The sequence below is a fragment of the Methanobrevibacter thaueri genome (genome assembly GCF_003111625.1).
GTDB lineage: Archaea > Methanobacteriota > Methanobacteria > Methanobacteriales > Methanobacteriaceae > Methanocatella > Methanocatella thaueri.
Window position 1 is genome coordinate 1 of the sequence record NZ_MZGS01000023.1, and the last position, 57,042, is coordinate 57,042.

The 57,042-nt window shown below is 37.7% G+C and carries 63 protein-coding genes and 2 tRNA genes (1 of these 65 only partly in view); 17 read left to right on the forward strand and 48 right to left on the reverse strand.

Translation table 11 applies throughout. The features are described 5' to 3' along the window. On the forward strand, positions 1–735 hold a 735-nt coding region (locus MBBTH_RS05850), incomplete at its 5' end, for a transposase (RefSeq protein ID WP_165814039.1). Between the two features lie 88 nt (positions 736–823). On the opposite strand, the gene MBBTH_RS10910 is transcribed toward MBBTH_RS05850, so the two are convergent. From MBBTH_RS10910 to dph5, 4 genes are all read right to left on the reverse strand, one after another. Next, the gene (locus MBBTH_RS10910; protein ID WP_165814040.1) at positions 824–979 is read right to left on the reverse strand and encodes a hypothetical protein; all 156 of its coding nucleotides are present in this window, start codon (positions 977–979) and stop codon (positions 824–826) included. 126 nt (positions 980–1,105) lie between these two features. Beyond that, positions 1,106–1,549: a GNAT family N-acetyltransferase gene (locus MBBTH_RS05855; protein ID WP_116592130.1), complete on the reverse strand. Its 444-nt coding sequence runs from the start codon at positions 1,547–1,549 to the stop codon at positions 1,106–1,108. Positions 1,550–1,560: 11 nt separating this feature from the next. Next, positions 1,561–2,058 (reverse strand): hypothetical protein, encoded by a 498-nt coding sequence (locus tag MBBTH_RS05860; RefSeq protein WP_133241944.1) that lies wholly within the window; start codon positions 2,056–2,058, stop codon positions 1,561–1,563. A 253-nt stretch (positions 2,059–2,311) separates the two neighbouring features. Beyond that, positions 2,312–3,103 carry a diphthine synthase gene (dph5, locus tag MBBTH_RS05865; RefSeq protein WP_116592132.1) on the reverse strand — a complete coding sequence of 264 codons (792 nt, stop codon included), beginning with the start codon at positions 3,101–3,103 and terminating at the stop codon, positions 2,312–2,314. A 36-nt stretch (positions 3,104–3,139) separates the two neighbouring features. Between dph5 and MBBTH_RS05870 the strand changes: the two genes are divergently transcribed. After that, positions 3,140–4,144, forward strand: coding sequence for a class I SAM-dependent methyltransferase (locus MBBTH_RS05870; protein WP_116592133.1), 1,005 nt, complete (start codon positions 3,140–3,142; stop codon positions 4,142–4,144). Positions 4,145–4,165: 21 nt separating this feature from the next. Here the strand turns inward: MBBTH_RS05870 and MBBTH_RS05875 are convergent, their stop codons facing one another. The 3 genes from MBBTH_RS05875 to MBBTH_RS05885 all read right to left on the reverse strand — a co-directional run bounded on the left by MBBTH_RS05875 (position 4,166) and on the right by MBBTH_RS05885 (position 6,698). Further along, on the reverse strand, positions 4,166–4,492 hold the full coding sequence (locus MBBTH_RS05875; RefSeq protein ID WP_116592134.1) for a hypothetical protein: 327 nt from the start codon (positions 4,490–4,492) through the stop codon (positions 4,166–4,168). 109 nt (positions 4,493–4,601) lie between these two features. Beyond that, the gene (mtnA, locus tag MBBTH_RS05880) at positions 4,602–5,531 is read right to left on the reverse strand and encodes an S-methyl-5-thioribose-1-phosphate isomerase (protein ID WP_116592135.1); all 930 of its coding nucleotides are present in this window, start codon (positions 5,529–5,531) and stop codon (positions 4,602–4,604) included. A 246-nt stretch (positions 5,532–5,777) separates the two neighbouring features. Further along, the gene (locus MBBTH_RS05885; RefSeq protein WP_116592136.1) at positions 5,778–6,698 is read right to left on the reverse strand and encodes a manganese-dependent inorganic pyrophosphatase; all 921 of its coding nucleotides are present in this window, start codon (positions 6,696–6,698) and stop codon (positions 5,778–5,780) included. Positions 6,699–6,814: 116 nt separating this feature from the next. On the opposite strand from MBBTH_RS05885, the gene MBBTH_RS05890 reads away from it, so the two are divergent. The 4 genes from MBBTH_RS05890 to MBBTH_RS05905 are packed head-to-tail and all read left to right on the forward strand — an operon-like array spanning position 6,815 to position 10,009. Next, positions 6,815–7,114, forward strand: a complete 300-nt coding sequence (locus MBBTH_RS05890; protein WP_116592137.1) for an STAS domain-containing protein — start codon at positions 6,815–6,817, stop codon at positions 7,112–7,114. Further along, positions 7,111–7,488 carry an ATP-binding protein gene (locus MBBTH_RS05895; protein ID WP_116592138.1) on the forward strand — a complete coding sequence of 126 codons (378 nt, stop codon included), beginning with the start codon at positions 7,111–7,113 and terminating at the stop codon, positions 7,486–7,488. Before MBBTH_RS05890 ends, MBBTH_RS05895 begins: the two co-directional genes overlap by 4 nt. After that, positions 7,488–9,383 carry a SpoIIE family protein phosphatase gene (locus tag MBBTH_RS05900; protein ID WP_116592139.1) on the forward strand — a complete coding sequence of 632 codons (1,896 nt, stop codon included), beginning with the start codon at positions 7,488–7,490 and terminating at the stop codon, positions 9,381–9,383. Before MBBTH_RS05895 ends, MBBTH_RS05900 begins: the two co-directional genes overlap by 1 nt. Then, the gene (locus MBBTH_RS05905) at positions 9,380–10,009 is read left to right on the forward strand and encodes a 4'-phosphopantetheinyl transferase family protein (protein WP_116592140.1); all 630 of its coding nucleotides are present in this window, start codon (positions 9,380–9,382) and stop codon (positions 10,007–10,009) included. The genes MBBTH_RS05900 and MBBTH_RS05905 overlap by 4 nt, the downstream gene beginning before the upstream one ends. 17 nt (positions 10,010–10,026) lie before the next feature. Here the strand turns inward: MBBTH_RS05905 and MBBTH_RS05910 are convergent, their stop codons facing one another. The 7 genes from MBBTH_RS05910 to mmp3 form a co-directional block, all read right to left on the reverse strand. Continuing rightward, positions 10,027–11,430: a carbon starvation CstA family protein gene (locus MBBTH_RS05910; protein ID WP_116592141.1), complete on the reverse strand. Its 1,404-nt coding sequence runs from the start codon at positions 11,428–11,430 to the stop codon at positions 10,027–10,029. A gap of 36 nt (positions 11,431–11,466) precedes the next feature. Beyond that, positions 11,467–12,333 (reverse strand): radical SAM protein, encoded by an 867-nt coding sequence (locus tag MBBTH_RS05915; RefSeq protein ID WP_116592142.1) that lies wholly within the window; start codon positions 12,331–12,333, stop codon positions 11,467–11,469. 69 nt (positions 12,334–12,402) lie between these two features. Then, positions 12,403–12,963, reverse strand: coding sequence for a methanogenesis marker 17 protein (locus MBBTH_RS05920; protein WP_116592143.1), 561 nt, complete (start codon positions 12,961–12,963; stop codon positions 12,403–12,405). Between the two features lie 18 nt (positions 12,964–12,981). Continuing rightward, a complete protein-coding gene (locus MBBTH_RS05925) occupies positions 12,982–14,223 on the reverse strand; it encodes a methanogenesis marker 15 protein (RefSeq protein WP_116592144.1) in 1,242 nt (413 codons plus the stop codon). Continuing rightward, the gene (locus tag MBBTH_RS05930) at positions 14,223–14,678 is read right to left on the reverse strand and encodes a methanogenesis marker 5 protein (RefSeq protein WP_116592145.1); all 456 of its coding nucleotides are present in this window, start codon (positions 14,676–14,678) and stop codon (positions 14,223–14,225) included. The genes MBBTH_RS05925 and MBBTH_RS05930 overlap by 1 nt, the downstream gene beginning before the upstream one ends. A gap of 8 nt (positions 14,679–14,686) precedes the next feature. Beyond that, positions 14,687–15,157 carry a methanogenesis marker 6 protein gene (locus MBBTH_RS05935; protein WP_116592146.1) on the reverse strand — a complete coding sequence of 157 codons (471 nt, stop codon included), beginning with the start codon at positions 15,155–15,157 and terminating at the stop codon, positions 14,687–14,689. Then, entirely contained in the window at positions 15,129–16,676 is a 1,548-nt protein-coding gene (gene mmp3, locus MBBTH_RS05940; RefSeq protein ID WP_116592147.1) for a methyl-coenzyme M reductase-associated protein Mmp3, read from the reverse strand. Before mmp3 ends, MBBTH_RS05935 begins: the two co-directional genes overlap by 29 nt. A gap of 128 nt (positions 16,677–16,804) precedes the next feature. On the opposite strand from mmp3, the gene MBBTH_RS05945 reads away from it, so the two are divergent. Next, positions 16,805–17,539, forward strand: a complete 735-nt coding sequence (locus MBBTH_RS05945) for a thermonuclease family protein (protein ID WP_165814041.1) — start codon at positions 16,805–16,807, stop codon at positions 17,537–17,539. 69 nt (positions 17,540–17,608) lie between these two features. On the opposite strand, the gene MBBTH_RS05950 is transcribed toward MBBTH_RS05945, so the two are convergent. The 5 genes from MBBTH_RS05950 to MBBTH_RS05970 form a co-directional block, all read right to left on the reverse strand. Continuing rightward, positions 17,609–19,120: an Ig-like domain-containing protein gene (locus MBBTH_RS05950; RefSeq protein ID WP_116592148.1), complete on the reverse strand. Its 1,512-nt coding sequence runs from the start codon at positions 19,118–19,120 to the stop codon at positions 17,609–17,611. A gap of 173 nt (positions 19,121–19,293) precedes the next feature. Next, entirely contained in the window at positions 19,294–20,049 is a 756-nt protein-coding gene (locus MBBTH_RS05955; protein ID WP_165814042.1) for a DUF4013 domain-containing protein, read from the reverse strand. 8 nt (positions 20,050–20,057) lie between these two features. Then, positions 20,058–21,032, reverse strand: coding sequence for a methanogenesis marker 2 protein (locus MBBTH_RS05960; RefSeq protein ID WP_116592150.1), 975 nt, complete (start codon positions 21,030–21,032; stop codon positions 20,058–20,060). 15 nt (positions 21,033–21,047) lie between these two features. After that, a complete protein-coding gene (locus tag MBBTH_RS05965) occupies positions 21,048–22,163 on the reverse strand; it encodes a DUF2117 domain-containing protein (protein ID WP_116592151.1) in 1,116 nt (371 codons plus the stop codon). Further along, complete coding sequence (locus MBBTH_RS05970; protein WP_116592152.1) at positions 22,160–22,666, reverse strand: PIN domain-containing protein; 507 nt, start codon at positions 22,664–22,666, stop codon at positions 22,160–22,162. The genes MBBTH_RS05965 and MBBTH_RS05970 overlap by 4 nt, the downstream gene beginning before the upstream one ends. 251 nt (positions 22,667–22,917) lie before the next feature. Here MBBTH_RS05970 and MBBTH_RS05975 point away from each other — a divergent pair, with 251 nt between their 5' ends. From MBBTH_RS05975 to MBBTH_RS05990, 4 genes are read left to right on the forward strand one after another with little or no spacing between them, the layout of a single operon-like run. Further along, entirely contained in the window at positions 22,918–23,709 is a 792-nt protein-coding gene (locus MBBTH_RS05975) for a helix-turn-helix transcriptional regulator (protein ID WP_116592153.1), read from the forward strand. Beyond that, positions 23,706–24,497: a helix-turn-helix transcriptional regulator gene (locus tag MBBTH_RS05980; RefSeq protein ID WP_116592154.1), complete on the forward strand. Its 792-nt coding sequence runs from the start codon at positions 23,706–23,708 to the stop codon at positions 24,495–24,497. Before MBBTH_RS05975 ends, MBBTH_RS05980 begins: the two co-directional genes overlap by 4 nt. Positions 24,498–24,518: 21 nt before the next feature. Further along, a complete protein-coding gene (locus MBBTH_RS05985) occupies positions 24,519–24,839 on the forward strand; it encodes a winged helix-turn-helix domain-containing protein (RefSeq protein ID WP_116592155.1) in 321 nt (106 codons plus the stop codon). 2 nt (positions 24,840–24,841) lie between these two features. Then, the gene (locus MBBTH_RS05990) at positions 24,842–25,348 is read left to right on the forward strand and encodes a MogA/MoaB family molybdenum cofactor biosynthesis protein (RefSeq protein WP_116592156.1); all 507 of its coding nucleotides are present in this window, start codon (positions 24,842–24,844) and stop codon (positions 25,346–25,348) included. A 34-nt stretch (positions 25,349–25,382) separates the two neighbouring features. On the opposite strand, the gene pyrE is transcribed toward MBBTH_RS05990, so the two are convergent. Continuing rightward, on the reverse strand, positions 25,383–25,910 hold the full coding sequence (gene pyrE, locus MBBTH_RS05995) for an orotate phosphoribosyltransferase (RefSeq protein ID WP_116592157.1): 528 nt from the start codon (positions 25,908–25,910) through the stop codon (positions 25,383–25,385). Then, positions 25,907–26,140 carry a PRC-barrel domain-containing protein gene (locus tag MBBTH_RS06000; protein WP_116592158.1) on the reverse strand — a complete coding sequence of 78 codons (234 nt, stop codon included), beginning with the start codon at positions 26,138–26,140 and terminating at the stop codon, positions 25,907–25,909. Before MBBTH_RS06000 ends, pyrE begins: the two co-directional genes overlap by 4 nt. 114 nt (positions 26,141–26,254) lie before the next feature. Here MBBTH_RS06000 and xseA point away from each other — a divergent pair, with 114 nt between their 5' ends. Together xseA and MBBTH_RS06010 are read left to right on the forward strand one after the other, a co-directional pair. Beyond that, the gene (gene xseA / locus MBBTH_RS06005; protein ID WP_116592159.1) at positions 26,255–27,781 is read left to right on the forward strand and encodes an exodeoxyribonuclease VII large subunit; all 1,527 of its coding nucleotides are present in this window, start codon (positions 26,255–26,257) and stop codon (positions 27,779–27,781) included. Further along, positions 27,778–28,002: an exodeoxyribonuclease VII small subunit gene (locus MBBTH_RS06010; protein WP_243409729.1), complete on the forward strand. Its 225-nt coding sequence runs from the start codon at positions 27,778–27,780 to the stop codon at positions 28,000–28,002. The genes xseA and MBBTH_RS06010 overlap by 4 nt, the downstream gene beginning before the upstream one ends. On the opposite strand, the gene MBBTH_RS06015 is transcribed toward MBBTH_RS06010, so the two are convergent. The 15 genes from MBBTH_RS06015 to MBBTH_RS06085 form a co-directional block, all read right to left on the reverse strand. After that, a complete protein-coding gene (locus MBBTH_RS06015) occupies positions 27,986–29,005 on the reverse strand; it encodes an adenosylcobinamide amidohydrolase (RefSeq protein ID WP_116592161.1) in 1,020 nt (339 codons plus the stop codon). The genes MBBTH_RS06010 and MBBTH_RS06015 overlap by 17 nt on opposite strands. A 32-nt stretch (positions 29,006–29,037) precedes the next feature. Continuing rightward, on the reverse strand, positions 29,038–30,651 hold the full coding sequence (gene thsA, locus MBBTH_RS06020; RefSeq protein ID WP_116592162.1) for a thermosome subunit alpha: 1,614 nt from the start codon (positions 30,649–30,651) through the stop codon (positions 29,038–29,040). Between the two features lie 367 nt (positions 30,652–31,018). After that, positions 31,019–32,176: a coiled-coil domain-containing protein gene (locus MBBTH_RS06025; protein ID WP_116592163.1), complete on the reverse strand. Its 1,158-nt coding sequence runs from the start codon at positions 32,174–32,176 to the stop codon at positions 31,019–31,021. 230 nt (positions 32,177–32,406) lie between these two features. Continuing rightward, on the reverse strand, positions 32,407–33,456 hold the full coding sequence (asd, locus tag MBBTH_RS06030; RefSeq protein ID WP_116592164.1) for an aspartate-semialdehyde dehydrogenase: 1,050 nt from the start codon (positions 33,454–33,456) through the stop codon (positions 32,407–32,409). A 9-nt stretch (positions 33,457–33,465) separates the two neighbouring features. Next, on the reverse strand, positions 33,466–34,287 hold the full coding sequence (gene dapB, locus MBBTH_RS06035; protein WP_116592165.1) for a 4-hydroxy-tetrahydrodipicolinate reductase: 822 nt from the start codon (positions 34,285–34,287) through the stop codon (positions 33,466–33,468). A 12-nt stretch (positions 34,288–34,299) separates the two neighbouring features. Then, entirely contained in the window at positions 34,300–35,193 is an 894-nt protein-coding gene (gene dapA, locus MBBTH_RS06040; RefSeq protein ID WP_116592166.1) for a 4-hydroxy-tetrahydrodipicolinate synthase, read from the reverse strand. Beyond that, positions 35,190–36,410: an aspartate kinase gene (locus MBBTH_RS06045; protein ID WP_116592167.1), complete on the reverse strand. Its 1,221-nt coding sequence runs from the start codon at positions 36,408–36,410 to the stop codon at positions 35,190–35,192. The genes dapA and MBBTH_RS06045 overlap by 4 nt, the downstream gene beginning before the upstream one ends. 189 nt (positions 36,411–36,599) lie before the next feature. Then, positions 36,600–36,797 carry a 30S ribosomal protein S17e gene (locus MBBTH_RS06050; RefSeq protein WP_067043908.1) on the reverse strand — a complete coding sequence of 66 codons (198 nt, stop codon included), beginning with the start codon at positions 36,795–36,797 and terminating at the stop codon, positions 36,600–36,602. Next, positions 36,784–37,125, reverse strand: coding sequence for a chorismate mutase (locus tag MBBTH_RS06055; RefSeq protein ID WP_116592168.1), 342 nt, complete (start codon positions 37,123–37,125; stop codon positions 36,784–36,786). The genes MBBTH_RS06050 and MBBTH_RS06055 overlap by 14 nt, the downstream gene beginning before the upstream one ends. Before the next feature lie 66 nt (positions 37,126–37,191). Next, a complete protein-coding gene (locus tag MBBTH_RS06060; protein ID WP_116592169.1) occupies positions 37,192–38,268 on the reverse strand; it encodes a succinylglutamate desuccinylase/aspartoacylase domain-containing protein in 1,077 nt (358 codons plus the stop codon). 119 nt (positions 38,269–38,387) lie between these two features. After that, the gene (locus MBBTH_RS06065) at positions 38,388–39,593 is read right to left on the reverse strand and encodes a succinylglutamate desuccinylase/aspartoacylase domain-containing protein (protein ID WP_165814043.1); all 1,206 of its coding nucleotides are present in this window, start codon (positions 39,591–39,593) and stop codon (positions 38,388–38,390) included. Further along, complete coding sequence (locus MBBTH_RS06070) at positions 39,590–40,456, reverse strand: shikimate kinase (protein ID WP_116592171.1); 867 nt, start codon at positions 40,454–40,456, stop codon at positions 39,590–39,592. The genes MBBTH_RS06065 and MBBTH_RS06070 overlap by 4 nt, the downstream gene beginning before the upstream one ends. Beyond that, positions 40,456–41,538: a glycosyltransferase family 4 protein gene (locus MBBTH_RS06075; protein ID WP_116592172.1), complete on the reverse strand. Its 1,083-nt coding sequence runs from the start codon at positions 41,536–41,538 to the stop codon at positions 40,456–40,458. Before MBBTH_RS06075 ends, MBBTH_RS06070 begins: the two co-directional genes overlap by 1 nt. A 260-nt stretch (positions 41,539–41,798) precedes the next feature. Next, positions 41,799–42,887, reverse strand: coding sequence for a cobalt-precorrin-5B (C(1))-methyltransferase CbiD (gene cbiD, locus MBBTH_RS06080; RefSeq protein ID WP_116592173.1), 1,089 nt, complete (start codon positions 42,885–42,887; stop codon positions 41,799–41,801). A gap of 27 nt (positions 42,888–42,914) precedes the next feature. Beyond that, on the reverse strand, positions 42,915–43,184 hold the full coding sequence (locus MBBTH_RS06085; RefSeq protein ID WP_116592174.1) for a thioredoxin family protein: 270 nt from the start codon (positions 43,182–43,184) through the stop codon (positions 42,915–42,917). Between the two features lie 130 nt (positions 43,185–43,314). Between MBBTH_RS06085 and MBBTH_RS06090 the strand changes: the two genes are divergently transcribed. Further along, positions 43,315–45,393 (forward strand): DEAD/DEAH box helicase, encoded by a 2,079-nt coding sequence (locus MBBTH_RS06090; RefSeq protein WP_116592175.1) that lies wholly within the window; start codon positions 43,315–43,317, stop codon positions 45,391–45,393. A gap of 16 nt (positions 45,394–45,409) precedes the next feature. Here the strand turns inward: MBBTH_RS06090 and MBBTH_RS06095 are convergent, their stop codons facing one another. Next, on the reverse strand, positions 45,410–45,706 hold the full coding sequence (locus MBBTH_RS06095; protein ID WP_116592176.1) for a DUF2098 domain-containing protein: 297 nt from the start codon (positions 45,704–45,706) through the stop codon (positions 45,410–45,412). A 15-nt stretch (positions 45,707–45,721) separates the two neighbouring features. Beyond that, on the reverse strand, positions 45,722–46,009 hold the full coding sequence (locus tag MBBTH_RS06100; RefSeq protein ID WP_116592177.1) for a PRC-barrel domain-containing protein: 288 nt from the start codon (positions 46,007–46,009) through the stop codon (positions 45,722–45,724). 108 nt (positions 46,010–46,117) lie between these two features. Here MBBTH_RS06100 and MBBTH_RS06105 point away from each other — a divergent pair, with 108 nt between their 5' ends. Together MBBTH_RS06105 and deoC are read left to right on the forward strand one after the other, a co-directional pair. Then, positions 46,118–47,782 (forward strand): tRNA uridine(34) 5-carboxymethylaminomethyl modification radical SAM/GNAT enzyme Elp3, encoded by a 1,665-nt coding sequence (locus MBBTH_RS06105; RefSeq protein ID WP_116592178.1) that lies wholly within the window; start codon positions 46,118–46,120, stop codon positions 47,780–47,782. 56 nt (positions 47,783–47,838) lie between these two features. After that, positions 47,839–48,570, forward strand: a complete 732-nt coding sequence (gene deoC / locus MBBTH_RS06110; RefSeq protein WP_116592179.1) for a deoxyribose-phosphate aldolase — start codon at positions 47,839–47,841, stop codon at positions 48,568–48,570. 141 nt (positions 48,571–48,711) lie between these two features. On the opposite strand, the gene MBBTH_RS06115 is transcribed toward deoC, so the two are convergent. The 7 genes from MBBTH_RS06115 to tes form a co-directional block, all read right to left on the reverse strand. Continuing rightward, positions 48,712–48,784: transfer RNA gene (locus MBBTH_RS06115), tRNA-Phe, on the reverse strand. Positions 48,785–48,787: 3 nt separating this feature from the next. Beyond that, positions 48,788–48,859, reverse strand: a tRNA-Val gene (locus MBBTH_RS06120). A gap of 169 nt (positions 48,860–49,028) precedes the next feature. After that, the gene (locus MBBTH_RS06125; protein ID WP_042691314.1) at positions 49,029–49,229 is read right to left on the reverse strand and encodes a histone family protein; all 201 of its coding nucleotides are present in this window, start codon (positions 49,227–49,229) and stop codon (positions 49,029–49,031) included. A gap of 205 nt (positions 49,230–49,434) precedes the next feature. Further along, the gene (locus tag MBBTH_RS06130; RefSeq protein ID WP_116592180.1) at positions 49,435–50,709 is read right to left on the reverse strand and encodes a tRNA (N(6)-L-threonylcarbamoyladenosine(37)-C(2))-methylthiotransferase; all 1,275 of its coding nucleotides are present in this window, start codon (positions 50,707–50,709) and stop codon (positions 49,435–49,437) included. A 10-nt stretch (positions 50,710–50,719) separates the two neighbouring features. Next, positions 50,720–51,340, reverse strand: a complete 621-nt coding sequence (locus tag MBBTH_RS06135; protein WP_116592181.1) for an HVO_0476 family zinc finger protein — start codon at positions 51,338–51,340, stop codon at positions 50,720–50,722. A 2-nt stretch (positions 51,341–51,342) separates the two neighbouring features. Then, positions 51,343–51,837, reverse strand: a complete 495-nt coding sequence (gene hacB, locus MBBTH_RS06140; RefSeq protein ID WP_116592182.1) for a homoaconitase small subunit — start codon at positions 51,835–51,837, stop codon at positions 51,343–51,345. Positions 51,838–51,933: 96 nt separating this feature from the next. Continuing rightward, a complete protein-coding gene (gene tes, locus MBBTH_RS06145) occupies positions 51,934–53,427 on the reverse strand; it encodes a tetraether lipid synthase Tes (protein ID WP_116592183.1) in 1,494 nt (497 codons plus the stop codon). Positions 53,428–53,567: 140 nt separating this feature from the next. Between tes and MBBTH_RS06150 the strand changes: the two genes are divergently transcribed. Next, complete coding sequence (locus MBBTH_RS06150) at positions 53,568–54,128, forward strand: CDP-2,3-bis-(O-geranylgeranyl)-sn-glycerol synthase (RefSeq protein ID WP_116592184.1); 561 nt, start codon at positions 53,568–53,570, stop codon at positions 54,126–54,128. A gap of 35 nt (positions 54,129–54,163) precedes the next feature. On the opposite strand, the gene MBBTH_RS06155 is transcribed toward MBBTH_RS06150, so the two are convergent. The 3 genes in view from MBBTH_RS06155 to wecB are tightly spaced (at most 3 nt apart) and all read right to left on the reverse strand, a layout consistent with a single transcriptional unit that may run on beyond the window. Continuing rightward, on the reverse strand, positions 54,164–55,186 hold the full coding sequence (locus MBBTH_RS06155; RefSeq protein ID WP_116592185.1) for a hydantoinase/oxoprolinase family protein: 1,023 nt from the start codon (positions 55,184–55,186) through the stop codon (positions 54,164–54,166). 3 nt (positions 55,187–55,189) lie between these two features. Continuing rightward, positions 55,190–56,278 carry an ATP-grasp domain-containing protein gene (locus MBBTH_RS06160; RefSeq protein ID WP_116592186.1) on the reverse strand — a complete coding sequence of 363 codons (1,089 nt, stop codon included), beginning with the start codon at positions 56,276–56,278 and terminating at the stop codon, positions 55,190–55,192. Next, positions 56,262–57,042, reverse strand: the 3' portion of a protein-coding gene (gene wecB / locus MBBTH_RS06165) for a non-hydrolyzing UDP-N-acetylglucosamine 2-epimerase (protein ID WP_116592187.1). The gene runs 542 nt beyond the window's last position; only the last 781 of its 1,323 coding nucleotides appear in the window; its start codon lies beyond the right edge, outside the window; the stop codon is at positions 56,262–56,264. Before wecB ends, MBBTH_RS06160 begins: the two co-directional genes overlap by 17 nt.

A 57,042-nucleotide genomic window follows, 5' to 3' on the forward strand; every position in this document is an offset into this window, starting at 1 on the left:
TGGGAATTTGATTACAATTTACAAATAGGAGTAGACGAATATAAAGGAATAATCGTATCATCATCACTCACACAAAATCCAACAGACGTATTCGAACTAATACCTCAAATAGAACAAATAAAAGAAATATTTGGTGCTTTAGCACCAAATACACAAATTTCAGCCGACAATGGCTACTCAACAAACGAAAACATAGACTATCTAGTAGAAAACCACCTAGATGGCTACATATCCACACGAAAACTCTCAAGAAAACTCAAAAAAATCAATAAAAAAGATAAACCATTTGGAAAAGACAAATTCATCTTCGATCATGAAAAAAACACATATATCTGCCCAATGGGTCAGATACTTGAAAACCAAAAAAGTTACAAAAACAACTCACGAATAGCATACTGGACAAACAACTGCAAAACATGCCCAAAACACCAAGAATGCTGTGGAAAAAGATACAATAGAATCATAACCGATTATGGAAATCCAAATAAAATAAAAATGCTCAGAAAAATGGAAACAGATTGGGCTCAAGAAATCTACAAAAAACGATCAAAAACAGCAGAATGGCCATTTGGAAATATAAAACAAAATCTAAAAGTAACAGAATTCAACACAACTGGACTAAAAAGAACACAAACAGAAGCAAAATTACTCGCAATATCACACAATTTAAAACGAATATACAACGAAACAATACAAAACGAACTCATACACCAAAACAACAAACAAAATACCTGAAAATAATAAAAATTAATGCAAAAAAATTTTTAAAAAATAATTAATTTTGAGTCGCCCTCAAAAAAGAAAAAAAGAGGAAAAAATTTTATTATTTGCCTTCTTTTTCTATCCATAATAACATTGCTTCCTCGATTGCTTTTGAGTACCATCCAGTCTTGAATAACATCTTACTGGAGGCCAATCTGCGAAAATTCAAGTCAATGTCATTATTGATGCTAATTGTAACACGTCTGTTTCTAGTCATACAAATAAATTGCATATACTACTTTATAAATCTAATGGCTTTCTCTAAAGTCATTTTGACGTGAAAACATTAAGATTGTCCTGTTAAGGAAAAAATAATAATTACTGGGAAACATTATGAAAAAAGTTATGCCCCATATAAAAACTCGAAATGCTTTATGCCGTCTTCCAGGTATTCGTCGGAAACCTTCCTAAAGCCCAGGCCAATGTAAAAATCAGTCAGATAGGCCTGGCCGGAAAGCCTGATTCTATCCTTGCCCAAATCACTCGTGATGAATTCGATAGCCTTTTCCATCATCATTTTCGACAATCCCCTGCCACGATATGGCTTTTTGACAATCAATCTGCCTATTGCCATTTCATCAAATGAGACATTTTCCGGAATAATCCTTAAAACGGCAATGATTTCATCATTATCCTTTAAAAAAAGATGGTAAGAGACCTGGTCCTTGTCATCCAAGTCCTGATATACACAATCCTGCTCAACAACAAAGACTTCCAGTCTTAATTTGATTATCCCATACAGCTCATCAAGAGACAATTCATTGAATTTCTTCAAAAAGCAATCCATTTTTACACCATTCAGTCCAACGGAAGATGCTTGAACCTTACCTTATCCTTCAATTTCTTTAAGTCATCGGATATCAGGAATATCTTTTCACCGTCAATGAATGTCTTATAACTCCAGCCGTCACCGTATTGGGATATCACATATTCTCCCCCAATGGAATTGTCCTCAGGGATTTCATCCTCTTCGATTTCAATATTCTCTTCGATTTCAATATCTTCTGAAACCTGGTTTTTGTTGATTCTCTTAATTGATTGGTAAAACCCTTTAAATACTGGATTTCCCAATTGTCCCTGAAAATACCATGTTAGAACATCACTGTAATTCATTCCAATGCGTGAAGCTGACTTATACAATGAGTTTTCATTCCTATATTCATTTAGAAATAGCTGGGAATGTTTCTTCAAGCACCCATAAGAATAGTTTCCATACTTCAATTGCTCATGCATCAATCTTGATTTCAGGGAAATGTTGCGTTTCAGTAGGCTGTCCAGCATATCATTGTGATTCATCAACATTATTTTTGAAACTAAAAGCATATAAATCTTTAAGAATTAATTCAACAAAAAAACCCTCCAAAATTATCCGATTATTTTGGAAACATTTAAATATAAAAAAAACATATATAATAATCGATGTGAAATTAAGTTCATATCTAAAATTTGGACATCAGTCAACCATTTTATAATCTCCAAAATGATTCAAAATGTTCAAAGCGGAAGTAGAATACAGGCTGCTTCCACTACTCCCCCTTTTTTTAAAAAATCAAACATCATCAAGAATGCTTTCATCCGCTCCGGCAATTTCAACCAAGTATTCGGCCTCGACAATGTGGAGCTTGGACGGTATTATGATACAGTGAAGAGGGCCTCCGAAATCAAAATCAATCAGCTCGGATATCCTGCCCGCACGGACAACGACATCATTGGATCCGACACGGGCTATTCCCATTGCCAATGTGTCCTCAGTGATTAAACCCTCACGGTCCAAGTCATTTTTAATGTTCATCAGATATTCCAAACCCTGATTGACAGTCATGTAACGGTCCTTGTGGGCCTGAATATCAAGCAAAACCAAAGTGTGCAAATCCATCTTAAGATTTTCCTCAATGGCTTCATAAGGTGATTTAGGATAGAAATTATAGTCTGGGAAAGGAATGGTTGTGACTTTACCGAACTTGTAGCCCTGCAATCCTGAAATGGCAGGTGCTGAAGACAAGATTGATGACCCGTGAATAACCTCATAATCAATTCCCTTTTTAGAGCATTGAACTAAAAAATCGCTATGGGTGGTTGCAATCAACGGATCTCCACCTGTGACCAATGCCACATCGCTTGTCTTGGCCTCCTCAATGAATTTATGCTCCTCTTCAACTTCTCCTCTGACCAAGACCTCAATTTCCTGACCGACCAGCTCCTCAATAGCTTCAAAGCTTGAACCGAACAGGCGTGATGTGAAAAACTCAGCATAAATCTTATCAACATTTTTTAAACATTCCAAACCCTTAAGGGATATGTCCTTCTCATCAAATAATCCTAAACCAACTAAATAAAACATAATACTATTTATAATAATTTAAGCATAAATAACTTTATGAAATGTGTGAAAGTTCCATTAAGACAATTAAATGATACCCGTATAAAATTAATGGAAAATGGGCTAATGAATATGGAATATAGGATTAAAGCAAGCGACGAATGGGGATATATTCCAATCAATGAAGACATCGACGATTATGAGATTGTGGACATTGAATTAGAGCCTATGAAAAAAGTTCCACACAATTTTTCTGAACTTCTCAAGGACGAATTGAGCGAGAAGGAGATTGACGGCCTGAGAACATCCTTTGACACCATTGGGGATGTTGTTATTTTAGAGATACCTGAAGATTTGCAGGACAAAAAACTTAAAATTGGCGAAGCTGCGCTTAAATTTACAAAAAGAAAAGCCATCTACATGAAAAAAAGCGCAGTCAAGGGCACAACACGTGTGAGGGAACTTGAATTCCTCGCAGGAGTTGACGATTCCGTGACAATCCATAAGGAACACGGAGCACGCTTGAAGCTTGACGTGCGCAAGGTCTATTTTTCACCTAGATTGGCGACCGAGCGAAAGCGAGTGATGGAAAGCGTTGCAGACGGTGAAAGAATCCTGGACATGTTCTGTGGAATCGGACCGTTTCCTATTGTCATTGCAAAAAACAGGAATGTTGACATCACTGCAGTAGACATCAACGATGAGGCAATCAAATACCTTGATGAGAACATTGAGTTGAACAAGCTAAAGGGCAGCATAAAAACATATTGCGGAGATGTCCGTGAGGTGAGCGAATCATTTAACTCAAAGTTCGACAGGATAATCATGAATCTTCCTGGACTTGCATACACTTTCCTTGATGTTGCATTTGATTTGATTGAAGAAAATGGAATAATCAACTATTATGAGTTCTCAGATTCATATGAACAGGGAATAGAACGATTAAATGATGCAGCAGCAAAATCTGGAAAAGAAGTAAAAATAATCAACTGCAGAAAGGTAAAATCAACATCACCTGGCGAATGGCACGTTGCCATCGACGGAAAAATAGTAAAAAAATAGAAAAGAATTGAACTTTCCTATCTAGAATTGGATCCTGTTACCGGTCCAATCGTCATCATCATTAAATGCATTGAATTTCTTTTCGTCTTCAATATACTGTTCCATATCACGGTATAGTTTTACTCTGAAAATGTCCGGATAAGCAATATATAACATGTCTCCGTTGTCACGGGTTTCTTTTACGTAAGTTTCTTCAAATTCAATGATTGTATCTTCTTCTTTGTTGAAATGATGGACCTCATTTGCACATAATATCTTGAAGTGTACAAAGTCATCTTTTAACAATTCCTTAACCAAGTCTTTTATTAAAGGTGGGTAGTCCTTACCCTTACCGCTTTTAATTTCCATATAATCCCTCATATTGTCATTTAACTATTATCAAATCTTTAATTTAAAGAGTTGTAATGTTATATTTACATTTGGAATTCATTGCATAAATATTTATATATCCCACAATCTAGATTGGGTCGATGATTCCCTTTTCCGTAATGATTCCGGTTATCAGTTCCTTTGGAGTTATGTCAAATGCAGGGTTGATGACCTCAGTCCCTTCAGGACATATTCTGGCTCCGCCATAATATCTTACCTCATCACCGTCCCTCTCTTCAATGATTGTGTCATAGATTGATATCTCATTGTCAAAGGTTGAGTATGGCGCTGCCACATAGAACGGTATGTCATGATGCTTTGCGGCCAATGCCACCATGAATGATCCTACCTTGTTTACAACTCCTCCACGGGCAATTCTGTCCGCTCCGATTACGACCTTGTCAATCTTGCCCTGTGACATTAAAAATCCTGATGCCACATCCGGTATCAGCTTAACCGGAATGTTTTCCTGCTGCATTTCCCATACGCTTAGGCTTGCCCCCTGGCCACGGGGACGGGTTTCATCGCAAATCACATTGATGTTCTTGCCGGCATCGCGTGCTGCCCTGATGACTCCTAGTGCAGTCCCATAATCCACACAGGCAAGAGCTCCTGCATTACAATGGGTCAAAATAGTGTCTCCATCGTCAATCACTTCAGCACCGTATTTTCCAATGGCTCTGTTTGTGGCCATATCCTCCTCATACATCTTAAGCGCTTCAGCCAATGCATCATCACTATCCAACACCCTGTCAACCGCCCAGAACAGATTCACGGCAGTTGGTCTTGCGGATTTGATTTCATCGGCAGCCTTGTCCAAATCGACACCTTCAATATCAGCCAAAGCCATTCCGAAAGCGGCAGAAACACCAATAGCCGGAGCACCTCTTACAGTCATGTTTTTAATTGCAACAATAACATCCTGATAGTTATCGCAATAAACATAGGACAACTCATCAGGAAGTTTTCTTTGATCAATAAGCTTTAATTTATTATCTTCCCATTCTAGTGTTTTCATTTTAACACCTGATTACAAAAAAAGTATAGAAAAGCGAAAGCATAATTACATGTTAGTTTCTAATTTTTGTTATGCAAAAATGCATAGAGTATTTATAATTATGCTTCCCGTCTAATTTAATATCCAAAATTGGATTGATTAGAGATGTATTAAAAAATACATCTAATTAATAGTTTTTTCAATTATCATTTATAAAGATTTACTTAAAACCTTAAAAATGCAATATTTTTTGACCCGCCAAAAAATTTATGCATTTTCTGTCATGATTGGGACCACTTGTTTTTTACGGGAAACCACGCCTTCAAGCAAAACAGTATTGTCTTCCAGTTTGACGCCGTATGCCTTTTCAACGAGACATGCACTTTTACCCAAAGCGATGACCTGTGAATTGCTGTTGACAATATCAGTGATTAAAAGCATGAACAGATCCAAATCCTCTTCCTCAATTATTTTGCTCATTCCCTCTTCAAGGTCATCCTTCATTGCCATCACATCTGAGATGTCGGCGGTGTTGACCTGGTTTACAATTGACTTTACATCCTTGAAATCGATTTGCTTTGCATCCAATGCCAAAATCTCATCGATTGAAAAGCTGCTCAAGTCAGTTCCAGCCTTAAGCATTTCCAAACCGTATTCCTCATAGTCGATTCCGGCAATTTCTGCGAGTTTCGCAACAGCCAACTTATCGTCTTCGGTGGTGGTTGGGGATTTTAAAAGCAGGGTGTCTGAAATGATTGCGGATAACATCAATGTGGCAATTTCCTTAGTGATTTCCACACCGTTTTCCTCATACAATTTACATAAGATTGTTTCAGTACAACCTACAGGCTCAAATCTTAAGAATAATGGATATGATGTTTCCAATGCTAATTTATGATGGTCAACGACTTTTAGAATGTTTGCGTTTTCAAGGTTGTCCACTGATTCGGCAGGGGAGTTGTGGTCAACCAGAATCACATCAGCGCCATCTTCGACACCTTCCAAAAGTTCAGGGGCTTCCATGCCCAAATAATTCAAGATGAATTCTGTTTCCTTATTAATATTACCTAATCTATAAGCTTTAGCATCAGCATTTCCCAATTCATGTTCCAAGTTAGTCATTACTAAACTGGAAGTAATTGAATCACTATCTGGACTTTTATGTCCAAAAACATAAGTTTCAACCATATTATCTGTCCTCTTAAAAAATTTATTATTTTAGATTATATAATCATCTAAGTAATATTTAATTTTGTAGAACAAAATATTTAAAATTAATATAACAATATTAATATAGTGATATTATGAATATAGACAAAAACTATAACGACAAAGAATTAACATTAACTGTTGAAGGCCGCATTGATACGCTCACTTCTAAAGAGTTGGAAGAGGAAATTACTGCAGAAATGGGCAATTTTGACTCTTTAATACTCGATTTTGCAGATTTGGAATATATTTCAAGTGCAGGCCTTAGAGTTTTAATATCAACACAAAAAAAATTAAAAGCAGACAATATTCCAATGATTATTAAAAACGTTACCGATTCCGTTAATGAAATATTCAGAATGTCCGGTTTTGATAAGATTCTGAAGATAGAATGAACTCAATAACATTAAACCCCGATTTGCAGGAATTATACCCTCTGAATGAGTTTATTTTAGAGGAACTTCCTGAAGAAAACCTTCAAGTTAATCTAATTGTTGAAGAAATATTCGTAAATATCGTTGATTACTCAAAAACAGAGTTTATAACCGTCAATATTGAATATGAAGAGCCGACTTTGACACTTGAATTTATTGACAATGGAATTCAGTTCAATCCCCTCTTAAAAGAGGATCCTGAAACTCCAACAACAATCGAGGACAGTCAAATCGGAGGGCTTGGAATTTTTTTAACAAAAGAAATGGCAGATGATTTATATTATCATTATGCAAACGGTGAAAATCACTTGAAAATTATCAAAAAAGTGGAATAATGAATGATAAAGTAAAACAAATAATAGTTCCTTTTATATTAATGATCATATTCAATTTAGGAATTTTTTATTTGAACCATGGGCAAAATTTCGGAGAGGGATTTGCCCCCCATGATGGAATACTTCTAATTGCCGGACTGCTTTTCGGACCCTATGGTGCACTCGGAGCGGCAATCGCAAATATTATATGTGATTTGATTAGAGGTTATACACCAATACTTACAGTGCTATCCGCCGTTGTAGGATTTGGAATATCCTGCCTTACATATAAATTATGGTACGGCAATTATAAGGGCAGACCAGAAGTAACCAGCCCAAAATTAAATAATACATATAACATTCTTTTATTTATAGGAATTACCCTTTTCTCCGGCTTTTTATATTCCGTGCTGCATGGGAAGCTATTCTATCTACTCTATCCCCAAATCAAGGTTGGATCTTACATTATAGGATATAGATACTTCTTTAACTTCATCAATTCATCATTCATTTTTGGAATAATTGGACTGAGGCTTTCTGACAGAATCAACTTCATAAGCATTCCGAAAACAACTCAAAATATATCAAAAGAAAAGTTTTACAATTATTTAAGGCTCGCCTTTCCTATCATCATAATAGCTGTAGTGATAATTGATGCCGTCTTTACTTTGAATAAATACATTGCCATTGGCGAGGTAATAATTATTATTTCAATCATATTTATTTATTTAACAAAACCGATAACTGCAAATATATTGGTTAAAAAGTCAAAATCGATTCCGGAAGAGATAATGAACATCTTCCATATGACAGTATTGGTCATAATCATCCTTGGAGTTTTAATGTCCTATGACCCGATATTGCTTACCGCAGTTGACTATTACCTGCCAATAAGCATGAATGAAATAGCAATCTCCATGATGATGCTGATAGATATATTACTGCTTATTTTCCTCATGCCATCATTAGCTGTTTTAAAATATATTGAACTTAAAGTTATCGAACCTATTCAATCATTTTCAAGAATTGAAGAGTACATACATGAAAATGAAAAGATAGAGTCCGATGGACTGGTAAACATCTATTCCAAATACATTAATGACGAAACGGAAATAGGCACCTTGGCCCGCTCATACACAGATTTGATTACCTTCAACAACAATTATATTGAAAACATACATGAGATCGAAAGTGACAAGGAGCGCATTAAAGCTGAACTTGATATTGCAACCAGGATTCAGGCCTCAACCCTGCCAACTGAAAACATTACCACTGATGCATACATTGTTAACGGATATTCACATCCTGCCAAGGAGGTTGGAGGGGACTTCTTTGATTATTATGAGTTGAATGACGATGAGGTGGTCATTGTGATTGGAGATGCATCAGGAAAAGGTGTCCCAGCAGCAATCCTTGCGATGATTACTCAAGTCATTGTAAAACAATTGATTCAGACCGAATTGGATCCATCAAAGGTTTTATACTCACTCAATAATCAATTATGTGAAAAAAATTCCGAATCAATGTTTTTAACATTGTGGCTTGGTGTCTATAACAAGACAACCGGAAAACTGACATTTTCAAATGCAGGACATAATCCTCCATTGATAAATGAAGATGGCAAATTCAGATATCTAAACATTGATAGCGGCATTGTTCTGGGCATAATGGAAGACTTTGATTACATTAATGAAGAAATTACCTTGACAGATGAGATTGTGGTATACACAGACGGAATAACAGATGCCAACAATGAAGAAAATGAAATGTACGGCGAAGATAGGCTTTTAAACTTCTTCAATGAATTCAAAAGTGATAACGATCCAATCAGGCCACTGTTAAGTGATATTCATAATTTCACCAAAGGTGCAGAACAATTTGACGATATGACATTATTGTACCTTAAGATAAAATGATTAGACTAGCCTATTGCAATGTGGAAAACCTGGATTTGAAAAAGGCCTACAGTTCTGTTTCTAAAGACCGTCAGGACAAAATCGATTTTTACAGATTCGAAAAAGACAAGAAACTTAGTGCAGGGGCCTATTTGCTTTTGAAAAAATTACTGTCCGAGGAAAACATCACCAATCCTCTTTTTAAAACTGAAAAATATGGTAAGGCATACATATCCAACTTTGAAAATGTTTATTTTAATTTGAGTCATTCCGGCAAAATGGTTTTGTGTGCAATATCTGATAGGGAAGTTGGTGTAGACATCGAATATAGCGACCCTGAAATTGATTTAAACATAGCCAAACTTTACTTCTATAATGGAGAGTATGAAAGCATAATGAACTCCCAAAATCCAGCAGACGAATTCTTCAAATATTGGGTTTTGAAAGAAAGCTATATGAAATACACAGGTCTTGGAATGAATCTGAAGTTGGACAGCTTTGAAATAAAAATAGGGGATGAAATCAAACTTAAAAATGATGATGAAGGTTTGAAATTCAACCTGTTCAATGTTGAAAATTATAAGATTGGGATAGCAAGTCACTATGAGGTGTCAAATCTGATAGAATATGATGTCACAGAGCTATGACACTATCCCCAAGTATTTTAAGCGTCAGAACTTGTTTTTCTGTATTTTTTAAGGAACAATATTGCAATGACCACCGTTGCAATGATGGAAATCGCATTTGCAATCATCGAAGGCAACATTAAACCTTCAGGAGCCTGCAAGATATAACCGAAAACAATTAGAGTACATGCAGTAGCTGGAATAAATGCCACAAAATAATGCTTTCCCTTTTGAATCAAGTAGACACTTGCGGCAAACAATACCACTGTAGCAATTATCAATTGAACCCATGCGAAGTATCTCCAGATCAAACTAAAATCAACAAATGTCAAGGCAAATGCAACCAAAAACAATGGAACGGCCAATTTTAGTCTTGAGTGCAATTTTTCCTGATTTAATTGCAGGGTATCTGCCAATGTAATTCTTGAACTTCTAAGAGCAGTGTCTCCACTAGTGATTGGACAAATTACAACACCAATAACAGTTAAAATCAACCCAATCGGCCCAAGCAAGGTAATTGCCATCTCATTTACACCAACAGAAGGGGCTGCCCCATAAATTACTGCAAGTTGAGGTTGGCCATGGAAAAATGCCATTGCAATGGCTGCCCAACATAAAGCTGTTAAACCTTCCAGCACCATTGCCCCGAAAAATACTGGCCTTGCATCTTTTTCAGTTTGTATACATCTGGCAACAATTGGTGATTGGGATGCGTGGAAACCAGAAATTGCTCCACATGCTATTGTAACAAACAAATATGGGAATATTGATTTTTCGGTTAAGTATAGTCCTTGTGTAGTAAATTCAGGAATTGTGTATGCAGGATTCAATATTAATGCTCCTGTCATTAAAATCGCCATGACCAAGAATAGCGCTCCAAAAATAGGATAGACTTTCCCAATGATTTTATCTATTGGGAACAATGTGGCAATTAAAAAGTAAACAAAGATTACTACAAGCCAAATCAATGTAGGGACACTTGTCAAACTAGCAAGTAACTCAGCAGACCCAGTAGCGAAAGTAGCCGCAACAAGAACCCCAGTTATAACAATAAGGACTGCAACTATCTTTTGAACTTTTCCTCCTAAAAACTTAGAAATGATTTCAGGCATTGTCAGACCATCATTTCTCAAAGACATGAATCCTGAGAAGAAATCATGAACAGAACCGATGAAGATGGTTCCAAAAACAATCCATAAGAATGCAGCAGGACCAAACAATGCTCCTTGAATAGCTCCAAAAATGGGTCCCAAACCCGCAATATTTAAAAAATGAACTAAAAAAGCCTTGAATTTAGACATTGGCATATAATCAACACCATCCGCCAATCTATGGACTGGTGTTTCAATAGCTTCATCAACGCCTGCAATTCTTTCAATGAATTTACCATAAACAAAATAAGATGCGACCAATGCCGCAAAACAAATAAAAAAAGTATACATAAATTATTTCTCACCTAAAATAAAAAAAAAAATAATTTAGTAATGACTTTGTGGAGTCATTCCTAAATGATGATCTTCACTTTTCTTACCCGGAATTCCGTAAGCATCTGCTCTACATTGTGTGCATGCCCTGAATACCGGAATTATTTCTTCAACTTCCTCTCTGATTGATTCCATCATAGAACAGTCAGGCCTTTCCAGGTCTTTCATTTTTCCTAATGGAATTAAAGGCAAAATGTTCATCATGGCAGCGCCACGTTTTTCAACTTCACGGGCGATTTCGACAATATGCTTATCATTAACTCCCGGAATTAAAACGGAGTTTACCTTAACCACCAAACCATTATCAGCTGCCTTTTCGACACCATCCAATTGGTTTTTGATTAGGATTTCCACTGCTTCACGACCTTTATAAACCTTTCCTTCATATTTAATGAATGAATAAATGTTTTCTGCAATAGCAGGATCAATAGCGTTAATTGTGACAGTGACTGAGTTTACTCCAAGTTCAGCCAGCTTATCGGCATATTTTGGAAGTAAAAGTCCATTTGTACTCATACATTTAATTAAATCAGGTTGCTCTTTTGCTAATTTTTCAAAGAATTCAAATGTTTCCTCATTTGCAAGTGAATCCCCCGGACCTGCAACTCCAACTACTGAAATTGGTCCGTCTGCGGTAACATCATTAATATGAGTTATTGCATCATCTGGCTTCATTATGCAACTTGTAACACCTGGCCTGTCTTCTTCATTGTTAATGTCTCTTGTACAGAAGTTACAGAATATATTGCATTTAGGTGCAACTGGTACATGTGCTCTTCCGACTTTATCATGCATTTTTTCATTAAAGCATGGATGTGCTCTTGTTATATGTGCAAATCTTGAACCTTTATGTTCATTCATATTACCACTACTCCTCTAAAATATAACTACTGTTAATTTGTATTAATACGAACAAATATATAAAGTTTTCTAAATACCCTTATTCAACTCTTCTATAAACTCATGAGCTTTATCAATCCATTCATCCTTAATTAACTCATCAGTAGCTACAACACACACTATATCCTCAGTGGACAAATCCTTAATGTTTTTGAAACCTTCAGGCAATATTCTGAATACCGCATCATAAATGCGTCTTTGCAAATTGGAATGAGGGTCATCAACGACAACGGATTTTAAGTCTGTGTAATCACCTGCAATTTCAAGCTGATACCTGTTAGGCTGGTAGATTTCATCCCTTGAAAATTGCTTCCATAACTCTTTTAGAATGTTTGGAAGGTAATTCTCATTGTCGATTAGGATTCTGGTAACATCATCATTCTTATCATAGGTCAGGTTAGCCACATCCTCAAATTTGACTACGTTAGAAGTCTTTCTCATCTTGATAGCCAAGACAAATACCGGATCATCAGGATTAACATAAGCCTTTAAGTCATCTACAGAAGCTCCCAAAACCAAATCCTGGAAGATTTGTTTAATAATAATTTCATAAACTTCTGCACCACGCTCATCATAGCATTCAACTAACATCGAATCAATCCCTAAATATTATTTATCATCATGTCTGTGACCCATTCCGGATACTAAAAGAGCTGCACCTACAGCACCGATATGTTGTGAGTATTCCGGAACAATAACTTCAATTCCACCTAAAGTTTCACTAACTGCTTCAACAAGACCGGAAATCAAACTGGTACCACCTACTTGGATTAAAGGTTCACGGATGTCAATTTCCTGGAGTTGTTGTTCATAAACTTGCTCGGAAACGGAATGACATGCTGCAGCTGCAACATCTGCTTTAGAACCTCCAGCAGCAAGTGTAGTAACAAGATCCTGAATACCGAATACAATACAGTAAGAGTTTAACATTGCCTTTCTCCAGTCACCTTGTACAGCTAGAGGACCTAATTCAGTGATGTCCACATCCAACCTACGTGAGGTCATGTCTAAGAATCTTCCGGATGCTCCTGCACAGATACCACCCATGGTAAAGTTATCAGGAATACCATTGTTAACAGTAATTACCTTGTTGTCCATACCACCGATATCCAATACGGTAGCCTCTCCTTTTTGACGGTCTGCAAGATATACTGCACCTTTTGCGTTAACGGACAATTCCTCTTGAATGAGCTCTGCACCAAATTCCTGACCCATTGTAAACCTACCATAACCTGTGGTTCCTATACCATCAACATCATCCCAACCATAGCCAGTTCCCTCAAATGCTTCTGCAGCTGCGGTTTTAGCTGATTCAATGATGTCTTTAGTTGATGTCCAACCTGTTCCGATAACTTGGTTGTTTTCCATAAGAACTGCTTTTGTAGTGGTTGAACCTGAGTCAAGTCCAAGAGTAAGTCCTTCTTGTTTTTCACGAGCAAGAATGCTTCTACGGGTTACAGTAGTAGCCAATGCTTCCATACGGATGAACAATTCATCTGCTTTTGTTCTTTCAGTGAATGAATAGGTTACTACTGGAATACGAGTATTGTTTTGTATGAACCTTCTTACTTCATTTCTCACCAATGCGGCTTCAGCACATCTGAAACATGTTGCAATGAATACTGCATCAGGTTTGCATCTGCCTTCCACAATGGCCATTGCCCTTGCAATCATCAATTTCAAACTTGAACTTTGAGCTGAAAAACCGAATTTCTCATAAGATTCATCAATGTAATCCAAATCGATTTCAGGAAGAATTATTTCAGCACCAAACTTGTTTGCTGCCTTTTCAATCTCTTTTTGAATTCCACTGTATTCTGTTCCACATGAAACTAATGCAATTTTAACCATTATTCTTCCTCCTTAGCTTCTTCAAGTGAGTCTACGAAATCGTTAATCTTATTTACCATATCATATGTTTCGTCCTGATTTGTAGGATATGTCAATTCAAGAACAGGAATTCCCTTATTCCTAAGCAGGAATATTGACAGTTCGTTTGTCCTTGCACATCCGATACAACCGAATCCATATGGTGCGTTATCAACAACAATTGCAGCTTCCGCTTCATCTATAAGCGGTCCGATGATTGCCATTCTTCCACGTACACCGGAAGGAACTTCAATCGCTGCATATTTAAGACCTTTAATAGGGTCGTCTTCAGTAATATTCATTGGGGGAGAATCAATCTCCGGATCTTTTATCTTTTGTCTAATTTGTTTTTGTAAAACCAAAGGAGTGTGACCTTTCCTTTCAAGTAAATCTGCTAAGATTAATGAGTTTGGAGGATAAACAGCTACTTTCACCATAATTTCACCTATTCTTTTTTATCTAAACATTCATTCATGATTTTCTTAAATTCATCAACATCAACCGGTTTTTTCTCTTCAATTTCAACCTCTTTAGGGTTTTCCAAAGCGTTTGAAACAAAACCGAGTATACGGTATTCCTTTTCCATTTGGTGGAAACCTTCTCTAGGACCAAATCTATGACCTCTACATCTTCTAGGATCACCTGGAGCGAATCCTCTCTCCTTTGTGAAAATGTGGTTTGGATCAAGTTTTCTAATCTCTTCTATTGCCTTGTATACATCCTCACTTTTTCCACTAATCATAGACCCATAACAGGTATTCTTTATTGTGAGCGGCAATCCAAGCATGTGGAATGCTGTGACAATTTCCTGTTCACTTACATGGGCTCCCGGCCCAATAAAAATCATACGAGTAATTACATCAGGATCCCAATCTTCAGTACCCAAATCAGGACTCATGGTTAGATTCTGTGACATAAACTACAACTCCCTCTTTTAATTTTTCAAGATGGTCATAATCAGAAGTAATATCCCCAATTATATTTGTCGCTTCAAAAGCCTCTGCAGTTGGACCGAATTCAAGATTATCCTCGAATCTGATACCAATCAAACCTGCGCTTTTTGAAGCCATATTAGTAATACCAATTTGACCTCTAATAACTTTATCAACAGGGTTATTTTCAGGAACTAACCCCTTAGCTAATTTCTTATCTCCTTCAAAGATTATAATGTGCATTCCAGGCACCGCAAAGTGAACTTTTATCTTACCTACAGGGTTTTCTAAAAGCCCTGAAAGATACTTGAAGTACCTTACAGACCTTGGCGCATTATCTACAAACTTAATGGAACATAAATCCTCTTTTTTGATTGCCTTTGTAATGACTTGCCCCTCTTTTAGGATATCGATTGTATGTTTAGGCATTTGTTCGACAATGATTGCATCATCATCAATTAATCCATCAATCATGTGTTCAACACCAGCAGCAGACAACATTTCAGTCGCTTCTTTCTGTGTTTTATTCAATAACATTAACCTTTGTTGTTCCGCCTTAACAGTTATGAAATCATTTTCCTTTGCGATGTCAATGATTTCCATACCGTTAGCGATGTGACCAACAGTGGTATGGTTAGGAGTCAATACCCGGTTTTCACGATAGATGTATAATCTTCCAACACCGACACCGTCATTTCTAACGGTTATGGTTCCCCTGGTTCTTTGTGTTGTCTTTTCCTTAGGCTTGTCAATTCCTGCCAAATCATAAAAACCGATGAAAGATTCACTGTCATATGAAACCTTAATTCTTCCATCCTTGATTAGTGAAAACAAATGTTCAACACAAGTCGGGGACTCCTCATCAATATTAAATGAAATGTAAGTGTATAATTCATTACCTTCTTCCAAGACAGTGCTTAAATCAGACACTGATGCACTGTCAGTTGTTGTGCTTCTTTCAATAATAGGCTCGATTGCTGTGACCTTATCATCGTCAGTCAATTCCGATAAGGTCTTCTTGCCCCCAATGACACGTGCGAAAATACCCTTGTTGTATGGCGGTACGCTGTATACGTTTGTGGTATTTTCCTTTAGCATTATCAAGTGAGTTGACTCGTTACTAAAACTAGATAAACTTAAAACAACATCTCCCTCAAAATACTTGTATTCATCGGAAGTAGGCTCAAGATCAGTTACAATCGGACCGATGGCCACTTCAGTAGGGGTGGACCAGCGAATATCAAGGTCAACGAATTCCTCATATTGATTTTTCCACATGTCAACAAGAGGCTTTGCTTCCTCGGATTCATCCAATTGCAGAATTATGGAACCCTTGTTTGTTTTAATTTTATACTTGCTAATATTCTTTTCCAGTTCTTTTTTACCTTTTATTAAGCAAATAATACTTCCTGGAGTATAGGGGGCATTTGTTTCATCAATAACATCCTGTATTGTTGAAGCATCTGCAACTTCTACTTCTTCTCCATTGACTTTAATTAACATACAATCTCCAATAAGAATTTTTAATATTATATATATTTGATGTTTTACTATAAAATAATTATTTATTTGATATTGAAAAGCTATATTAACACAAAATTATAACATTATACTATGAGGAGGAAAAGATTATGAAAATTGCTAAAAAACATGTTTTTTCACTGCTGATTATTCTGATCATAACCGTTAGTGCAATATCCATTGTCAGCGCATACACCGGAACAGGATTCACACACAACATTCCAAGTAGCAAATACTCAGACCTGTCCGCATCAGATATCCTAAGCAAGTATAACAAAACAGATTGCCATGTTGAAGAGACCGGAATCTGCACCCAAGTTGTTGACGGGGACACCATCTATCTGGATAATGGTGAAAAGGTCCGTTTTGTAGGGGTCAACACTCCTGAAAGAGGTGTTGAAGGTTATATCGCCTCCAAGACATTTGTTCAGAAGCTATGCTTAAACAAAAAGGTCGGCATTGACGTCGATAATTCAAAACACACCGACAAGTATGGCCGTACATTAGGAGTTGTCATAGTCAACGGCAAGAACGTCAATGAAATGCTCTTGAAGGAGGGCCTTGCCGAAGTGATGTACATGCCTCCAAGTGAGTTTTACCCATATAACTGGGCAAACAGTTCAACACACATTCCGGATTCATATAAAACCTACACCCATACATCCGATACCTCTTCAAGCTCAAGCGGTTCCGGAAAGTACATTGGAAACTCAAATAGCGGGAAATTCCATGAGTCCAGTTGCAAATGGGGTCAAAAAACAGCAGAACACAATAGAGTTTATTTCAACAATAGAAACACTGCTATAAGTCAGGGATACGTACCGTGCAAGGTCTGCAACCCTTAGTTTTTAAAAAAAAAAGATTAAAGAAAAAGGAATTATTCCTTTTCCTTATTTCATTAAAAAAAGCTAATTCTAATAAACCTTGATTTTTATATTATATCCATTGATTGAATGTGAGTGAGATGATTTCTTATGACAATCTGGACATCTGTATTTTGAGGTTATTTTGAATTTTTTAGTACTTGCCTTATATTTTAATGATTTTGGAACATATTTAAGTTTGAATTTGGTTGAAACGGATTTTTTGAAGTAGAATGTGAATCCGCTGCTGTAACTGTATTTTCCTTTCTTATAATTACCGGAAAATGTCACATAGAGTTTTGCTTTTCCGTTTTTGACTTTAGAATAGGAATCAGAACTTCCAACATAAATATAACCGTCTTTAACTTTCTTACCGGATTTTGTTTTCACTTTTACAGTTATTGTTTTTTTGGTATTGTAATAGCCTTTCTTGTTTTTGATGACTATCTTGGTGGCATATCTTTTGTTAACTTTTGCTTTTCCGGCAACTTTTTTTGTGTTAAAGTTATCTCCAACAAATGTTGCAGTGTATTTGTAGGTTTTTGCCTTTTTGAGCTTGATTGATTTGGTGGCCACTCCGTTTTTAACTGCTACAGAATATGTTTTGCCGTTGATTGTGAACTTAACAGTTCCTTCATTAACATTCCTTCCTTGGCTTTTGACGGTAGCTTTTAAGGTTAATTTATATCCCTGATAAGTACTTGCTTTAGCCAATGACATGCTTACAGAGGATTTCTTAACTGTAGCTGATTTGACTATTGAACTTGCAATAACATGAGCGTTATTTGATGAAATGGTAACTGTATAGGTTCCAACCGGAATTTTCGGATCGAATTTTATATATCCATCTGAACCTGAGGTATAATACCTAGTATATGTGTTTCTACTGTTGGAAAATACGATTTTTATGCTAACGCCAGAAAGTCCGTATCCAGTTTCGGATTCAGTTACTCTAATGGAGTATTGAACCCCTGAATTGTAATATGCATTATAATTCTCAGCGGAAATTATTGCATAAAACGGATCGTTGACGACAGTTAATGTAGCGGTTGAGAAAATATGATCATCATACCAATTTTTTATTTCGATTTTATATTTTCCTGGGCTTAATCCTGCTGGAATGACATAATCAACATAATTAGCTGGTTCAGTACTGTATATCTCTTCTTCATCTAGTACCGGATTATTATCAGAATCATATACATTTACACAAAAATCATATGCATAATAATCATCACTTGGAGTTATAAATATTCTAACGGACTCCTTTTGCCAATTATGAATAGTACTGTCATTTACTGTAACATTATACTCATCAAAAGATGGAACGGACACCTTATCATCATTGGAATTATCTACTGTTAACGTTTCAGTTTCATCACCAGATAACCCGTCCTCCACATTTGTTTCTAATCCTTCATCGACACTGGCTTCTATTGGGTCCACATCAACATCGTCGGTAGCCACTGTAGCATCAGCATCTTCGCTAGCGCTTACGCATGACAATGCACATAGACTCACCAGTATCAATGACAATAAAATCATGTACTTTTTCTTAAACATTTTATCCCTTTAATTGCATTTGGTGGGAAAACTTTCCCTTAATTATATATTATTTATTCCTTAGGTAATAAGTTGTATAAAGTAAATGCTTTATATTAAATTTTAGAATAAAAAGAAAGAAAAAATTAAAATCAGTGAATGAATCCATGGCATGAATAATATGAATTTTAATATTATCTAACCAAACTGTGGCTATTTCCATCAATATTTGAATACAGCATTCCCAATGAATAATTGGCTATGCTCTCCATTATTGGAATGATTACACAGATGTCGATTAAAAATCCGACATAAGGAATCGCAATTACCCATGATGAGACTATTGAAATGACAACCATCAATACCAACATTGCCACTATCCATTTGAATATGTTGAATAAACCTATATTATAAATGTCAGCAATTACCCTGTGAACCTTTAAGGCTTCTGACAAGCTGTTTAGATAAGCCAAACGGGCTTTTGCAAAGAACAGCAGGAACTCAAATATCAGATAAGTGATCAGGATTGCAAGAATCACCAAACCGAATGTTGCAATAAAACCATGAAACTGAAAGTTATAAAGCATCTTGATACTTTCTGAACCGACTGTGGACAATAGAATGAAAAATACCGCAACAGGAACAATCATATAGACCATTCTCAAGATTAAGACCCTAATGGAATCCTGTATGCTGTTCACAAGATTCAGTGAAGGCAACATTGCTGATTCCCTTGTACCGACCTTGATGATATTCAGGAAGTATCCCGGAACGATTAAAATAAATATGAAAAATGCTATCACTCCAATGAGAACAACATAATTGTTATCCAATAGCTTACCGATTGGAATGATGGCTATTAAAATAAAAAGAATGCAGATTATTGGCAATTTTGCAAGGTTTTTGAAAGGGTATTTCACCGAATTGAAGATAATTTTTGATATGTTCATAGACTGCCTCATTTAAATATGAATACTGGATTTTTCTCTTGATTGAAGACTTCCGCCTGTTCTTCACCATAATTCAGGAATAGTGAATTGGAATCTGTCACTTCACCGACGACATTGGCTTCAATTGAATATTCTGCCAAGTATTCCTTAATGTAATCGCATTTTTCCTCACTTGCGGTGAATACAAATCCTGATCCCGGATAGGACCTGAGCCAATCCACCCACTCGACACTTTCGTTTCTTGGAATATCCTCAAGATTTACGACTGCTCCCTTACCTGAGGTTTCAAGAAGCATCTCCAAGGTTCCCAATATTCCAGGATTTGAAATGTCCTTTCCGGATTTGATATAGTCATTTTCCGCAAGGTATTGGACTGCGGTTATTTGATCTTGAACCAGTTGTGCGTCTTTGTCGTATGTGGTATCCCAGTTTAGGCTGAACATTTCATGAGGTTTGCCGTCAAGGTCTATCGCAACGATTACCTTGTCGCCCGCCTCAGCGCCGAAGCTTGTAATCATCTTATCCTTTTGTGCAATTCCAACTATTGCCACTCCCAATGAATCGACCTCACCATCAGGATGCAGGTGTCCTCCAACCATCGGAACATTGAACTTTAGACATCCGTCCTTTATTCCGTTCAATAGGTCTTCGTAAATCTCATCATTGCTTATTGACATGATGTTGACCATGGCCAGTGGTTTTCCACCCATTGCAGCTATATCATTTACATTTACAAGAACAGAACAATATCCTGCCCAATATGGGTTTACGTTCATTATGTCTCCCCATATTCCATCCGCAGCAAGGAGTATTACCTGATTGTTTCCGATGTCAATAGCTGAAGCGTCATCACCAATGTCAATGACAACATCTCCTGAAACGTTGTATGATTCTTTTAAAAGTGATATTACATTATCTATTGAGCTTTTACGGGATACGCCTTTAAATTCTTGAATTTCCTTTACAAGATTTTTAAAATCCAAAGTTACACTTCCAGTTTATTCAATATAATTAATTTTGTAGTTACAATTAATATTTTTTATTATTTCAACTATTTTGTTTTCAACCTCATCGATATTTTTGAAATCAAGACTGTCCGCTTTGCCGTTGAAGATTTCCTTTTTGATATTTTGACCGATGATGTCATCAAAACCGCTTTCAACTTCAAAGATTATGGAATTATTGACCTTGAAACCATCCTCCACAACCTTGTCCAAGTCGCCATCTGTTATTCCAATTACAGGTATATCGAATCTGTACAATATGTCAGAGGATATCAATGTGGTGTCATCACCGACCGTGATGACCAAACTGGAATCCCTGAACTTGTAGACGTCCTCTCCGGCATGATCCAAAAAGGTGACCTTGAACTCATCCGGCTTTTCATTGGAGATTACCCTTGGAGTGACCTTCGCATGCCTTAAAAGACCCGTCTTTATGATTGCCGAATCCAGGTCGACTTCACCTAACTTCTCAAGGCCGTGACTCTTGAGTTCACCACCAACAATATCGACAATATGATTGTCCTTGGCAATCAATGTGAGCCTGTCCGAATTGGTTTTTCCTATAACGACACTGTTCACCATGATGTTTTCGCCAGGACTGACCCCATGGACAATCCTCTGATTAAATCCGGCATTGTCCTGCTTGATGTGCCTTTCATAAACCTCATCAGGTTTTATGATGCTCAAGCCCAACCTGTCTGACAGCTCAAATGCCAAATCCAAATCGTTGTTCCATGGAATTATGCTTCCATCATCCTCGCCCGGACGTTCAATCTGGATTACAGGAATGCTGTTATCATCAATCTTTTCAACATAATGATTATAGACCTTATATCCGAAAACCTGACCTGTGACATCGGATTTTCCATAATTCAAAAGGAATATCACATCGACGCCATCATCGTGAAATATCTTCAGGGAATCGCTTGGAACCAGCTTGCGGGAAATGTCTATAATATTCTCCAGACTCGCGTCTATGACTGCGGTACGGCCCATCGTTCCTCCAAGCCTTACCTTAACATCCCCATAACCTTTAAACAGGTCAATCAACTTCAATGCATAGCCCGAATCTATGATATTCGGACCGTGGACAACAATGCCTATTCTCATCTGTTCACCCTGATTCTTTTCTTAAATATTCGAGACCCACAGATCTCACAGTCATCAAATGGATAATCATCATCATATTCCTTTTTGCAGCCTTCACAAACCTTCTTCCAATTATAGATTCCCTTAATCCCCTCAGTCATCACGCCGGAATAAGGGATGTCCATAATCTTCAATGTATTCTGGATTGTGTAGTCATCGCTTATGACCTTGACATCTTTGCCCTCATCCTGCAACATGCACGCAAGTGAGATTAATTTTATATCAGGCATGGACAATCTTAAAATATCACCTGACATAGATATAACATCATTGACACTTGATATGTATTTGTTTGGCACATCTTGTATGATGAGATTGCCCTCTTCAATCAACATGTCAAATGTTAATTTCGATTTTAAATCTTTGATTTCAGATGTTATTTCCGGAACAGTGTAATTATTATTGGAATTGATTTTAAATCCATTAATAATAGCTGATGCATCCAATACATAACAAATTTCCATATGAATATATTTTGTGCTATAAACTAATAAAATTATTCAATTGCATTCATGGCACTGAACAGCATTGGAAGGGATTTGGAAAAATGTTGGAATGAACTCGGAAAAAGGTTGGAATAAGCTTAGAATAAAGTTTGAATAAATTTTGTAAGGATTTGGAATAATTTATTTAAATTCCATAGGTAAAAATTAATAATACCAATAATTCATTAGGATTTTGATAAAAATCCAATGCAAAAGTGGAGAAGTTAAATATGAATTTCCAAAATGACATTGAAAAGGACATTAAGTTTCTTGCAAAATCTGAAATTCGATTGAAAATTTTAAGTGAATTGGACAAGGAACCGAATAACGTACGGGGCATTGTTAAACTAACAAAAATAACATACAGCTCCGTATCAAGCAACATCGATAAATTAAAGAAAAACAATCACATTAAAAAAGTCAACAACAAATACCATGTCACTCCGATGACTGAAGTGTATCTGAAAAGTTTGATTGACTTTAAGAATAGCATAGACATGATTAACGATTATGACATATTTTGGGACAAGCACAACCTAAATCAATTAAGCATGGACTCCGTGAAAAGCATTACCGACTTGAAGGAGTCACAACTTATTGAAGCAACACCAGTAGAAATCTTCAAAACACACAACACAATCAGAAAACAAATGATCAAGTCCAAATCCGTTAAAGCAATATTTCCACATCTGCACCCAGAATATCCAAAATTAATCGAAAATGTATTGAAAAATGACGGTACAGTCGAATTAATCATCCCCCAAGACATTTTCAAGGAGTTGATCTTTAGGATTGACGGGAAAGTCAGAAGGGCTGCTATTAAAGAAAGAAAATTGAAAGTGTACAAATTCAAGCAGGATTTAAATTTGTATTTGAGCATTTGTGATGGAAACATGGCATTGGGACTGTTCAAGAACGATGGAAGTTTCGACCAGAACAGGATTCTGATTTCAAGCAATGCAAAATCCAACAAATGGGCCGAAAAGCTATTTGAACATATCAGAAAACAGGTGATATTATGACCAGTCACGAAACCAAAAAGCAGCTGACCAAAGAGTTTAGCGGACTCAAATACATTTTAACATCAGAAATGCGCTCAAAATTGTTGTTAACAATTTATGACGATTCAAAGAATTTGGATGACTTAAGAAATGAATTGAAAAAGCCCTCAGCCACAATATTGCATGGACTTAAGGAACTGGAAAACAACAATCTGGTGAGAAAGGTTCAAAAATATTATGAATTGACATCAAACGGTTATTTGATTACCACAAACATGATAAAACTCATTGAAAACTGGTATTCAGTCAATAAGAGCAAATTATTCTGGAATAACCATGATCTCTCAGACTTACCTGATGATGCGTTGAAAAACATGTACCTGTTGAAAAATGCCGAATATGTTAATTCCACAACAAGCGATTTGTCAAATGCTTTCAATGCTTACATAAAACAGATTTCAAAAGCGCGTAAATTGAAAATCATACTTCCGATTTACTCCGAAAATCATTTCAGACATCTGATAACATTATTGGATGGAAATGAGCTGGAATGCCTTGAACTTGTCATCAGTGAAGAACTGGAAAATGCTATGAGGCAAAACGAATACATTAAGCAATCAATTCTGGAAAATGAAAAGGTCAGGATAAAAACTATTAAAAACAACGTGAAACTATTCCTGACCATTTCAGATGAAGCTGTTTGCCTTACCCTGTTTTTCAAGGACGGCCATTATGATGATTCCCAGATATTGATTGCCACTGATGATGAAGCGTTGAAATGGGCTTTGAATTTATCTGCGTATTATTAACAGCAAAAACGGGGAGGTAATATGAAAGAACCGGAAAAAAATAGAGTATGGCACGTTAATAATAAGGAATTATATTACCTTTTAAAGGGAAGACTCGGCGGCAAGACAACAATCAACATCATCGACATGATTTTGGAAAAGCCCCATAACAGAAACCAGCTGTCGAAAAAACTGAATGTGGACTACAAGACAGTAACCTATCATTTGAAGATCATATGCAAATACAAGTATATTACAAAAGACCAGTTCGAAAATTCCTACTATTATCGGCCCAGCGAAAAATTATTAAAGAACCTTGCGGAATATAATCAAATAAAGAAATTAGTTGAAAATGAGGAATGAAAATGGGAAGTGAAACTTCAAAATTACATCAAAAAGAATCATCCAAGGACATTACCTGCGGATTGATAACACTTAGTGACAGCAGAAAATCCGAAAAGCTGGATTTGTCCGGAAAATATATTGCAGAAGAAATTGAATCAAGATACACATTGAAATCAAGGAAACTGATTCCTGATGAAAAAGAAGATTTGATAAATGCAATTGATTCAATGGTAAACGAGGATATTGATGTGATTATGACCAACGGAGGAACAGGTCTCGACACCAGGGACATTACCGTTGAAACCGTTGAATCACTTTTTGAGAAAAAAATCGATGGTTTCGGTGAACTCTTTAGGGCGAAATCATTTGAGGAAATCGGTTCAGCGGCTCTTCTATCAAGAGCTACCGCTGGAATCTATAAAAAAACAATCATCTTCTCTATGCCAGGCTCACCTAATGCCGTGAAGACTGCAATGAGCCTGATAATTGATGAACTTCCTCATTTTGTCCATCATGTTAAAAAATGATGAAATTAACTTTCATCATTTATTTTTATTTTTTTTAGTCGAAAAATTCGTTGACACAGATTAAAGGCTCTAACTTTATTCCTGCTTTTTCAAACTCTTCAGAGGCACCTTCCTGTCTGTCAACAACTACGAATGCCCTGACCACTTCACCGCCATTATCCTGAATTGCTTTAATGGCTTTCAAAAGTGATCCTCCTGTTGTTGCAACATCCTCGACAACAATGACCTTGTCGTTTTCGTTGAGTTCACCTTCAATGAGTTTGGAAGTTCCATAACCTTTCTTTTCCTTACGAATCATTAGCAATGGCAATTTTGACTCTAAGGAAACTGCTGTGGCTATTGGAACTGCACCTAAAGCAGGACCCGCAACCTTATCCACATCATCATCAGCTATCTTTTCAGTGATCAGTTTTGAGATTGTGGATAAAATTTCAGGTTCGGTAATCGCCTTTTTCATGTTAATGTAATAGTTGCTTTTCTTGCCTGAGGATAAAGTGAAATCCCCTTCGAGAAATACTTCATTTTCCTTAAGCAAGTCAATTAAATAATCTTTAGAACTCATAAAATATCATCTTCGCCTTTGAGTAAAATCTTATCTCCAATTACCTTTATCATTTCCATAGGAACAAGGTCTTCACTGGCTTTAAACTGTTCAGATAATCCTGAGCCTTTAATCACCACGTCTGTTATTTCAAAAGAATCCTTATCAAAAACAACATCTGTTACTTTTCCTACGATTTGAATGTCAGCATCGAGAACTTCCTTGCCAAATAATTCATCTTTGATTCTCATATTAAACACCTTAAATATAGATAGTCATTCGTATTAATTAACTGTTTCTAAAAATATGAAAAAGTCTTTTAAATAGAAACAACATAATAACAATATTGATTTTAAGGTGAATTCATGGAAGAGAAAACATTCACGGTATCTGAGATTAATTCTTATCTTAAAAAGAAGATGAATTTCGACCCTAAGTTGAAAAACATTTACATCAAAGGAGAAATTTCAAATTATAACTCTTATCCAAATAGCCACAGTTATTTCACTTTGAAAGATGAAACATCTCAGATTCCGGCGGTGATGTTTAAAAGCAGCAAAGACAGATTTCTTAAATTCACACCTGAAAACGGTATGAAAGTAATTGTTAAAGGCAGCATAGAAGTTTACCACAAAGAAGGAAAATATCAATTGAATGCCCGAAGAATTACTGAAGATGGATTGGGTGATTTGCATGTGGCTTTTGAACAGCTGAAAAAAGAACTCAAGAGAATGGGATTGTTTGAAGAAAGCCATAAAAAGAAAATACCGAAATATCCCAATAGAATTGGAGTCGTTACTGCACAAACCGGTGCTGCAATTAGAGACATTATCACGACAATTAAAAGGAGATATCCTATTTGTGAGATTTTAGTATTTTCAACACTTGTTCAGGGAAATCAGGCAGCCCCTCAAATTGCAGGGCAAATTAAACATGCTCAGAAGTTCAATTTGGATACATTAATTGTTGGGCGTGGTGGAGGAAGCATTGAAGATCTATGGCCTTTCAATGAAAGAGAAGTTGCCCAGGCGATTTATGATTGTGAAATTCCGGTCATTAGTGCTGTGGGACATGAAATTGACTTCACAATTGCTGATTTTGTAGCGGACAAGCGAGCCGCAACACCAACAGCCGCTGCCGAAATTGCCGTGCCAAACATTAATGAAGTTAAGGACAATGTTAAACAACTCAACAGAAGAGCAAATAAATCCATAAATGATAAAATAACCATGAATAGAACTATATTAGATAATATTTCTAAGAAAAATATCTTAAAAAATCCTGAATCAATTTATGAGATAAAAATGATGATTCTGGACAATTTAGTTGGCAAATTAACGTTTTCATCTAAAAACATTATTGATAAAAATAAGAATAAACTGATTAGGCTAGAAAGCTCAACAATCTTAAAAAACCCAGAATCAATTTATGAGATTAAAATGATGAGCTTGAATAATCTAGTTGATAAATTAACATTTTCATCAAAAAACATTGTTGATAAAAATAAAAATAGATTAATTAGGCTAGAAAGCTCAACAATCTTAAAAAACCCTGAACCAATATATAATTACAAAAGAATTGATTTGAATAATCTAGTTTATAAATTAAACTTCTCTGCAACCCGCATTGTCAACGAGAATAGGAACAAATTATTCAAAATTGAAAATTCACATATATTGAAGAACCCTGAGGAAATCATAAAAGATAAAAAAGACTCATATTTGAAAAATTTTAACAAATTGGAAGTTTTGAATCCACTTTTAACATTGAAAAGAGGTTATGCAATAGCAAAGACTGAAGATAAGGTAATATCCTCATCCAAAGATGTTAAAGTAGGAGATAAAGTTGATATTGAACTTGAAGACGGAACTATAAACACAAAGGTGATATGATGGAAGAAAAATTAAGTTTTGAAGAAAGTTTAGAAAAATTAGAGGAAATCGTGAACAGATTAGAAAATGGAAATGTGCCATTGGATGATGCTATTGAGGAATTTAAGAATGCTATGGATTTAGTTAAAATCTGCAATGAAAAACTGGAAGCGGCTGAAGAGTCAATAGCAAAAATCGTTAAAGACAATGGAGAGGTTGTTGAATTCAATCCAACCGAATAAAATAGTTAATCCAATATTCCAATAACCTTTTTATTGGATAACTATTGCAATTTTCCTTTATTTTTATTGCCAATTCATAAGCTTCCCGCTTTTGAATCAGGCCATTTTCCACTTCATCAATTAAATTCAAAATTGAAGTAGTTATCGCCACATTATCCTGCTTTTTGGCATCTATTCTTAACTGCTTTATGAATTCGAATTTATCCTCTTCGAGATTATCGTAGAACTCATTGATATCCAACGTATATCTATTCAATCTGACCAGCGCATTGGACTGGGACTTGCTTGTAATCCAGACCTGTTTTCCAATGGCTTTCGGAACCGCCTCAATCACCGCATTTGCAATCAGCTCCCCAAGCTTTGAATGCTTTCCTGCATTGGTCAGCTTGTCATCGGAATCAGTGTTGGAAAATATCGCCACACCATCGGTACCTGTTCCTGTTGCAAATCCATTGGAATACTGTGAGGGAATTCTCAAATTACCTAACGCAACCGTTTTTGCCTCTGTAACTGTCATGAACGCTTCCATCAATGTTGACTTGTCCAGATTAACATTGGTGAGCAAGATGATATTGATTGTTCCAAAGTGAAATTCTCCGTTTTCCTCCCAATATGATGCCGGATCGCCCGCCCTTGATGCGTTTGTCCTGACTCCTGCAGTAACGATTGCAGTCGCTTCAATGTTTTTGAATGCCTTGGTTACAATGCTGACGTTTTTCATCTCGGCAAGAGTGATCAGACCTGTGGAATATTTGGGATCAATGTCCATCGCTTTGCATTCATTAATCAGATATTCGCATATGTCATGGTCCACAAGATAATCAATTCTCTCCTGCGACAAATGTTGGTTAAAAACAGTCTTGTACAGGTCATTGCTGCCGGCATTTAACTCAGAAGTTGATATTCCATTGCGGTTAACGCCAAAATTAATTAGAATGGTGTCATTTAAATAATAAATTTCATCATTGAGTGATGTTTTAAAAATAAGCCTATTTGTGTACATAAAAAAATAAAAAAAGAGTGATGTAAAAGAATTTACATCATTGGAGGCATTCCGCCCATAGCGGAAGGGTCCATACCCATGTCTTCAGGGCCTCTGGTTGATGCAATTACATCATCAATTCTTAAAATCATTTCAGCTGCTTCAGATGCAGATTGGATAGCTTGTTTTTTGACACGTTTAGGTTCAATTACACCAGCTTCTTTCATGTCTGCTACTTCACCAGTGAATACATCTAATCCCATGTAGAAGGAGTCTTCTTGTGCTGCTCTTAAGTCAACTAAGGAGTCGATACTGTCTAAACCTGCGTTTTCAGCTAAGGTTTTTGGTACGATTTCTAAAGCTTCTGCAAATGCGTTTACTGCTAATTGTTCTCTTCCGGAAATGGATTCTGCGTAGTCTTTGAGTTTTTTAGCCATTGCGATTTCAGGAGCTCCTCCACCTGCAACAACTTTGTCGTCTTCTACAGTAGCTGCAACTACACCGATTGCGTCTTCGATTGCTCTTACGATTTCGTCAACGATGTGTTTGGTACTTCCTCTTACGAATAAGGTTACGGATTTTGCGCCGCTGCATTCTTCTACGAAGATCATTTCTTCACCGGAGATTTTTCTTTCTTCAACAGTTCCAGCGATACCTAAGTCTTCTTCGGTTAAGTCATCTAAGTTTGTGATGACGCTTGCGCCAGTTGCTCTGGATAATTTTTCGATGTCAGATTTTTTGACTCTTCTTACTGCTAAAACACCAGCTTTGGATAAGTAGTGTTGTGCTAAGTCATCGATACCTTTTTGTGCGAATAATACGTTTGCTCCAGCATCAACGATTTTGTTGACCATGTCTTTAACCATTTTTTCTTCTTGTTCGATGAAAGCTTGCATTTGAGCAGGGTCAGTGATTGTGATTTCAGCGTCCATTTCGGTTTCTTTAACTTCTAATGGAGTGTTGATTAATGCGATTTTTGCGTCTTTGATTTCAGATGGCATACCTGGGTGTACTCTTTCTTTGTCTACAATTACACCTTCAACTAAGTTGGATTCTTCAACAACAGCTCCATCTTTTTTCTCGATTTTGATGTTGTCGGTGTCAACGGTGCCGTCTTCTTCTGCTACAGCTTCAACTGCGTCTACGATTAATTTTGCTAATGGTTCGCGTGCAGCTTCGGTTCCTTTACCGGTCATAGCGGTCATTGCCACTTTGAGTAAGATTTCAGAGTCAATGTCGTCGATTGCGATTTGGTCTAAAATTTCTTGTGCTTTTTCTGCTGCTTTTCTGTATCCCATTGCAATGATTGTTGGGTGGATGTCTGAGTCGAGTAATCCTTCGGATTTTTTCAATAGTTCACCAGCGATGATAACTGCGGTGGTAGTTCCGTCTCCGACTTCATCTTCTTGGGTTTTTGCTACTTCCACGAGCATTTTTGCTGCTGGGTGTTCGATATCCATTTCTTTTAAGATTGTTACACCGTCGTTGGTTACTACGATGTCACCGAGTCCGTCGACTAACATTTTGTCCATTCCTTTTGGACCTAAAGTTGTTCTAACGGTTTCAGCTAATACTTTACCGGCTAAGATGTTATTTCTTTGTGCATCTCTGCCGACAGACCTGTTAGTACCTTCAGGTAAGATAAAAATTGGTTGTCCTTGTGCCATTAATAATCACCTTTTTTTAATTTTATAAATAATTAGATCAGTTTAATTATCAACATGAGAAAATAAGTTTATAGTGTTGACTAAACCTTTCTACATAATACATGAGTTTAAGGTTATATAAATACTTTATGGTATAAAGTAAATTAAAGTAAGAAAAATAATTAACCGAAATATCGCTTCGAAAAAACCATCAAAAATATTGAAAAAAGGCATCAGAATTATGACAGTTATATGTTACCATTGCCAGATATTGAGTGAAGAATCCATTAATTGAAAGGGGCCATGAAAAAAATATCAACCGAAACAAGATGGAATAGATGTAACAGGAAATAATTGAAAAAATATAAAAAAAGAAAATAAGATAGAATTATCTACCTTGTTTTTTCTCCAATCTGAAAGGAGGTGTTTGCTCTTGAGTTTCGTAAGCCTCCTGTTCTTCTTGCAGGTCATTGAAGAAATTGTTGATTTCCTCCAACCTTTTGATTTTATCCTCTTTTCTTTGAAGCTCACTTTGAAGTCTCAAGTATTCCTCACGGGAAACACTTTGCTCCTTAAGATAGCGAAGTTCACTATCACGGGCACTGAGTTCGCTTTCCAAATGGTTTTGGAGATTGATATAATCCTCTTTAGGAATGGATCTTTCTCTGAGATATTGGATTTCACTATCCCTTGCATCAATCTCATTATCGAATCTTGCTTTAAGATTTGTATAATCTTCCTTAGGAACTGTGCTTTGTTGTAAATCGGCAATTTGAGTATCTAAACTTTTAATTTCGGAGTTGAATTTAAGTTGTAAATCTTCATAGTCTCTTTTTGGGATAGAATCTTGCCTTAGGGTTAGAATTTCATTATTCATCGCATTGAGTTCAGATTCAAATTGAGTTTGAAGAGAGATGTATTCATCTTTAGGGATGGTCTGTTGTTTTAGAATATCCATTTCGGTTTTGATTTGGTTAATTTCACTCTCTTTAATGCGGATCTCATTGTTCTTCAATTCGATTTGTTTCTCAAGTTCCAAAATTTGCGCTTGAGATTCCACATCATTTTCCAATTTTAGTACTTTGATTTTATATTCATCGATTGTTCTGGAAAGAGAATTGATTTGAGCTTCTTTTTCAGCAATGCTCTTATAAGATTCAGTTAATCTTTCATTGACCTCAGCCAATTCCTTTTTCTTATAGTCATAGAGTTGCTCAGCGAAATATTCCTTAATCTCTTCAAGAGAATTGTTGACATAATCCAGTTCATAGATCCTGTCCTCTTGATTTTTGATGAGAATATCCTTCTCTTCCATCTGTTTTTTCAAAAGATTGATTTCATCCTCTGCCTTAAATTTAATGACAGAAACTTCTTTTTCCTTATCTACAATATCTTTTTCGAGCTCTTTTATCCTTTGAGGAGTAGTATCATTTTCCCGTTCCACTTCAAGCTCAGTCAATTCAAATTTTAAGCTATTAAGCTCCAATAGGCAAGATCGAATTAAAGATTGTAGAGTATCTTTTTCAGCATCAATTCCTATTTGCATTCTATCCCTTAGTTTAAATTTTATCCCAATATCGAATTCAAATTAGTGTGACATTATGAATTTGAAAACTCCGATATATTGTACAATATATTTCCTTGATATAAAATATTAATTTCATACTATTTAAATTAAACCCTTAAATTAACTTACAATTGAAATTAAAAAGAAATAGAAAAAAGATAGAAAAAATAAAAAAAAATAGAAAAAATAGAAAAATTAAATTGATAAAATTAGAGTATTTTATCATTAATTAATTCTGCATTTAATATAGATGCTCCAGCAGCACCACGAACAGTGTTGTGCCCTACAAGAACATATTTAAAGCTATTGTCAAATGCTTGGTCTTCTCTTAATCTACCAACAGTAACGGCCATACCATTACCTGCATTTCTGTCCATTCTAGGCTGTGGGCGGTCGTTTTCATTTTTGACAATTACTGGATTTTCAGGAGCTGAGAACAGATTAAGTTCTTGTGGCAATCCTTTGAAGTTTGCCATTTTGTCAGCCACATCATCAATGTCAAATTTATCATCCAACTCGATGAAAACTGCTTCAGTATGACCATCGATAACAGGGACCCTATGACATGATGCACTCAATTTGAAATCTGCATTGATTACATCGCTACCATCAAATTTACCTAACAGATATAAGGATTCGCTTTCCATTTTTTCCTCTTCCCCACCAATGTAAGGAACGAGATTATCGATAATGGCCATTGATGGAACCCCGTTATAACCTGCACCGGACACAGCTTGCATGGTTGACACCCTTACGGAATTAACATTGAAATTATCAACAATAGGTTTTAATGTCAATGCCAAAGCAATTGTTGAACAGTTTGGATTGGTTACAATGAATCCATCCCAGTCATTTTCCTTCTGTTGGGCATCAATCATGTCTAAACATTCAGGATTGACTTCAGGAATTACTAATGGAATATTTTTCTTCATCCTGTGTGCGCTGGCGTTACTTGCAACAACATAATCCTTTGCATATGCCTTTTCAACAGTCAATGCGAAATCTGCAGGAAGGGATGAAAATACAATGTCCACATCATTATCCATTGCTTCCGGAGTAGTTTCAATCACTTCAATGTCTTTAACAGACTCAGGCATTTCATTATTCATATACCAGGTTGTAGCATCCTCATATCTTTTACCAGCTGATCTGGAGGAAGCCGCCAATGCAGTGACTTCAAAATCAGGATGGTTTTCAAGCAATTGGATGAATCTTTGTCCAACCATTCCAGTTGCGCCAAGTACTCCTACATTTACCATATCTAACACCTATTCTAATCCTAAAACGTCATTCATGCTGCTGACAATGCCTTTTTCAGCATTCGGAATGTATCTGATAGCTCTTATTACACCTGCAATGAACACTTCTCTTGTATGTGCCTGGTGCTTGAGCTCAATTCTTTCACCGTCGCCGACAAACATTACGGTGTGGTCACCTACAATGTCACCACCACGGATTGCATGAACACCTATTTCTTCAGGGGTTCTTTTGCCGACAAGTCCTTTTCTTCCGTAAACACCTACCTCTTCCGGGTCACGTTCCAATTCTTTAGCTATAACTTCAAATGCAGTCATAGCTGTTCCGGATGGAGCGTCCTTTTTCTGGTTGTGGTGAGCTTCAATAATTTCAATATCAAAATCATACAATAACGGAGCCAATTTCTTTAATGTATTGAAGAACACATTCACTCCGATAGCCATGTTTGATGAGATGACTGCAGGAACATTATTGGCCTTTACATTGTCAATGTTTGATTGCATCTGTTCATCACTGAATCCGGTGGTTCCAACAACAACACCGACACCACAGGATGTTGCGGTTTTAATTGTTTCAACAGCTGCGTGAGCGATAGTGAAATCAACCAAAACATCAGGTTCGGATGCTTTTAAAGTTTCTTCCAAGTTTTCAGATCCGGTGATTTCAACACCTAACTCGTCAATTCCAGCCTGAAGGCCTGCATCTTTACCTGCAAGAGGAGTGTTAGGCATTTCAATAGCCGCAACAACTTCCATGTCATCTTGCTCAGTAATTTTTCTAATTATTCCGGAGCCCATTCTTCCTGCGGCTCCAGTTACTGCAACTCTAATCATAATAATACCAACTTAAATTAAATCTGAATCTTTTAATGCTTTTTTGAGAACTTCAAGATTTTCCGGTAACATTTCTGCAAGTGGTTGTCTTAATGGTCCTGATGGGAGTCCCATGAGATTCATTGCTGTTTTGACAGGAACTGGATTGCTTTCAATGAACAATGCCCTAATCAATTCGACCATTTCATAGTGAAGTTCCATTGCTCTTGTGTAATCATCATTGAGAATGCTGTCAACCATTAAAACCATTCTTTTTGCATCAATGTTTGCTGAAGCTGAAATGACACCTGTAGCACCGACAGCCATAAGAGGTAAGGTCAATGAGTCTTCACCTGAGAGAATGCAGAAATCATCCTCAATTCCTTCATGGGTAAGTGCTTTGTAGATGTCGGAAACTTTATCAACGCTTCCGCTAGCTTCTTTGACAGCATCGATACCGTCGACTTTAGCGAGTTCCACGATAGTCTCAACATCCATGTTGATTCCTGTACGGGAAGGCACATTATATAGAATCAAAGGAATGTCAACCGCATCAGCAATGGTTGAGTAATGTTGAACCATAGCATGTTGCTGAGGTTTGTTGTAATATGGAGTGATTAACAATGCGGAATCCGCACCTGCATCATATGCATATTGGGTTAGGGAAAGTGCTTCGGAAGTTGCGTTACTTCCGGTTCCGGCAATAGTTTCAACCCTGCCGTTAACCTCATCGACAAGGATATCAATAATCCTTTGATGCTCTTCGTGACTGACTGTAGCGGATTCACCGGTGGTGCCTGCACCAACTAAACCTGTGACTCCCTTATCAATCAAATAGTTAATATTAGATCTGAATCCCTCTTCATCAATCTCCAAATCATTTGTGAATGGAGTTACCATTGCAACATATGTTCCTTCAAATTTCATTCTAAAACCTCGTTAATTAATTCACGTGCTTTTTCACCATCTTCCCAATCGACGAATAAAACGATTGCTGTTTGTGATGAGATAATCTCGACAATATTGATTTCATTTTTTCTAAGTGGTTCTGTGACTTCTGAAATGATTCCTGGTGTATCGATTATGTCTGGGCTTACAAAGGTTATCATTGCAGTGTCTCTTCCTAGGGACAGAGAACTCAATACATCACTTTCAATGACTACTTTATGTAATAAATGATATGCCTTGTTGGAGTCTGTCTTGTCGACAAATGCTGTTATTGAATTCTGACCTGCGGATATTCCAAAAATGTTTATGTCTGAATCCGCAAGGCTTCCGGACAGCTTTGCTATTAAGCCTGGTGTTTTAACCATCGCTTCACCAACAATTGCAATAAGAGAAATAGGGTTCTTATAAAGTGTTACGCATTTCAACATTTCACCTTCATAAGGACCAAGAATGCGTGTTCCCTTTGAAGAGAGGTCTCCATGCTCAAAATTGATAATTTTTGCAGTTATTAATGGATCTTTGTATTTTAATGCATGAGGATGTAGAACTTGAGCTCCATGAGTAGCCAAATCCCTTAATTCTTCGACTGATATTTCTTCGAGCAATTGTGCCTCTTCGATTTTGTTCGGGTCGGTTGACATTACTCCGTCCACATCAGTGACGATGATTACTTCATTAGCATCTAAACAGTGGCCTATAAGGAATGCAGTTATGTCACTTCCTCCTCTACCGAGTGTTGTGATTTCGCCGCTAGGTCCTTGGCCTAAAAATCCACAAATCACTGGGATTACACCCTGATTTACAAGTTGCAAGATTCCTTCGGTTTTTTTACGTGTAGTGTTAAAGTCAATCTTAGCCTCTAAATAATTGGAATCTGTTTGAATTGGCCATAACTCACTATATGGGTCGATAAATTCTGACTTGACACCTAAAGATTCAATAGTTGCTGAGAATAATCTGGCGCTAGTTAATTCGCCCATAGCCATAATTTCTGCCTTCTGCTTGTCAGTCAAACTAGCTCCAATAGCTTCATCAGATAATCCGATGAGCTCGTCAGTAGTTTTATTAACAGCTGAAACTACAACTACCACTCGACTACCTTTCATATACTCATTTACTACGGACTGCGCCGCTTTTTTAATTCTGGAACCATCACCTACCGAGGTTCCTCCGAATTTTACTACTACCAAATCCATTAAGTTCACCTATTTCTTAAAGTATTCATAAAATATTTTGTTAAAAATATAACAAAATAAAATATACATATCTATTTTTATCTAACCATATTAATAAACTTTAATTAAAAAAGAGATTGGGAAATCTGAAAAAAATTTAAATGCCAAAAAAAATTTATAAAAAATAGTAAAAAAAATATGAAAAAAAGCTTATTCTTGGGTTTGTTCTAACCTGACAAGCCTTGTTACATATCCAGCGATTTTATTTCTTAAATGTTTAGTACTTACAGTAGAGTATTCTTGTACTAATTTTTTGTTTTCTTCAAAATCAGTAGTGAAAACACCTTTGTGAGTTTCAATTAATTCTTTTGCTAAACGTTTAACAAATGAAGTTCTAATATTGCCCATTAACATTCCTCCTTAAAATTTCTTTTTGCTCGTTTTTATTCAATATAGTTAACAAATTCACGATTTGATCAATAACATCAACATCAAGATTATTATCTTCAGCAAATTTCTCAATTTTTCTGTGAACTTCCTTTTCCCTATTCTCATCGTAAACAGGCATTCCAAGATATTCCTTGGAAAGTGCAATATCCTTTGCAAGAGAAGTTCTTTGAGAAATTAAATCAAATAACGCATTATCAATTTCATCAATACGTTTTCTGGATTCTTCGAGAAGTATTCTAGCTTCGTTTTCACTTTCAAAAGATTTAATTTCACTATTACTTTTCAAAAAATCACCAAATTGATAATAATATAATTTATACTAATCATAGTATATAAACTATATGTTTAGTTTTTAAATAACCTTGTTAAAACTCAAAAGTGCCTTCATCAATGACAGTGATTTTGCAGGAGTCCCCTTCGCAATCTTACCATGTGGGGTGATGACCTCACATGTTACTGCAGGAATTCCTTTCATGCTGACAACATCCTCTAAAGCACCAGGATACTCGCTGCCCGCTTTTTTATAGACAATGCACTTGGCATTACATTTTTTAGCAATGTACTTTGCCATCACAGCACTCTGATGGGTTGGATTATATGTTCCCATCGCACAGTCCTTTCCAGGTTTTCCTCCAGGACGGGTGCAGTGAAAATCACCATAAGCGTCACATTTGGTTTTGGTAATCAGTTTGACGGTCTTATATGAAATAGTTCCTTTCACATTGGCTTTCTGATTTAAATGAACACCGTTGTAATCCCTTACATTTTTAGCGGTTCCCTTCGGATTCATGAACGGCATGACATAAACGGTGCCGTTGATTGGATGGCTCTCCAAATATTTTATGAGCCTCATTGCAGCTACCTGGGAAGATAATTCATTGCCGTGAACTCCGGCGGTGATGAACACCTTCTTGCCTTTGCCGCCCACAAACTTGATTAAGGGAGTTCCCTTTTTGGCGGCCTTGACTACCTTTCTGACCAGTGCGGAATTCGGAATGTTCTTCTTGATTCTCTTGTTTTTCTTAACGTCCGCTCCGGATTTCCATTTATAGATGAATATCTTATATGCATTGTTAATCTTGATGGTATTCTGCCCACTGATCTCATCCACATAGTACTTGATGGTATACTTTCCGGCATTGAACTTGAAAGAAATGCTTGCCATCCCATTGGAATCTGAAAAGCGTTCATAGGTTTTACCATTGACCTTGAATGTCACTGACTTGTTTTCCAGCGGTTTTCCAGCAGCATCCAAAACCCTAACCTTGAAAACAGTATTTACACCATATTTAGAGGTCACATCACTAGCTGACAATTTTGAAGCAGGAACAATCTCCTGTGAGGATTCATTTTGAGAATCGTTTCCAACACTTGATTCGGCTGCATCAGAATCTGAGATTATTGGAGCCTCATCTACAGGATTGTCCAAAATTGTCTCATTGGCAACTGTCAGATTGAAATCGTCAGCGTTTTCACTGGCACTGACAGTTGAGAGAGCTAAAAATAAAAATAATGTTACCAGAATTATTTTCCACCTAATATAATCACCTATATTACAGAATTGAATTTAAGCAAGTATCTCATCATTGAATAAGATGTCTTAACGGTTTTTGCAGTTACAGTATTGTGAGGAAGCATCACTTCACAAATAACACCCGGAATACCTTTTTTGTTAACATTATCCGCCAATGCTCCAGGATATTGCTCCCCTGCATACTTATAAATCTTCTTATGTACTTTGGCATGTTTTGCAATGTAGTTTGTCATTGACTTGCATTTTTTAGCGGGGCCTGCTGATCCCATGACAATATCCTTTCCAGGAATGCCTCCAGGTTGTGTAGTGTGGAAATCACCATATGCGTCGCAATCATATTTGGACACTAGATTGACTATCTTATTTGATATGGTTCCGGACTTGTGAGCCACCCTATTGTAATCTGTGCCAGTGTGCCTTACCTTATGTGTAATGGCATTTATGTTGACGAATGGGATTACATATACTGTTCCTTTGATTGGATGTTTACTTAAATAGTTAATCAGCTTCATTGCGGCAACTTGTGATGACAGCTCATTTCCATGAACTCCTGCGGTGATGAAAACTGTTTTCCCTTTACCTCCTTGGAATTTCAAAAGAGGATTTCCTTTTTTGGTGGCATCTACCGCTTCCTTGACCCATTTGTTTTTAGGCATGTTTTTCTTGATTAGATTGATCTTGGAAACATCACCCTTATTTCCCCATTTCAAGATTGTCATTGTGACTTTATTGTTGACTGTGTAGGTGTTTTTGCCTGTAAATCCTGAAACTGAATATTTTATGGTGTATTTTCCTGCTTTATAATTTAGTTTTAAAGTGGCAATTCCTTTGGAATCTGTTTTTATCTTGTAGACCTTGTCATTTACCTTAAATGTTACCAACTTGCCTGAAATGCCCTCTCCGTCTTGATCTGTTAGTTTAAGTGTGAATTTTGCGGGGGTCCCATATGTTGATTTGACATTTTTTGTTGTCGCCTTTGAGGGAACCTGAACCTTTTTGGTGTCATTAGCAACAGTGTCTGTAGAAGTTTCAAGCGCAGGGTCATCATCAGACTGTAATTCCTCTCCCTGATTTAAATCAGCCTGATTCTGCAATGGCATTTCATCAACATTATCGATTTCCAATGTGTCATTGGAAATTGCAAAGTCATCCGTAGCTGAAACCGCTGATATGCTAAGCAACACTGCAGTTAACAGCAACACTAAATATATTCTCTTCATAATATACAACATCCTTCATTATCGACCTGTGTTTCAATGACACGGCCTTCGTATTTTTCCCAGGATTCCTTGACATCATCAATTGAATCCTCTCGAACAACCGCAACAAAGGCTGAACCTGTTCCAGACAAACCTGATGCAATAGCCCCTGCAGACAATGCATCAATGGCTATTGTGGAATCAAAGCCTAAAGTCGCTGCATAAATTAAACCATTAAGGTTCAATGCTTTTAAATAATCGCCCTTGCATGCAAAATCAAATGCGGTTTCAACAAGTGGCGCCAAGAGTTTCATGCGGTTGGCATCACTGTCCCCTGACTTTGAATGGAAATTGGGCATGTAAATCAGGATTGGATAATCATCCATTCTTTCCCTTACGATGAATTCCCTATTCCTGTTATCTGTGACAACAACACCCCCAAAGTAGGATGCTGTTGCATCGTCAAATGAACCTGTAATTGTAACTCCCGCTTCAAGTGAAGCATCGATTGCCATGTTGACAACCTCCAAATCCTCTAGCGCATTCAGGCCAAATTCCTCTGCAATCATTTCAGAAGTGACCTTGACAATCGCATTTGATGAAGCGCTGCTGCTTGATAGTCCTGAAGCCATCGGCAACCTTGATTTTGTCTTCAAATCAATTCCAAATTCATTTTCATCAATATCATAATGTTTAAAAACCTTATCTACACACAATTCCATAAGTCTTGTGTCCGCTCCAACATCATTTGAGCAGCTGATTGAGTTTGAAGTTGCCCTTGCCTCGCATTCGATGTCCAAATCTATCCCAAAAGCTGAACCGCAGCCTGTTGCTATTGCATTGATTATTGTTGCAGAACCCGGTGACCTGACAGTCTTTTTCATTATTGCACCTCATCATAAGGAATTGTAACTACAGAAAAATCCTTAGCCCTGTTTCTGGCGTTCATTGACATGACAGTCCTCATATTATCATCATTAATCATCCGGTCAATTGCCCTTGCGATGGATGAAACCTTTGTTGGGTTAACAAGCAAACCAACATCATCATTAATTATTTCGGTTATTCCACCAACGTTACTTCCAATGACCGGTTTTCCACAAGCCAAGGCTTCAATCAGTACCAGTCCAAAGCTTTCTGAAAAGGATGGCAACACCAGAACGTCACAGCTTGGAATGATGTTCTCAACATCGTTTCTGGAACCTGTGAAAATCACGTCACGGATGTTTTCCTCTTCAACCTTTTTCTTAAGCTTCTTGAATAGAGGTCCGTCACCGACAACGACAAGATAATAATCACTATTAGCTATCTTTTTAGCCTCCAAAAGGGATTCTACGTTTTTCCTTTTGATTAGATTTCCCACGAAAAGCACAATAGGCTTGTCGGTCAGCCTATATTCCCTCTTGAATGAATCGTTTTCCCTTGATGAAAACTTGTCAATGTCCACGGAGTTCCATGAAATCTTGGTTTTGCCGGCTATTCCAACAACACCTGTCGCTATGATTTCATGTCTCAATGCATTGCTAACCGCAAACACTCCGTCAGCACCTTTCAATACATTTCTGATTGTTGAACGCATCAATGGTTGGGACTTGTATAATTCAAACATGTCTGAACCGTGTGCAGTAACATAAGTCTTGATATTGTGGGCGTTTCCAACTTCAACCGCCGCAGCTCCCGCAGGGAACAGGTAATGACCATGAATAATGTCTATATCCTCCTTTTCGAGAAGCTCTTCCAATGCCTTTTTGGCATTCTTCTTAAACATCAATCCCCTTACGCCAGGAATGTTAAGTCCTTTAGTTCCAATGACATGTATTCCGTCAATATCCTTAATCTCCTTGTGGGGATATGTGATTACATAGACTTCATGGCCCTCTTCAACCAGTTTTTTGGATAAGGTATGAATATGAACCCCCACACCTCCAACATGAGGCGGGAACTGACCAACCATAGCTATTTTCATAAGAATAAAACTCCTAACTTCACTATATTAATATAATGTGATTATTGTTTAAATAATTAATTAGTGATATCAACTGACAAATTTTCATTTTTTCCACTGAAAAAATCCTCTTTCGAATAGATTAACATGTTGAATCAAGTTTGATTTTCATCGTGACGATTAAACTAATCAGTCAACCATGAAATTAAAAAAAAAGTTTTGGATTAAATTTGCGTTAAATATTCAGCAGACATTCACAAAGCCCGCCCACAATATAAAAATTATTTCTCAGTGCGGATTTCCATATTGTCGTTTAAATAATTGCCTTCCATGTCCACGAGGAAAACGTTCAAATCCAAATCAAAGCGTTGCTTGCATCTTTCCTTGATTGCCTGAGCAATACTGTTTGAAACTTCAACTGAAATGTTCAACTCATTCAGGATATCCATCATGTCGTCGGTGGTTTTTGAATCGAACAGCCTCTGAAGGTCCTCTTTGCCGGCACCGCAAAGCGCAGCATGGGCAACCATTATCTCACGCCTTCCATCGGCAACTGCATGCTTGGTGTTGAAAAGTCCCCCTGCAACCTTAATCAGTTTGCCCATATGTCCGAAGAATGTGAATTTGGTGATTCCCCTCTTTTCGGCCTCCTCAAACATGAATCCCACATAGTTACCGGTTTGGACAATCTGTTCCTTAGTGACATTCAAACGCTTCAATGCCAGTTTTTCACCAATGTTTCCTGGGACAAAAACCAAATCATCAATGTTTGATGCCAGGGCGACATCCAATTGTGTGACAATGGAATTCTTATAGGCTTCACTGGACATTGATCTTGCAATTCCTGTGGTTCCCAATACTGATATTCCTCCGATGATTCCCAGTTTGGGATTCATGGTCTTTTTGGCTATCTTTTCACCTTCAGGAATGGAAATTGTCACCTTTGCAACCTTGCCTTCAGGTATTCTTTCGGTCAAATTCTTAACAATCATACGGCGAGGCACAGGATTGATTGCATAATCCCCAACAGGAATCTGAAGGCCAGGCTTTGTGATTTTGCCAACACCCTCTCCGCCAGTGATTATCACATCAACATCCTCATCTGTCTTATCCAGCAATTCGACGGTTGAAACAATTGCCAAATCAACTGTAACGTCAGGGTCGTTGTAGGGATTCTTATGAGCCACAGCATAAGCTTCAACATCGGAAACACGTTTACACTCATCAATGATGATGTCCAATGTTTTCTTAGGGGTTTCGACTGTAACGCATGCAATGTCTGATGAGTCGAGAATCGCATCCAATGCGGCCAGTGAACAGGCTGTAGCTACTGTACCTGTTGTAACGCCAGTATAATTTTCATTAGTCATTTTAAGAAAAATAAAAAAAGAGAGAATCTATAATTTAGATTCAAGTACACTAATAAGTTCTTCTTCACTAGGTGCGCCAACAAAAGTTACTTCACCATCTATTACAACAGTTGGTACAGCCATTATGCGGTAATCCATAGCCCTTTGTCTGTTATCAGGGTTTTGTGGGTCGTCAATTTTGACTGATTCTACTTCAATTGCGTCGCCTAATTTATCTTTTGCTTTTTCAGCAGCATCAATTGCTGCAGGACAGTGTGGACAAGTACTTGTTGAAAATACTTCTACTTTTATTGCCATAATTAATGTCTCCTATAAATAGTTAATTTCGTAGATATTTCTATTATTCAATGATATATAACTGTTGCCCAAAATACTAACCAAATGCTCTCTAATAATATTTAATATATATGAAAAAAATAAGAATTAAATGATTAAAATGGAAAATTTAAGAGACGATATAAAAACAATAATTAACAGCGCATATCCCTACATAGAAGAGTTCAATCCTGCCCAAAAGGCTGTCATTGAATCAGGATATCTGGATGACAAATCAAATTACATCATCTGTATCCCAACAGCAAGTGGAAAAACCGTTTTAGGAGTATTGCCTGCATTAAAGACAATACTTGATGGTGGAAAAGCCGTTTATGCGGCACCCTTGCTTTCAATACAGAATGAAAAGGTGAAGGAATTCAAGGCATTTGAGGAACATGGAATCACAGTTGGCAGACACCCCTCCAGTTCTGATTTGTCCGTCATGGTTTTCGAGTCCTTCGATGCGCTTACAAGATTTTCCTGGAACACCCTTAGGGATGTTGACACACTAATCATTGACGAATTCCATATGATCGGGGAGTTCACACGTGGCCCTACCCTTGAGGCCGCAATAACAAGGGCAAAAATCATCAATCCAAGCATCAGGATAATTGCCCTGTCCGCAACACTGAGAAACATTGAGGAGATTGAGGGATGGCTTGAGGGCAAATGCATCGAGCACGATTATCGTCCGGTTCCATTAAACAAGGAAGTGCTGGATGCGGAAATGTTCAACACCAAAAACAAGAATGACGTCATAGTGAAAATCCTGGAAAAATCGATAAAGGACAAGTCACAGGCATTGTCATTCGTATCCACCAGAAGATTCACTGAAAGCCTGGCAACCTACGTCTCTAAAAAAATAAACAAAAAGATCAACGTCAGGCAAAGGGAAAAATTCAAGGAAGTTGCTGAAAAGATACTGGAAGTTCCGAAAAGGAAAGGATCCCTTCCAACCAGCACCTGCCTCAAATTGGCTGAAAGCTGCGAACATGGAGTGGCATTCCACCATGCAGGGCTTTTCAATGAACAGAAGGAAATCATTGAAGATGAATTCAGAAACGGAAATATCCTGATGATTACCGCAACTCCAAGTTTGATGTACGGAGTCAACCTGCCATCAAAGACGGTCATCATAAGGGACCATACACGCTGGACACAATTCGGCCCGCAGCCAATCCCTGTCTTTGATTACGAACAGATGTCAGGAAGGGCCGGAAGACCACAGTATGACGATGTGGGATACTCCTACCTGATTGCAAAGACAATGGATGAGGCCCAAAACCTCCAGGAACATTATGTTGAAGGAGATATAGAATTAACAAATTCAAAACTGGTTGACAACAAGGATGCAATCTACAGGCAAATAATCGCCCAAATCGCCTCAACCCTTTCAAAGAATCTGGACGAACTGGTGGAATTCTTTGGAAAAACCCTTTACGGCTATCAGATGAAGAACAATCCTTCAATGGCATTGTTTGCAGAGGACAGCCTAAAGTATGAGCTTGAAAATGCGCTTTCATTCCTGCTTCAAAACGGAATCATAAGGGCGACACCTGAAGGGCTTAAGACCACTGAATTCGGTAATCTGATTGCAAAATCAAACTATTCAGTTGAAACCGCCGTTAAAATCAAGGAGTACATTTCAGATGTCAGCGAGCTCAATGTTGAGGAATTCATCTATGCATTGTGTGAAACCCCTGACCTGCCACTGATATCATTCAAGGGAAGAAAATCAAAAGACCCTGTTCAGGAAAAGCTGTCCGAACATGGACTGTTTGCAGTTGACATCGGAAATCCTGAAGCGACCGCAGTGTCCCTAATCGAATGGATTAACGAGAGAAGCGAGTATGAAATAGAAAACAGGTACAATGTCTATTCCGCATCAACAAGAAGATCAGCATATGAGGCTTCACGCCTTGTCAAGTTTGCAAAGGACACCTCCGAAGTGCTTGGAAACTATTCCAACCTGAAGGAATTCGACATCATGTCCGCCAGACTGTATTATGGTGTTAAAGTTGACATTATCCCGTTGGTTGTTGGTGTCAAAAGGCTGGGAAGAAAAAGAGCCAGAAATCTGGTCAATATCTTTGGTAATGATTTGAGTGGCGTTTCAGAAAATGAGTTGCAGAAAGTAGACGGCATTGGCCCTAAACTTGCTGAAAAAATAAGATTATTTACAAGTAAATAATGAAAAAGGGTGGATTTTAACCTCCACCGTTACCAGCATCGGCTGCAAGCTCTAAGTCATTGAAGTCCAATGCTTTTTCTTTTAAATCTTCAATGTCGACTTCGTTATTGTCGCCCCATCTGGATTTTTTGATGTCCTTTTCATCAAGCAATTCCACATGGTTTGCGCGATACCATAACTCGGTCTTGTCAAGTTTAACCCAACCGACCTCATTTTCGACTTTCAAATCAAGAACCTTACCGATGGTTCCTGTATCGACATAACGAACATGAGAGTCGAGAGTTATCTCCAAATCCCTTGCATCTACAACCATTTTTATACCTGCGACTTATTCGTCTTCTTCAATTTCGATTTCAACAGTTTCTGCTTCAGCTTCTTCTGCTTCTTCTTCAGCTTCGGTTTCGATTTCTTTGTTTAGAATTACATATGCACCGATAGTTTGAATATCATCGAAATTGATTTCGAGTTCGTCTCTTGTGAAAATGTTTTTTTGTAAAGTCAAAGCGATAGTTTCGATTTTACCGGTTTCGGTGTCAAAATCAACATTATCAACTTTACCAACTACATTTGCGTTTTTATCTAAAACAGTAGATCCAATAAATTCTTTGATTTGCATATTTTCACCTTTATTTTTTATAAATTGTATTATATATTATATTATAAAACATTAACTATTTAAACAATTCCCATATAACATTAACTATTAATTACAGGTGAAAAAATAATGGAAAAAGCATGTCGAATTATCATTGAGGACATCCTAGAGGGAAAAATATCAACAAGGCGCGATCTTGAGGTTGAAAAAAGGCAGCTGTGCAGGGATTTGAAACTGTCCCGATTCATGAGCAATGCGGACATCTTGGAATATGCAAAGCCCGAGGAAAAGGAGATAGTGTCAGGAATCCTTAAGAAAAAGCCTACCCGAACAATGTCAGGCGTTGCCATCGTTGCCGTGATGTGCCATCCGCACAAGTGCCCTCACGGAAGATGCTTTTACTGTCCTGAAAGCGACATCGCCCCACCAAGCTATACTGGTGAGGAGCCTGCAGCACTCAGGGGCAGGATGTATGATTTTCACCCGTATGTCCAGTGCTTCAACCGTCTAAAGCAGCTCAAAAAGATTGGACACCCTATTGACAAGGTCGAACTGATCATCATGGGAGGAACATTCCCTTCAAGGGACCTGTCCTACCAGCAGTGGTTTGTCTCACAATGCCTTAAGGCCATGTGCGATTTCGGATTGATAATGGAGAACAAGCCGACAAACTACGACTATAATCTTGACGCTGATGAGATAAGATCATTTGAGCAAGGCGTGTTGAAGACCTATCCGCCAAACGATTACGTTTTGATTGAAGACGTTCAAAGCGTCAATGAAAACTCAAAGGTCAGATGTGTTGGAATGACATTTGAAACCCGTCCAGACTACTGTAAAAAGGACCACATCAACAGGATGCTTGACTTCGGCGTTACAAGAGTTGAGCTTGGCGTCCAGACATTGTCCGATGAGCTTTACGCCAAAATCAAAAGGGGACACACCATTGCGGACGTCGTTGAGGCAAATCAGCTTTTAAGGGATTCTGCAATAAAGGTTGCCATGCACATGATGCCCGGACTCTTTTCTGACCAGAAGCAGGACCTGAAGATGTTCAAGCAGCTGTTCAGCGACGACAATTTCAAGCCGGACATGCTCAAGATTTACCCTTGCCTCGTCACCAAGGGAAGCGAACTCTATGACCTCTGGGCCAAAGGCGAATACGAGCCATACAATGACGATGAGGCAGTTGAGCTCATAACAAAGGTCAAGGCAATTCTTCCGAAATGGGTCAGGACCATGAGAATACAACGGGATATCCCGTCAACACTCATTGAGGCAGGAGTCAAGAAATCCAACCTTGGGGAGCTTGTCTACAACAACCTGGAAAAGGAGCACATCAATTGCCAGTGCATCCGCTGCCGTGAAATCGGCCATAAGAAGACATCAAGGGAATATACCCTGGATGATTTCGAACTGTTCAGCGAAAGCTATACTGCATGCGAGGGGGAAGAACATTTCTTATCCATTGAGGATATTAATGAAGAAAGCATTGCAGGATTCATTAGACTGCGCCTGCCGTCCAAGAATCATTTCCGAGAGGAAATTGCAGACACAACAGCGCTCATCCGTGAACTGCACGTCTATGGAAACATGATCAAGATTGGCGGGAAAAATCCTAAAATCGGCCAGCATACCGGATTCGGCGAAAGGCTTCTGAAAGAGGCTGAAGGCATTGCCATTGACAACGGCAAGGAGGAGATGGCCATCATCAGCGGAATCGGAACCAGAAACTACTATCGCAAATTCGGCTATGAGAAGGTCGGACCATACATGATGAAGAGATTAATATAAAAATGTTTATATAAGATGTTCGTATATATACTAACTAATTGAGAGAGAGTGTTATTATGTACAATATAAAAAATTCAAAAGAATTGGCAAGTCTTATAAACTACACCAATTTAAGCAATATGATTACTGAAGGCGAAATGAGGGAATTCCTCGAAAAGGCAAAGGAATTGAACTTCAATTCAGTGGTCATCGCACCGACATACATAGCATTGGCCAAAGAAATCCTGGCTGACACCGACATCAAGGTCGGAAGTGTTGTCGGATTCCCTTTAGGCTTTGAAGACACAGAAAGCAAAGTTGCAGAAGCCAAGGAACTGATTGAGAAAGGAGCAGATGAAGTTGAAGTGGTAATCAACCTAAGCTACCTGAAGGATGAAAGGTATGACCTGCTCGAAAGTGAAATCAGACAGATCAAGGAAGCCATTGGGGACAGAATCCTTAAGGTAATCATTGAAACCAAAGCCCTTGAAGACTATCAGAAGGCAAACGCCTCAAAGGTTGCTGAAAATGCGGGAGCGGACTTCGTCAAGACTTCAACAGGATTTATGGCTCCAAACCACATCTTTGAAAACGTCAACGATATCAACATCATTCAAAAGTATGCTCCAAAAATCAAAATCGAAATATACGGCGGAATCAACGAGTACAAATTTGCAAACCAGATTCTAACCGGTGGTGCAGACTTAATCGGAAGTGACAACGGTTATGAAATCGTTAAGAGATACAAGGAACTAAGGGAAAACACTCAAGTAAAACCGAAACCAATTACCTTAACCAAAAAAGACTAGATTAAAAAAAACCATCACTTTTTAATCTATTTTTGAAACATTCATTTAACCATTAAATTGATGCTTAATAATAGAAACATGATTAGAAAAAAAATAGCTTTCTTAAATATGATTAAAATCAGAAAAAATCAGAAAATAGAATGCCATGGGCCGGACTTGAACCAGCGACATCCAGATCTTCAGTCTGGCGTTCTCCCATCTGAACTACCATGGCATATGGACCGAACGAGATTCGAACTCGTGATCTCCTCCACGTCAAAGAGGAATCATACCCCTAGACCACCGGTCCTATACAACATATACTACTTAGGTAAAACTAATATATAAAGTTTTCTTAATTGTATAGAACAAGTATTGGAAAAGAAAATTAGAAATAAAAATAAAAAAAAATTGACCAAGAAAATGGCCAATAGATTTTTTTATTTAAAGCTTTTATTGAAAATAACCTATTAACGAATCTATTTGATTGCTAATTTGATATCTTCAGCTTTTACAGTTTTTCTACCAGCGTGGCGTGCGAAATTAACAGCTTTTTGTGCGATTTCGTCACCTTTTTCTTCTAATGCTTCAGCTAATGCAATTTTTGCATCATCACTAATTCTTTGTGCGCCAGCATTTTTTAAGATACGACCGACTGGTGCGATTGGTAATTCACTCATTATTACACCTCCAATTAAAAGATAGTAAACAATAGTATATAAAGGTATCGGTAAAAATGCATATAAATCGCCTATATTATTACCTAGTAACTTATACAATATGCTTTTGAAAATTAAAAAAAAATATACATCATAGAAAAATTTAAAGCATACATACTGACAATAATATGAAAATAAGAATACTAAGAAAATTAAAAAATTTTCTTTACAATAATTCGCTCTTGAGGTAAGTTGCAGTCGCATCGGTTATTTTTACATCAACAAAGGTACCTAACTCAACATCATCAACAATAACTGGAATATAATTATCTGTTTTTGCAATGAATCCGCCTTTAGAACCCTCTTCGATAACCAAGACATTTTGAATAGAACCGACCAGTTCCTTGTTTTCTTCTTCAGTTATTTCTGATTTGATTTTAGATAAAAATTTAGACCTTTTCTTCATGATTGGACGTGGAATCTCGGTCAGTGAGGATGAAATCGCACCTTTCCTATGCTGATATTTTGACAGGTGTATCAGACTTGGTTTGATCTCATGCAACAATTTTACGGTTTCATCAAAATCCTCATCGGTTTCAGTTGGATATCCGACAATGATGTCAACCGCCAGAGTTATGCCTGGAATTTCATTTTTGAATTTTGAAAGGATCTCCTTGTATTGGGATATGCTGTGACCCCTTCTCATCTCCTTCAATACCTTGTCACTTCCACTCTGTACAGGCAAATGAATGAAATTATATACCTTCGGATGTTTCATTGCATCGATTATGTCATCAACATCATTTAAAATGTTTTTAGGATGCATCATTCCAACACGTACGCGGAAATCTCCTTCTAAATTAGCCACTTCTTTAATTAAATCAGATAGTTTTTCACCGCTATCTCTTCCATATGCGGCAGTGTCCTGAGCGGTCAGTTGAATCTCACAGGCGCCATCATCAATAGCCTTCTTGGCTTCGCTAACAATGTCAGCAATAGGATAGCTGTTTAAAGGACCTCTTGCAAAACGGGTGCAGCAGAATGTGCAAGCGCCCAAACATCCTTCACAAATCTGGATAATGTGAACAAGACTGTCATCGGTCACTTTAGGAACGCACACCTTGGACTCTTTTGAAAATCCCACCTCACGAATCACGTCCCCACAATAGGTTCCCTCAACGATTTCAGCGGATTTGTTCAGTTGATGAGGTCCAATCCATGAACAGTTAGGTCCAATCTTGTCTAACTTCTCGGGATCGATTTCAACCATGCATCCGCCGATTATGATTTTCTTGTCGGGATATTCCTCCTGGAGCTTTTGGATTCTATAGACAACCTTATTCTCAGTAGGCAACTTAACATAACATGTGTTGACTATGATGACATCGCTTTCCTCAATGGAATCGACAATGTCCACGTCATTTTCCTGCAACACCCCTGCAATAATCTGTCCATCGGCCTTATTGAAGGTGCATCCATAAGATTCAATATAAACTTTCATTAATTTCACTCTATGATGTCTTCTTGATTATGTACTTGGTCAAATCGTAATCGTAATTGTTGAACTTGACAGGCTTTGAGTAAACTCTCTTGATGACTGCCGCCTTGGCAAATCCTGAAGTCAATTTGCGGTCTTGTGTCTTGATGACATGCACCTTGACAACATGCTTGTCGATTTTGACGACATCGCCCGGAGCGATTTCAAAATCCCTCTCCAAATCCAACTTATATGAATCCACTTCACCATGCAAATCCACTGAAAATCCAATACGGGCAGGAATTTCAACTGATGAAGCCCAAATAGTTGATATGTCTTCAATTTTTGATTTGTTTACTCTCTTATCACCGACTTCAATGCTGGTAACTTCAACCTGGCCGAATTCGGATAATAAAACGTCTCCATTAGCCAATTCATCACTTGGGGATAAATCTATTGTGGTCTTATGGGACTTATCCTGTTCTGAAATGATCAGTCTGTAAGGTTGAGGTTTCTTAAGAGAGATTGCATCCTTGAATACGTGACCGCACTCCTCACATTTGAGCAGATACTCCTCTGTCAGTTTCTTTTTTGATGATTTTTGCTTTGCGTTTAAAATTTCAATTTCATCAGAACCACAAATAGGACATTCCATTCTTATGCCTCCAAATCAGAATCATTTAGATAATGGTTTACTAAACCGCCATCTTCCAAAATGCTTAACATGAACTCCTTGAACGGTTCAAATGTTTTTGTCTCGCCGGTTGTCTCGTTGACCAATGTCCCTTTTGACAGGTCAATGCTTATGATGTCTCCGTCCTTTGCCTCGATGTCGGAGACTATTACTGGCAAACCGATGTTGATGGCATTCCTATAAAATATTCTTGCAAATGACTTGGCCACGATTGCGCTGACTCCTGCTGTCTTGATTGCCACAGGAGCCTGTTCCCTTGATGAGCCACATCCGAAATTCTCATCGGCGACTATTATGTCCCCTGATTTGACGTTTTTTGTAAAGTCGGGCCTTTCACCCTCCAGGACATGGTCCGCCAAATCCTGCGGATTGAATGTTCTTAAATATCTTCCGGGGATAATTACGTCAGTGTCGATGTTTTCCCCAAAAGTCCATGTTTTTCCTTTAATAATTTCCATTAATATCACTGTAAAATTAATCAATAAAAAAACGAAGTATTCGGGAAGACCCGAATACAGAATAAGTTTCAGGTGATTTTTGTTTTATTTATCTAATTATAACGGTCTGGAAAATTCTTTTTCCACACTTTCACGATACATTGAATTCATTGTACAGAACGGGATGATTCTTCCATCCGGTGTTGCATAATGAATAACACATTTTTTAACACGGTCCTCGTCAAAGTTGAACGGATCCATGAAGTGCATACAGGAGATAAGCATTGCATCTTTGGAAAAGTCTCCTAAAGCCTCATAGTCCCCTTTGGCGAATACGTTAAGTAAGATTTTGGTAATGTCCAAATCTTTAGGAGATCTGCTTGGATGAACCATTTTAGGAAGGTTTCCGGTCAATCCTGCAAGAACCCTTTTACGTGATCCGAATTTTCCTTTCTTAAGTTTTTCGTTGTATTCTTTCAGCTTGTTGAACAGGTCCTCAACATCAATGAAATCTGTGATTGGAATCAGTTTGTCCTTTCCATCGCCTTCGGTTTTTTCTCTGAATACGTAGGTAGCGATTCCACAGTGCTCATGACAGTTTAAGGTAACTTTTGCTGACTCTTCTCCGTCCAATAGGGATATGAACTCAGCAATCGGTTCAACTGAAGATGGTGGGTAAAATGCGCTGGTTGGCACTTGACCATCAGTTTCCTCTTCAATAATGTTGACAAAGTCCGGAATGGTAATCCTTTGCTCTTCCACATGGTCAGATGGAGTTCTTCCGGAGAATGAAACAGGTTGGAAGTTAACACCATAGATGATGTCATTATTGTCAAATGCGAACTTGATGATTTCCCCAACTTGGTGGTCGTTGACTCCTTTTACGAGTGTTGGCACAAGCACTACTCCTAATCCAGCTTTCCTACAGTTTTCAATTGCCTGAAGTTTGTCCGGGAGTAGGTTTCTGCCTTTGTTTTCAATATAAGGTTCAGGAGTTACACCTTCAAAGGAAAGATAGACTGTATTTAATCCAGCTGCTTTTAAATCAGCTGCTAAATTTTCCCTTTTAGCCAATCTTAAACCGTTGGTTGCTATTTGAACGTGAGTGAAACCTTCCTCCTTAGCCATTTCAATGAGTTCAACTATGTCTTTTCTTACAGTTGGCTCTCCACCTGCATATTGGATAGCAGGACATGGATGAGGCTTTAAGTTCCTCAAATTCCTAAGCATCTGTCTGATTTCCTCTTGGCTAGGCTCATACAAGTATCCAACGGCAGCAGCATTTGCAAAGCACACTGGACATTTCAAGTTACACCTGTTTGTTACGTCAATCAAACCCAATACGGTTGAAGTTTCATGTTTTGAACATAATCCACAGTTACTTGGACAAGGCAGGTTATAGTCCACACTAGGATTGTCAACATGAGTTACTGTTGGAATGAAATCTTCCATTCTATTATATAATTCCTCATCACTCCAGTAGGTGTTTATAAACTCTCCATGGTCTTCACAAGCCTTTTTGATCAGGATTTTGCCGTCCTCGTCATAGACTTCGGCCTCAAGAGTCTTTCCACACTCTGGACATAAACTTTTAGTACTTTTAATTTTCAAAAAATCACCTTCACTAACAATATTGCATCATTAGTACACTTACATAATATAAATATATATAAATCAATAACATATTTAAACTTAATTAATATATAGTAGTTTAAACAAAATTAAAGTAAAGTCAATTGGAGAATTAGTTAATGGATGTACAAATAATTTTACTTGGTTGTTTGACAACCCTTTATTTTATCCTTCCTGCATACTTTTCAAATGGAGGGGCCCTTGCCTTTGGAGGAGGAACTCCCGTCGATTTTGGAAAAAGCGACAGTAATGGAGTTCGTTGGATAGGTGACGGAGTTACCTGGAGAGGCCTTTTTGCCGGGACAATAATAGGAATAATTACCGGAGTCATTCAAGGATATCTTGCTCCGTTCATATTACCTCAAATCGGGTCTAATCTGATTACTCCAATTGTAACAAGCGTTAGCAACGGAATTTTAATTGGCTTTTTGCTTGGTTTTGGTGCCCTGTTAGGTGACGCATTGGGCAGTTTCATTAAAAGAAGACTTGGAATTGGAAGAGGAAAGCCTGCACCAATCCTAGACCAGCTAGATTTCCTGATTGTGGCATTGATTTTAGTTTCACCGGTTGTTGAACTGAACCTGTTTTTTATCATAATAGCCATTGTCTTAACATTGGTCATACATTTAGTGGCTAATGGTGGAGCTTATCTGCTCGGTTTAAAAGATGTCTGGTACTAATTTTAAAAAAAAAGAATGTTTAAGAGGTTGAACTCTTAACTTAAATATTTCTCCATCATCACTGCAGTTCCTATTGCAGGAGCGACAGTACACTCGTCATCGCTTAGGATATCTCCCATGGATTTGACTTCAAGACCCAAAAGCTCGGCTGCAGGCCTGTCCAGAATGTCCTTTCCAAGGCCAGTGGTGACTATCAGATCAAGGTTTTGGGTTTCATGAACCTGCTTTAAGCCATCTGCAATCTGTTCCACCTGCTTTTGATGGATGAAATCAGCCATCTCAACGATGTCTTCCATTGAAAGCATTTCCAGATCTGCACATACGACCCTTGCGATTCTTCTGGCACAGTCCATTTTGGACTTTCCCTCACCGTCGAATGTGTCGCAAATGTAATCTTTCTCAGTGATTAGGTCCAATACCATATAGACGTCTGCGGTTTGTGCAAACAATTCGCTGGCCACACGATATTCCTTTCCGTTTAACTCAACCTTGTCAAGGAAGCTTGCAAGATTTGTTCTCAATGTTCCAGTGTAGACCAGTTCGCCTGTTGCGGACCTGTCGAAATCGGATTTGCCTATAGCGCATTCCTTTGCATCCCTGATTGGGATGATGTCGGTTGTTGTGCTTCCTGTGTCGATGAATATGCAGTTGTCGGAAATCAATGTTGCGATTTGTGCTGTTGCAATCCAGTTGGCTGCTGCCGCCTTAAGTGGAGTTTTTTCTATTTCATCCTTTGAAAGCATGCCGTCCACACCCACATAAGCTATTGGGCAAGTGAAAGTTTCCTCACATTTCCTGACGACATCAAGAACCCCCTCCTTTTTAGTGTCGTATGCATCAACAAGTTCTGCGGTCATTGAAATGCCTACGGCATCAATTTCTGAAACCGGACATATTTTTTCAATCAATTCAATCAGAACATGAGATAAATCATCGTTATTGCTCCACATTGGAAGGTATTCGAAATCAACTTCAATGTTTTTTATTTCACCGTTTTCAAAGTCAATTATCGCTAAATCGGTATTTGCTCCTCCAATGTCAAATCCTGCTATCTTCATAAATTATATTCTCCTAATTTCCAATGATTCGCCAAATTTCTTAAACTCAACTTCCCCATCCAGGGAAATGTCCACGTCATCAATATCCATTTCACCGTCAATCAGCTTGATTATGGTGTCTCCGATGTTGATGTTGGAAATCTGCTTTAGGCCAACGTAAGGTGTTGTGAACCTTGAATTGATTTCCAGAAGGTAAACTGAATAGATATCTTTTTCATCATTATTTATTAACAAGTCAACACCCACAAAACCTTTGAGTCCATCAATGGCTTCAACAGCATTTTTTGCTATTTCAAACGCTTCATCTTTATATTTGCTTTCATAAGGTATTTTTCCGCCAAGATAGGTTCCCTTATCATTCTTAAGTTCCACGAACTGTTGGTTTAGACTTATTGGAATTGCCTTATTGCCGTCTGAAAGCAGACTGACGCTAATGTCAACACCATCGACATACTCCTGAACGATGACGCGTGAGCCCGGTGTGAAGATCTTATCAAGGTCCAATGTCAAGTCCTCGATATTTTCAATTATGACAATGTCCTCGCAGTCAACTCCCATCAATGGCTTGATGATCAGCTTCAATGGGGTAAGCGGATCTTCAGCCTGCCATTTTTCATGCAGGTTTTCAATTGCCCTTTTCCAATAGCCTTTCGCATCAATCTTGAACCTGAATGACCTAGGCTGCGGAACGGTATTCGGCAGGGATTCATAGGTTTCATACTTGTCTGAAGACTTGAAACATGCCTCTGAAGAGGAGGTGTATGTCCTGACACCGTTGTCCTCCAGTATTTTGGTTATATTGAATAGGTTATTGTTGTTTTCGGCGGCAATGAAAATTGCATTGTCAAAGTCTGATGCATTCTTTTCAAGCCAATCGATGATGTTTTCATCTATCAGGATGGGATTGACGTTGTCATATTCCTTTACGACATTTTCATATGACTCGTTAATCACCAGATCAACATTATACTCTTTCAAGTCATCCAAAAGTGCAAAAATCAGCTCTTCAGCTTCTGAAATTATGCACTTGTCCTTTTCACCGGAAGCTGTGAAATATTCGAATACCAAAATTGAATCATTCTCGCTCATCATAAGTAATCATCATCCCGTTTAAGTTTAAGTCGTCTGCCGGGAAACGCATTTCATCGCCATCATATGCCATGTGAATCAAGGCATCGTTTTTAGTTTCAAATTCCCTGACTGTGATGTCCTCGTCAATCAAGGCCATTTTCCTTGAAAATGAAGACATGATGTCTTCCGGAGCCTTAATGTCAAGCAGACCTTTTTCATAATACTCCTGGATTGCATCAACTGTTAGTTTTGCGGAATCGCCTTGGCCGTATGGGTTTGGAGCGTTTTTCATTTTGTCCCTGAATTCCTCATCGGACAATATCCTATCAACATATTCTAAAATCGCATCCTTGTCTGAACCCACCAGAATGTTTCCGCCTGATGTTACGGTTTCTGGCCTTTCGGTGTTGTACCTTAAGGTCAAAGCAGGCACATCAAGAGTTATTGCCTCCTCCTGCAATCCTCCTGAGTCAGTTAAAATTAAAGTTGAAGCGGAAGTCAACTGTAAAAAATCAAGATAACCGATTGGCTTTATGATGTGAACATGCTCCAGACTGTCCAATTCATCAAACAACCCAAATTCCTGTAGGGTGTTTTTTGTTCTTGGATGAATCGGGAAAATGATGTTCATCTGGTCCAGTTCCTTTAAAGCCTCAATAATGCTTGTTACCCTTTTCCTGTCATCGACATTCTCTGCCCTGTGCATTGTTAGGGTCAGTATATTGTCCATATTCTCAATGTCCAACCTTGAAAGGGATTCCTCTTCAATGCCCCTTTTCTTGGCT

Bases quoted from the DNA above. Each gene is read 5' to 3' on its own strand.
- MBBTH_RS06000 (WP_116592158.1), bottom strand. From the start codon at position 26,140: ATGAGAATCAAAGATGAATTATTTGGCAAGGAAGTTCTCGATGCTGAC.
- dapA (WP_116592166.1), bottom strand. From the start codon at position 35,193: ATGAAATTTGAAGGAACATATGTTGCAATGGTAACTCCATTCACAAAT.
- MBBTH_RS10910 (WP_165814040.1), bottom strand. From the start codon at position 979: ATGACTAGAAACAGACGTGTTACAATTAGCATCAATAATGACATTGAC.
- dph5 (WP_116592132.1), bottom strand. From the start codon at position 3,103: ATGTTTTATTTAGTTGGTTTAGGATTATTTGATGAGAAGGACATATCC.
- dapB (WP_116592165.1), bottom strand. From the start codon at position 34,287: ATGATTAGAGTTGCAGTAACTGGAGCCGCAGGAAGAATGGGCTCCGGA.
- MBBTH_RS05875 (WP_116592134.1), bottom strand. From the start codon at position 4,492: ATGGAAATTAAAAGCGGTAAGGGTAAGGACTACCCACCTTTAATAAAA.
- MBBTH_RS06015 (WP_116592161.1), bottom strand. From the start codon at position 29,005: ATGTACACAAATAGGCTTATTTTTAAAACATCACTCAATGATGAAATT.
- MBBTH_RS06050 (WP_067043908.1), bottom strand. From the start codon at position 36,797: ATGGGCAATATTAGAACTTCATTTGTTAAACGTTTAGCAAAAGAATTA.
- MBBTH_RS05860 (WP_133241944.1), bottom strand. From the start codon at position 2,058: ATGAATCACAATGATATGCTGGACAGCCTACTGAAACGCAACATTTCC.
- MBBTH_RS06045 (WP_116592167.1), bottom strand. From the start codon at position 36,410: ATGGATTTGGTAGTAGTAAAATTCGGAGGAACCTCGGTAGGTGATGGT.
- MBBTH_RS05920 (WP_116592143.1), bottom strand. From the start codon at position 12,963: ATGTTAGTTGAATGCTATGATGAGCGTGGTGCAGAAGTTTATGAAATT.
- MBBTH_RS05870 (WP_116592133.1), top strand. From the start codon at position 3,140: ATGAAATGTGTGAAAGTTCCATTAAGACAATTAAATGATACCCGTATA.
- MBBTH_RS06010 (WP_243409729.1), top strand. From the start codon at position 27,778: ATGATGGAAGAAAAATTAAGTTTTGAAGAAAGTTTAGAAAAATTAGAG.
- MBBTH_RS05885 (WP_116592136.1), bottom strand. From the start codon at position 6,698: ATGGTTGAAACTTATGTTTTTGGACATAAAAGTCCAGATAGTGATTCA.
- MBBTH_RS06105 (WP_116592178.1), top strand. From the start codon at position 46,118: ATGGAAAAAGCATGTCGAATTATCATTGAGGACATCCTAGAGGGAAAA.
- mmp3 (WP_116592147.1), bottom strand. From the start codon at position 16,676: ATGTTAATTAAAGTCAATGGAGAAGAAGTAGAAGTTGCAGATGCTTCA.
- MBBTH_RS06025 (WP_116592163.1), bottom strand. From the start codon at position 32,176: ATGCAAATAGGAATTGATGCTGAAAAAGATACTCTACAATCTTTAATT.
- MBBTH_RS06130 (WP_116592180.1), bottom strand. From the start codon at position 50,709: ATGAAAGTTTATATTGAATCTTATGGATGCACCTTCAATAAGGCCGAT.
- MBBTH_RS05900 (WP_116592139.1), top strand. From the start codon at position 7,488: ATGAATGATAAAGTAAAACAAATAATAGTTCCTTTTATATTAATGATC.
- MBBTH_RS05990 (WP_116592156.1), top strand. From the start codon at position 24,842: ATGGGAAGTGAAACTTCAAAATTACATCAAAAAGAATCATCCAAGGAC.
- MBBTH_RS06095 (WP_116592176.1), bottom strand. From the start codon at position 45,706: ATGGTTGTAGATGCAAGGGATTTGGAGATAACTCTCGACTCTCATGTT.
- MBBTH_RS06065 (WP_165814043.1), bottom strand. From the start codon at position 39,593: ATGAAGAGAATATATTTAGTGTTGCTGTTAACTGCAGTGTTGCTTAGC.
- MBBTH_RS06085 (WP_116592174.1), bottom strand. From the start codon at position 43,184: ATGGCAATAAAAGTAGAAGTATTTTCAACAAGTACTTGTCCACACTGT.
- MBBTH_RS05905 (WP_116592140.1), top strand. From the start codon at position 9,380: ATGATTAGACTAGCCTATTGCAATGTGGAAAACCTGGATTTGAAAAAG.
- MBBTH_RS05930 (WP_116592145.1), bottom strand. From the start codon at position 14,678: ATGGTGAAAGTAGCTGTTTATCCTCCAAACTCATTAATCTTAGCAGAT.
- MBBTH_RS05985 (WP_116592155.1), top strand. From the start codon at position 24,519: ATGAAAGAACCGGAAAAAAATAGAGTATGGCACGTTAATAATAAGGAA.
- MBBTH_RS05980 (WP_116592154.1), top strand. From the start codon at position 23,706: ATGACCAGTCACGAAACCAAAAAGCAGCTGACCAAAGAGTTTAGCGGA.
- cbiD (WP_116592173.1), bottom strand. From the start codon at position 42,887: ATGACTAATGAAAATTATACTGGCGTTACAACAGGTACAGTAGCTACA.
- hacB (WP_116592182.1), bottom strand. From the start codon at position 51,837: ATGGAAATTATTAAAGGAAAAACATGGACTTTTGGGGAAAACATCGAC.
- MBBTH_RS06150 (WP_116592184.1), top strand. From the start codon at position 53,568: ATGGATGTACAAATAATTTTACTTGGTTGTTTGACAACCCTTTATTTT.
- MBBTH_RS05945 (WP_165814041.1), top strand. From the start codon at position 16,805: ATGAAAATTGCTAAAAAACATGTTTTTTCACTGCTGATTATTCTGATC.
- MBBTH_RS05925 (WP_116592144.1), bottom strand. From the start codon at position 14,223: ATGGTTAAAATTGCATTAGTTTCATGTGGAACAGAATACAGTGGAATT.
- deoC (WP_116592179.1), top strand. From the start codon at position 47,839: ATGTACAATATAAAAAATTCAAAAGAATTGGCAAGTCTTATAAACTAC.
- MBBTH_RS06155 (WP_116592185.1), bottom strand. From the start codon at position 55,186: ATGAAGATAGCAGGATTTGACATTGGAGGAGCAAATACCGATTTAGCG.
- MBBTH_RS05955 (WP_165814042.1), bottom strand. From the start codon at position 20,049: ATGAACATATCAAAAATTATCTTCAATTCGGTGAAATACCCTTTCAAA.
- MBBTH_RS05895 (WP_116592138.1), top strand. From the start codon at position 7,111: ATGAACTCAATAACATTAAACCCCGATTTGCAGGAATTATACCCTCTG.
- MBBTH_RS06160 (WP_116592186.1), bottom strand. From the start codon at position 56,278: ATGATGAGCGAGAATGATTCAATTTTGGTATTCGAATATTTCACAGCT.
- MBBTH_RS05935 (WP_116592146.1), bottom strand. From the start codon at position 15,157: ATGTCACAGAATCTAACCATGAGTCCTGATTTGGGTACTGAAGATTGG.
- MBBTH_RS05950 (WP_116592148.1), bottom strand. From the start codon at position 19,120: ATGTTTAAGAAAAAGTACATGATTTTATTGTCATTGATACTGGTGAGT.
- MBBTH_RS05970 (WP_116592152.1), bottom strand. From the start codon at position 22,666: ATGGAAATTTGTTATGTATTGGATGCATCAGCTATTATTAATGGATTT.
- MBBTH_RS05890 (WP_116592137.1), top strand. From the start codon at position 6,815: ATGAATATAGACAAAAACTATAACGACAAAGAATTAACATTAACTGTT.
- MBBTH_RS05915 (WP_116592142.1), bottom strand. From the start codon at position 12,333: ATGAATGAACATAAAGGTTCAAGATTTGCACATATAACAAGAGCACAT.
- MBBTH_RS06090 (WP_116592175.1), top strand. From the start codon at position 43,315: ATGATTAAAATGGAAAATTTAAGAGACGATATAAAAACAATAATTAAC.
- MBBTH_RS05975 (WP_116592153.1), top strand. From the start codon at position 22,918: ATGAATTTCCAAAATGACATTGAAAAGGACATTAAGTTTCTTGCAAAA.
- mtnA (WP_116592135.1), bottom strand. From the start codon at position 5,531: ATGAAAACACTAGAATGGGAAGATAATAAATTAAAGCTTATTGATCAA.
- thsA (WP_116592162.1), bottom strand. From the start codon at position 30,651: ATGGCACAAGGACAACCAATTTTTATCTTACCTGAAGGTACTAACAGG.
- MBBTH_RS05855 (WP_116592130.1), bottom strand. From the start codon at position 1,549: ATGGATTGCTTTTTGAAGAAATTCAATGAATTGTCTCTTGATGAGCTG.
- MBBTH_RS06135 (WP_116592181.1), bottom strand. From the start codon at position 51,340: ATGGAATGTCCTATTTGTGGTTCTGATGAAATTGAAATTTTAAACGCA.
- MBBTH_RS06075 (WP_116592172.1), bottom strand. From the start codon at position 41,538: ATGAAAATAGCTATGGTTGGTCAGTTCCCGCCTCATGTTGGAGGTGTG.
- MBBTH_RS05910 (WP_116592141.1), bottom strand. From the start codon at position 11,430: ATGTATACTTTTTTTATTTGTTTTGCGGCATTGGTCGCATCTTATTTT.
- MBBTH_RS06125 (WP_042691314.1), bottom strand. From the start codon at position 49,229: ATGAGTGAATTACCAATCGCACCAGTCGGTCGTATCTTAAAAAATGCT.
- MBBTH_RS06100 (WP_116592177.1), bottom strand. From the start codon at position 46,009: ATGCAAATCAAAGAATTTATTGGATCTACTGTTTTAGATAAAAACGCA.
- MBBTH_RS05965 (WP_116592151.1), bottom strand. From the start codon at position 22,163: ATGAGAATAGGCATTGTTGTCCACGGTCCGAATATCATAGATTCGGGC.
- asd (WP_116592164.1), bottom strand. From the start codon at position 33,456: ATGGTAAATGTAGGAGTACTTGGCGCAACTGGAATGGTTGGACAAAGA.
- pyrE (WP_116592157.1), bottom strand. From the start codon at position 25,910: ATGAGTTCTAAAGATTATTTAATTGACTTGCTTAAGGAAAATGAAGTA.
- MBBTH_RS06070 (WP_116592171.1), bottom strand. From the start codon at position 40,456: ATGAAAAAGACTGTCAGGTCACCGGGTTCTGCAACAATAATCAATGCA.
- xseA (WP_116592159.1), top strand. From the start codon at position 26,255: ATGGAAGAGAAAACATTCACGGTATCTGAGATTAATTCTTATCTTAAA.